The organism is Pseudomonas proteolytica (assembly GCF_007858275.1).
In the GTDB taxonomy this organism is placed as follows: Bacteria; Pseudomonadota; Gammaproteobacteria; order Pseudomonadales; family Pseudomonadaceae; genus Aquipseudomonas; species Aquipseudomonas proteolytica.
The window spans coordinates 57,672-115,342 of sequence record NZ_VFEV01000019.1; the positions used below are offsets into that span (position 1 = coordinate 57,672).

At 61.6% G+C, this 57,671-nt stretch carries 50 protein-coding genes and 1 pseudogene (1 of these 51 only partly in view); 22 read left to right on the plus strand and 29 right to left on the minus strand.

Annotated features, from left to right (window positions below; all coding sequences use genetic code 11):
• Window positions 1-436: the 5' portion of a bifunctional demethylmenaquinone methyltransferase/2-methoxy-6-polyprenyl-1,4-benzoquinol methylase UbiE gene (gene ubiE / locus FIV38_RS15410; RefSeq protein WP_003209306.1), read on the minus strand. It extends 335 nt beyond the left edge of the window; only the first 436 of its 771 coding nucleotides appear in the window; it begins with the start codon at window positions 434-436; the stop codon falls past the left edge of the window.
• 157 nt (window positions 437-593) lie between these two features.
• Between ubiE and FIV38_RS15415 the strand changes: the two genes are divergently transcribed.
• The 3 genes from FIV38_RS15415 to FIV38_RS15425 all read left to right on the plus strand — a co-directional run bounded on the left by FIV38_RS15415 (window position 594) and on the right by FIV38_RS15425 (window position 2,575).
• A complete protein-coding gene (locus FIV38_RS15415; RefSeq protein ID WP_070995896.1) occupies window positions 594-869 on the plus strand; it encodes a polyhydroxyalkanoic acid system family protein in 276 nt (91 codons plus the stop codon).
• Between the two features lie 330 nt (window positions 870-1,199).
• A complete protein-coding gene (locus FIV38_RS15420) occupies window positions 1,200-1,622 on the plus strand; it encodes a phasin family protein (protein WP_092232866.1) in 423 nt (140 codons plus the stop codon).
• An 11-nt stretch (window positions 1,623-1,633) separates the two neighbouring features.
• Complete coding sequence (locus FIV38_RS15425) at window positions 1,634-2,575, plus strand: phasin family protein (protein ID WP_092232869.1); 942 nt, start codon at window positions 1,634-1,636, stop codon at window positions 2,573-2,575.
• Between the two features lie 93 nt (window positions 2,576-2,668).
• On the opposite strand, the gene FIV38_RS15430 is transcribed toward FIV38_RS15425, so the two are convergent.
• The 6 genes from FIV38_RS15430 to FIV38_RS15455 form a co-directional block, all read right to left on the minus strand.
• Window positions 2,669-3,196, minus strand: coding sequence for a fimbrial protein (locus FIV38_RS15430; protein ID WP_029296016.1), 528 nt, complete (start codon window positions 3,194-3,196; stop codon window positions 2,669-2,671).
• Between the two features lie 18 nt (window positions 3,197-3,214).
• Window positions 3,215-4,159: a fimbrial protein gene (locus tag FIV38_RS15435; protein ID WP_092232872.1), complete on the minus strand. Its 945-nt coding sequence runs from the start codon at window positions 4,157-4,159 to the stop codon at window positions 3,215-3,217.
• Between the two features lie 41 nt (window positions 4,160-4,200).
• Complete coding sequence (locus FIV38_RS15440; protein ID WP_092232875.1) at window positions 4,201-6,687, minus strand: fimbria/pilus outer membrane usher protein; 2,487 nt, start codon at window positions 6,685-6,687, stop codon at window positions 4,201-4,203.
• A 253-nt stretch (window positions 6,688-6,940) separates the two neighbouring features.
• Entirely contained in the window at window positions 6,941-7,690 is a 750-nt protein-coding gene (locus FIV38_RS15445; protein ID WP_235860969.1) for a fimbrial biogenesis chaperone, read from the minus strand.
• On the minus strand, window positions 7,687-8,475 hold the full coding sequence (locus FIV38_RS15450; RefSeq protein WP_092232878.1) for a fimbrial biogenesis chaperone: 789 nt from the start codon (window positions 8,473-8,475) through the stop codon (window positions 7,687-7,689). The genes FIV38_RS15445 and FIV38_RS15450 overlap by 4 nt, the downstream gene beginning before the upstream one ends.
• A gap of 79 nt (window positions 8,476-8,554) precedes the next feature.
• Entirely contained in the window at window positions 8,555-9,133 is a 579-nt protein-coding gene (locus FIV38_RS15455) for a fimbrial protein (protein ID WP_092232880.1), read from the minus strand.
• Window positions 9,134-9,483: 350 nt separating this feature from the next.
• Here FIV38_RS15455 and FIV38_RS15460 point away from each other — a divergent pair, with 350 nt between their 5' ends.
• Entirely contained in the window at window positions 9,484-10,146 is a 663-nt protein-coding gene (locus FIV38_RS15460; RefSeq protein ID WP_092237281.1) for a response regulator transcription factor, read from the plus strand.
• 54 nt (window positions 10,147-10,200) lie between these two features.
• On the opposite strand, the gene FIV38_RS15465 is transcribed toward FIV38_RS15460, so the two are convergent.
• The 10 genes from FIV38_RS15465 to FIV38_RS15510 all read right to left on the minus strand — a co-directional run bounded on the left by FIV38_RS15465 (window position 10,201) and on the right by FIV38_RS15510 (window position 23,171).
• Window positions 10,201-10,821 (minus strand): TetR/AcrR family transcriptional regulator, encoded by a 621-nt coding sequence (locus tag FIV38_RS15465; protein ID WP_092232884.1) that lies wholly within the window; start codon window positions 10,819-10,821, stop codon window positions 10,201-10,203.
• A gap of 32 nt (window positions 10,822-10,853) precedes the next feature.
• On the minus strand, window positions 10,854-12,536 hold the full coding sequence (gene phaC, locus FIV38_RS15470; RefSeq protein ID WP_092232887.1) for a class II poly(R)-hydroxyalkanoic acid synthase: 1,683 nt from the start codon (window positions 12,534-12,536) through the stop codon (window positions 10,854-10,856).
• Window positions 12,537-12,638: 102 nt separating this feature from the next.
• Window positions 12,639-13,496 carry a poly(3-hydroxyalkanoate) depolymerase gene (gene phaZ, locus FIV38_RS15475; protein WP_029296035.1) on the minus strand — a complete coding sequence of 286 codons (858 nt, stop codon included), beginning with the start codon at window positions 13,494-13,496 and terminating at the stop codon, window positions 12,639-12,641.
• A gap of 181 nt (window positions 13,497-13,677) precedes the next feature.
• The gene (gene phaC / locus FIV38_RS15480) at window positions 13,678-15,357 is read right to left on the minus strand and encodes a class II poly(R)-hydroxyalkanoic acid synthase (RefSeq protein WP_029296037.1); all 1,680 of its coding nucleotides are present in this window, start codon (window positions 15,355-15,357) and stop codon (window positions 13,678-13,680) included.
• 249 nt (window positions 15,358-15,606) lie between these two features.
• Complete coding sequence (locus FIV38_RS15485) at window positions 15,607-15,984, minus strand: gamma-butyrobetaine hydroxylase family protein (RefSeq protein WP_029296039.1); 378 nt, start codon at window positions 15,982-15,984, stop codon at window positions 15,607-15,609.
• A 162-nt stretch (window positions 15,985-16,146) separates the two neighbouring features.
• On the minus strand, window positions 16,147-17,484 hold the full coding sequence (hslU, locus tag FIV38_RS15490; protein WP_092232890.1) for an ATP-dependent protease ATPase subunit HslU: 1,338 nt from the start codon (window positions 17,482-17,484) through the stop codon (window positions 16,147-16,149).
• 38 nt (window positions 17,485-17,522) lie between these two features.
• Window positions 17,523-18,053, minus strand: coding sequence for an ATP-dependent protease subunit HslV (hslV, locus tag FIV38_RS15495; protein WP_017738857.1), 531 nt, complete (start codon window positions 18,051-18,053; stop codon window positions 17,523-17,525).
• 255 nt (window positions 18,054-18,308) lie between these two features.
• Entirely contained in the window at window positions 18,309-19,010 is a 702-nt protein-coding gene (locus tag FIV38_RS15500) for an SPOR domain-containing protein (RefSeq protein ID WP_029296044.1), read from the minus strand.
• Between the two features lies 1 nt (window position 19,011).
• Window positions 19,012-20,748, minus strand: a complete 1,737-nt coding sequence (gene argS, locus FIV38_RS15505; RefSeq protein WP_029296047.1) for an arginine--tRNA ligase — start codon at window positions 20,746-20,748, stop codon at window positions 19,012-19,014.
• A 203-nt stretch (window positions 20,749-20,951) separates the two neighbouring features.
• Window positions 20,952-23,171, minus strand: coding sequence for a primosomal protein N' (locus FIV38_RS15510; RefSeq protein WP_029296049.1), 2,220 nt, complete (start codon window positions 23,169-23,171; stop codon window positions 20,952-20,954).
• 202 nt (window positions 23,172-23,373) lie between these two features.
• Between FIV38_RS15510 and rpmE the strand changes: the two genes are divergently transcribed.
• The 3 genes from rpmE to FIV38_RS15525 all read left to right on the plus strand — a co-directional run bounded on the left by rpmE (window position 23,374) and on the right by FIV38_RS15525 (window position 25,876).
• Window positions 23,374-23,604 carry a 50S ribosomal protein L31 gene (gene rpmE / locus FIV38_RS15515; protein WP_029296053.1) on the plus strand — a complete coding sequence of 77 codons (231 nt, stop codon included), beginning with the start codon at window positions 23,374-23,376 and terminating at the stop codon, window positions 23,602-23,604.
• A 14-nt stretch (window positions 23,605-23,618) separates the two neighbouring features.
• Window positions 23,619-24,425 carry a thermonuclease family protein gene (locus FIV38_RS15520; protein ID WP_092232893.1) on the plus strand — a complete coding sequence of 269 codons (807 nt, stop codon included), beginning with the start codon at window positions 23,619-23,621 and terminating at the stop codon, window positions 24,423-24,425.
• Between the two features lie 182 nt (window positions 24,426-24,607).
• The gene (locus tag FIV38_RS15525; RefSeq protein ID WP_029296057.1) at window positions 24,608-25,876 is read left to right on the plus strand and encodes a malic enzyme-like NAD(P)-binding protein; all 1,269 of its coding nucleotides are present in this window, start codon (window positions 24,608-24,610) and stop codon (window positions 25,874-25,876) included.
• A 181-nt stretch (window positions 25,877-26,057) separates the two neighbouring features.
• Here the strand turns inward: FIV38_RS15525 and FIV38_RS15530 are convergent, their stop codons facing one another.
• Window positions 26,058-28,502 carry a penicillin-binding protein 1A gene (locus FIV38_RS15530; RefSeq protein ID WP_371128933.1) on the minus strand — a complete coding sequence of 815 codons (2,445 nt, stop codon included), beginning with the start codon at window positions 28,500-28,502 and terminating at the stop codon, window positions 26,058-26,060.
• Window positions 28,503-28,722: 220 nt separating this feature from the next.
• Here FIV38_RS15530 and pilM point away from each other — a divergent pair, with 220 nt between their 5' ends.
• The 13 genes and pseudogenes from pilM to FIV38_RS15600 all read left to right on the plus strand — a co-directional run bounded on the left by pilM (window position 28,723) and on the right by FIV38_RS15600 (window position 45,022).
• Complete coding sequence (gene pilM, locus FIV38_RS15535; protein ID WP_092232896.1) at window positions 28,723-29,376, plus strand: type IV pilus biogenesis protein PilM; 654 nt, start codon at window positions 28,723-28,725, stop codon at window positions 29,374-29,376.
• Window positions 29,376-29,927 carry a PilN domain-containing protein gene (locus tag FIV38_RS15540; RefSeq protein ID WP_092232899.1) on the plus strand — a complete coding sequence of 184 codons (552 nt, stop codon included), beginning with the start codon at window positions 29,376-29,378 and terminating at the stop codon, window positions 29,925-29,927. Before pilM ends, FIV38_RS15540 begins: the two co-directional genes overlap by 1 nt.
• Window positions 29,924-30,544 (plus strand): type IV pilus inner membrane component PilO, encoded by a 621-nt coding sequence (locus tag FIV38_RS15545; protein WP_092232902.1) that lies wholly within the window; start codon window positions 29,924-29,926, stop codon window positions 30,542-30,544. Before FIV38_RS15540 ends, FIV38_RS15545 begins: the two co-directional genes overlap by 4 nt.
• A gap of 149 nt (window positions 30,545-30,693) precedes the next feature.
• Window positions 30,694-31,056: pseudogene (locus FIV38_RS30400) on the plus strand (pilus assembly protein PilP); the annotation flags it as partial.
• Between the two features lie 69 nt (window positions 31,057-31,125).
• Window positions 31,126-32,457 carry a type IV pilus secretin PilQ gene (locus FIV38_RS15555; RefSeq protein WP_092232908.1) on the plus strand — a complete coding sequence of 444 codons (1,332 nt, stop codon included), beginning with the start codon at window positions 31,126-31,128 and terminating at the stop codon, window positions 32,455-32,457.
• 4 nt (window positions 32,458-32,461) lie between these two features.
• Window positions 32,462-32,980, plus strand: a complete 519-nt coding sequence (aroK, locus tag FIV38_RS15560) for a shikimate kinase AroK (protein ID WP_029296072.1) — start codon at window positions 32,462-32,464, stop codon at window positions 32,978-32,980.
• A gap of 147 nt (window positions 32,981-33,127) precedes the next feature.
• Window positions 33,128-34,228 carry a 3-dehydroquinate synthase gene (gene aroB / locus FIV38_RS15565; protein ID WP_092232911.1) on the plus strand — a complete coding sequence of 367 codons (1,101 nt, stop codon included), beginning with the start codon at window positions 33,128-33,130 and terminating at the stop codon, window positions 34,226-34,228.
• A 10-nt stretch (window positions 34,229-34,238) separates the two neighbouring features.
• Window positions 34,239-35,813, plus strand: a complete 1,575-nt coding sequence (locus FIV38_RS15570; RefSeq protein WP_092232914.1) for an SPOR domain-containing protein — start codon at window positions 34,239-34,241, stop codon at window positions 35,811-35,813.
• Window positions 35,814-36,164: 351 nt separating this feature from the next.
• Complete coding sequence (gltB, locus tag FIV38_RS15580) at window positions 36,165-40,610, plus strand: glutamate synthase large subunit (protein ID WP_029296080.1); 4,446 nt, start codon at window positions 36,165-36,167, stop codon at window positions 40,608-40,610.
• Between the two features lie 32 nt (window positions 40,611-40,642).
• Window positions 40,643-42,061 carry an FAD-dependent oxidoreductase gene (locus FIV38_RS15585; protein ID WP_010213750.1) on the plus strand — a complete coding sequence of 473 codons (1,419 nt, stop codon included), beginning with the start codon at window positions 40,643-40,645 and terminating at the stop codon, window positions 42,059-42,061.
• A 243-nt stretch (window positions 42,062-42,304) separates the two neighbouring features.
• A complete protein-coding gene (gene hemE, locus FIV38_RS15590; RefSeq protein WP_092232917.1) occupies window positions 42,305-43,372 on the plus strand; it encodes a uroporphyrinogen decarboxylase in 1,068 nt (355 codons plus the stop codon).
• A gap of 122 nt (window positions 43,373-43,494) precedes the next feature.
• Window positions 43,495-43,758: a helix-turn-helix transcriptional regulator gene (locus tag FIV38_RS15595; RefSeq protein WP_224791169.1), complete on the plus strand. Its 264-nt coding sequence runs from the start codon at window positions 43,495-43,497 to the stop codon at window positions 43,756-43,758.
• Window positions 43,751-45,022 carry a type II toxin-antitoxin system HipA family toxin gene (locus FIV38_RS15600; protein ID WP_092232920.1) on the plus strand — a complete coding sequence of 424 codons (1,272 nt, stop codon included), beginning with the start codon at window positions 43,751-43,753 and terminating at the stop codon, window positions 45,020-45,022. The genes FIV38_RS15595 and FIV38_RS15600 overlap by 8 nt, the downstream gene beginning before the upstream one ends.
• 128 nt (window positions 45,023-45,150) lie before the next feature.
• Here FIV38_RS15600 and FIV38_RS15605 read toward each other — a convergent pair whose 3' ends face one another.
• Window positions 45,151-46,383 carry an MFS transporter gene (locus FIV38_RS15605; protein WP_240160215.1) on the minus strand — a complete coding sequence of 411 codons (1,233 nt, stop codon included), beginning with the start codon at window positions 46,381-46,383 and terminating at the stop codon, window positions 45,151-45,153.
• A 155-nt stretch (window positions 46,384-46,538) separates the two neighbouring features.
• Between FIV38_RS15605 and FIV38_RS15610 the strand changes: the two genes are divergently transcribed.
• Window positions 46,539-47,432 (plus strand): LysR family transcriptional regulator, encoded by an 894-nt coding sequence (locus FIV38_RS15610; RefSeq protein ID WP_029296092.1) that lies wholly within the window; start codon window positions 46,539-46,541, stop codon window positions 47,430-47,432.
• Between the two features lie 87 nt (window positions 47,433-47,519).
• Entirely contained in the window at window positions 47,520-47,726 is a 207-nt protein-coding gene (locus tag FIV38_RS30405; protein WP_235860972.1) for a type II toxin-antitoxin system PemK/MazF family toxin, read from the plus strand.
• A 413-nt stretch (window positions 47,727-48,139) separates the two neighbouring features.
• Here the strand turns inward: FIV38_RS30405 and FIV38_RS15620 are convergent, their stop codons facing one another.
• From FIV38_RS15620 to FIV38_RS15665, 10 genes are read right to left on the minus strand one after another with little or no spacing between them, the layout of a single operon-like run.
• The gene (locus FIV38_RS15620) at window positions 48,140-48,589 is read right to left on the minus strand and encodes a hypothetical protein (protein WP_092232926.1); all 450 of its coding nucleotides are present in this window, start codon (window positions 48,587-48,589) and stop codon (window positions 48,140-48,142) included.
• Window positions 48,590-48,616: 27 nt separating this feature from the next.
• Window positions 48,617-49,843, minus strand: a complete 1,227-nt coding sequence (locus FIV38_RS15625; protein ID WP_092237283.1) for a beta-ketoacyl-ACP synthase — start codon at window positions 49,841-49,843, stop codon at window positions 48,617-48,619.
• Window positions 49,843-50,571, minus strand: coding sequence for a 3-oxoacyl-ACP reductase FabG (gene fabG / locus FIV38_RS15630; RefSeq protein ID WP_029296098.1), 729 nt, complete (start codon window positions 50,569-50,571; stop codon window positions 49,843-49,845). The genes FIV38_RS15625 and fabG overlap by 1 nt, the downstream gene beginning before the upstream one ends.
• Window positions 50,564-51,028, minus strand: coding sequence for a hotdog family protein (locus FIV38_RS15635; protein WP_092232929.1), 465 nt, complete (start codon window positions 51,026-51,028; stop codon window positions 50,564-50,566). Before FIV38_RS15635 ends, fabG begins: the two co-directional genes overlap by 8 nt.
• Window positions 51,025-52,191: a beta-ketoacyl-[acyl-carrier-protein] synthase family protein gene (locus FIV38_RS15640; RefSeq protein ID WP_092232932.1), complete on the minus strand. Its 1,167-nt coding sequence runs from the start codon at window positions 52,189-52,191 to the stop codon at window positions 51,025-51,027. Before FIV38_RS15640 ends, FIV38_RS15635 begins: the two co-directional genes overlap by 4 nt.
• On the minus strand, window positions 52,188-52,670 hold the full coding sequence (locus tag FIV38_RS15645; protein ID WP_092232935.1) for a DUF3261 domain-containing protein: 483 nt from the start codon (window positions 52,668-52,670) through the stop codon (window positions 52,188-52,190). The genes FIV38_RS15640 and FIV38_RS15645 overlap by 4 nt, the downstream gene beginning before the upstream one ends.
• On the minus strand, window positions 52,667-53,401 hold the full coding sequence (locus FIV38_RS15650) for a class I SAM-dependent methyltransferase (RefSeq protein ID WP_169877434.1): 735 nt from the start codon (window positions 53,399-53,401) through the stop codon (window positions 52,667-52,669). The genes FIV38_RS15645 and FIV38_RS15650 overlap by 4 nt, the downstream gene beginning before the upstream one ends.
• 11 nt (window positions 53,402-53,412) lie before the next feature.
• Window positions 53,413-54,660 carry an NAD(P)/FAD-dependent oxidoreductase gene (locus FIV38_RS15655; protein WP_224791170.1) on the minus strand — a complete coding sequence of 416 codons (1,248 nt, stop codon included), beginning with the start codon at window positions 54,658-54,660 and terminating at the stop codon, window positions 53,413-53,415.
• Between the two features lie 57 nt (window positions 54,661-54,717).
• The gene (locus tag FIV38_RS15660; protein WP_092232938.1) at window positions 54,718-57,030 is read right to left on the minus strand and encodes an MMPL family transporter; all 2,313 of its coding nucleotides are present in this window, start codon (window positions 57,028-57,030) and stop codon (window positions 54,718-54,720) included.
• Window positions 57,020-57,670, minus strand: a complete 651-nt coding sequence (locus FIV38_RS15665; protein WP_092237286.1) for an outer membrane lipoprotein carrier protein LolA — start codon at window positions 57,668-57,670, stop codon at window positions 57,020-57,022. The genes FIV38_RS15660 and FIV38_RS15665 overlap by 11 nt, the downstream gene beginning before the upstream one ends.
• Between the last annotated feature and the right edge of the window lies 1 nt (window position 57,671).

Genomic DNA, 57,671 nt, shown 5'->3' on the forward strand with positions numbered 1-57,671 from the left:
AGGCGATGGTCACGCAGTCGAAATGGTTGTCGGGGAACGGCAGCTTTTCAGCGTCGGCCTGGACGAACTCGATATTGCCCGCCACGCCCTTGTCCAGCAGGCGATCGCGGCCCACCTTGAGCATCGAGCCATTGATGTCGGCCAATACCACCTGGCCGGTAGGGCCAACGAGCTTGGAGAACTTGGCTGCCAGGTCGCCTGTGCCGCCGGCGATGTCCAGCACCCGATTGCCGGTGCGCACGCCCGACAACTCGATAGTGAACCGTTTCCACAGGCGGTGCATGCCGCCCGACAGTACGTCGTTCATCAGGTCGTACTTGGCGGCCACGGAGTGGAACACTTCAGCGACTTTTTCCGCTTTCTGGCTTTCCGGGACGTTCTTGAAGCCGAAGTGAGTGGTGGGTTCGGCATCGCTGCCTTTGCGCTGATCAGTCATATCGCTGTCACCAAAAGAGAATGCGGGACATGATAATCCCCAGGGCCTGCTTTGTCTTGGCAAGGCTGAAGGTAAGATAGATCGCCACCGAGACCTTTTGCCGCATGGCCGGGTAAACAAGGGGCTCAATAAGTCTTTGCAGCGAGGAGTCATTCACATGGCCCGGATACAGGTTGAACGTGCCCATACACTTGGCAAAGAAGTCGCCAGGGCGAAGGCCGACAAGTTGGCGCACAAACTCAAGGAACAATACGGCCTTGAGCCGTCGTGGTCCGGCGATACGCTGAACCTCAAGCGTTCCGGGGTCAAAGGCACGGTGAAAGTAGCCGAGGACTCTTTAAGGATCGAGGTGGAACTGGGTCTATTGATGTCGGCCATGAGTGGCACCATCAAGTCGGAAATCGAAAAGGCCTTGGATAAGGCACTGGCCTGACCTGTACTTGCAGCGCAAACACTCAACTGTGGCAAGCAGGCTGTTGTGGCGAGGGGGCACCCCCGCTGGGCTGCGCAGCAGCCCCAATAAGGCACACCTCATTTTTATCAGATACACCGAGGTGCCAGGCTTTGGGGCTGCTGCGCAGCCCAGCGGGGGCGATGCGGCGCTCCGACAAGCCCCCTCGCCACGACTAGGCACGTAGTGGTACTTGAGCGCCTTTGAAAGGGCTGCTTGTTAGGGTGCCGATTCTAATTTTTCTCCCTACTTTGTAGTCAGCCCTCAACTCCTGTGGGCAGTTCCTCCACCCTTTTATGCGTGAGGTGCACCATGGCCAAAGTTATTTTGAAGAAAAAAATCGACACCCAAAACAACGCTCTGAGTGAGGTTAAAACCTATGCTCGCAAGATCTGGTTGGCGGGTTTGGGGGCTTACGCGAAGGTCGGCAGCGAAGGCAGCGAGTATTTCAAGGAACTCGTTAAGTCCGGTCAACATGTTGAAAGCAAAGGCAAAAAAGTTGTGAATGAACAACTTGATGCAGCCAACAGTCAGATTGATTACGTCAAGAGCAATGTCTGCGACGTCAAAGGTCGTGTGGAAGTGCAACTGGATAAAGTCGAGAAGGCTTTTGATGCGCGTGTCGCAAGTGCCTTGAATCGTATCGGCATTGCGTCTAAACATGACGTGGAGACACTCTCTGCTAAGCTCGATGAGCTAACGGCATTGCTCGAACGTGTCGCGCGTAAACACTAAGGAGACATCGGATGGCTGTTAAAAAGACTACTCAGAAAGAAGGCAGCTCTTGGGTCGGGAAAGTTGAAGAATACTCCCGCAAGATCTGGCTGGCTGGTTTAGGCGTGTACTCGAAGATCGACAGTGACGGCAGCAAACTCTTCGAGACTTTGGTTAAAGACGGCGAGAAGGCCGAGAAGTTGACCAAGAGCACCGTCGGTAAACAAGTCGATGCGGCCAAGGCGAGCGCCAGCTCTGCCAAGTCCCGTATCAGTGATGCCAAAAAACAGGTCCTGGGTACCTGGGGCGAACTGGAAGGTGCACTCGACAAGCGTCTTAACAGTGCCATTTCGCGCCTGGGCGTGCCCAGCCGCAATGAAGTGAAGGCGCTGCACAGCAAGGTCGATACCCTGACCAAGCAGATCGAGAAACTGACCGGCGCCAAAGTGGCTCCCGCCAAAGCGGCGGCAAAACCTGCTGCCAAGCCGGTTGCGAAAACCGCGGCAGCCAAGCCTGCAGCGAAAACCGCAGCCAAACCGTTGGTCAAGGCCGCCGCCAAACCTGCCGCTAAGCCTGCGGCCAAGGCAGCTGCCAAGCCTGCGGCAAAAACGGCCGCAGCCAAACCTGCGGCCAAGAAACCAGTGGCTGCCAAAGCTGCTGCAAAACCTGTGGCCAAGCCAGCCGCGAAACCGGCCGCCAAGCCAGCAGCCAAGCCAGCGGCAAAAACCGCTGCGGCGAAACCTGCGGCCAAGCCCGTTGCAGCCAAACCGGCCGCCAAGCCTGCAGCGGCCAAACCTGCTGCAAAGCCTGCGGCGAAAAAGCCGGCTGTAGCCAAGAAGCCAGCAGCACCAAAGCCAGCCGTTGCGGCCAAACCCGCAACGACGGCATCCGCGACCAACTCGGCCACTGCGCCGACGCCCGCTGCGGCTACCCCGACTGTCACGCCGGTAACCCCGCCTACCAGTCAGTCCTGATCGTTACGGGACACCTGAAAACGCCCGGCCTGCAAAGGTCGGGCGTTTTTTATTGTGCACAACGAGCTATTTCGCCAGCGCCATCCAAACCCATCAGTTGTAGGTGATTGAAACGGTCACCGCGCTCACCAGCGTGCCTTGGCTGATCGCTGCGCCGGTTTTATGGTACGCCGCCGTGAGCGGGATCACCGCCTTGTGGCTGTTCGTTGCAATCTTGCGGCTGCGTTTGGCCACGTTGCCATTGGCAGCAATCGCAAAAACCGGGGACGCGCGGTGTGCCAACCACAAGGCCGTGCCTTTCGATGTCCCCGTATTGGAAAACAATGCCGGATTGCCGGTCGACGGCGTGCCGGCGAACAGGAACGTCACGTGGCGGATGTCCGATTCGCAATCGGCCGAAATCTCGAAATCAAACGCGCCCGCACTCGGCGCGGCATCGAAGTCGGAGATCTTGATGGCCGGCAGCGTAAAGGTGCGGTTTTCGTCGCCGGCGGCCAGGTTGCACGTGCCGGCCTCGACCTGGCCGTTGAAGTGCAGGGTGCCCGTGGCATTTGCGTGCGCCGTATTGGCCGCGAGGCCAGCCGTCACGGCCAGCAGTAGCGAGAGTCTGCGGGTGCTCATTAGATAGTTCTCCGGGATTCAGTTGTAGGTGATGTTGACGGTAGCGGTGCTGAGGAGGGTGCCTTGGCTGACCGTGCCGTTTGTGTGGTAAGCCGCGCCCAGCGGCAGGACTGCGCGATCGCCGGAAACCACCACCGTGCGTGTGTCGCTGGTGCCGTCGGCGTTGATGTTCTGGACTGCGCCATTGATCCGCGAATACAGCCACAGTGCGACGCCGCCGGCAGTGCCGGTATTGGCGAAGAGGGCGTTGTTGCCCCCGGCGGGGGTGCCGGAAAAACGGAAAGTGACCTGGGAGGCATCCTGGCAGATCGCAGTGAGCTCGAAGTCGCGGGCGCCGGTGAAGGTGGCGTTTTGCAAAGTACTGACCTTGACCGGATCGAGTGCAATGGTGCGGTTGACGTCCCCGGTTGCCAGGTCGCAGGTGGCAGCAGGGCTGACAAACCGCACGGCGTTGCCGAGCAGCAGGGTGAAACTCTCCGGGGTGTTGTCCATCCGGTTCACCCGGATGGCCCCGGCCGGGAGGGTACCGTCGGTGACCGGCCCGGTTTTATAGAACTTCAGCGTCGCGCCGGTGAAGCTGTGGACTTGTCCTGAGAATCTGCTCTGCTGGTTATGCAATGCGAACGGATAATCGATGCCTGCGGCATTCGTGAGTCTCAGGCGTACGCCCACACCTGGCGCTTCGGTGCGATAGGCCGCTGGGTAGCCGGGGTCTTTGGTCTGGTAGCGCCCGGTGATCGTCAACAGTGTCCAGGTGGGGCAGTTCGTGGTGAAGGCCTGCGCTGTGCCGCTGAAGGTACCACTGAAAATTTCGGCACCCACCGGGAGACTGGCCGGTACGGTGACAGTGGCGGGCATGTTGAGGGTCAGTGTGTCGTTCTGATACCGGTCGCACGCGGCGTGCGCGGCGCTCGAGAGGCCGGACATTAGCAGTGTTGCAATGAGTTTGATGGGGTGTTTCATCGTCAGTCCTGCGCTGGGAAATAGGGCGTGTGCGTGGCTGTCTACAACGCGGCGTTGGCTGCATCGCCCCGGCAGGTGCCTGCGTGCAGATGACGCAGCCGCTGGGTGCCAGCCGCCTGCGCCTGGGCGTTCACGTCGTAGTGCAACTGGCACGCGGTGCTGGCGTCGGCGCCCCACCTGACGGTCAATTGGCCCAACGGGCGGGCCACGCGGACAAACGCTTTGCCGCCCTGGCCGACAACTCCGACGCTGGCACCGTCCTCGTCGAACACATCGGCACCGAACGGCAGCGGGCTGCGGTCCTGGCGCGGTGCCGTGATCAATAAGGCCTGACCGCTGATCGTGCCGAATTGCAGCTTGACCACCGAACCGGCGCGGGGCGCCACATTCTGCGAGGCCGTCTTGAGCTCGACATCGACGGGCAGGTCCTTGGGGTCCAGTTCGACGATGTTCTGGCGGTAGGGCGTCAGGTGGGGCACCACGGCAAAGCCGCCGTCGGTGACTTGCGAACGGTGGTGACCATTGATTTGCGCGCCCTGGGCGTCGGGGGCTTGGACGATGCCCAGGGTATCGCCCAGTTCGGGGGCAAAAATCACCCCGCCCGAGTGGGCGACAATGCCCCCGGTCATGCCCAGGGAGGTCGAACGGTAGGCGTCGCTCTGGCCATAACCGGCAGACAGCACGCCATGGTTTGTCTGGTATTTCGCGTCGGCGCTGGTGGTGCTGCCGCTGCCCTGGGCCCGGCTGCGGCTGACGCTGTAGCTCAGTTGACTGTGTTCGCCCAGGCTGCCGCCCAGGCTGATCCGCTCACCGCTGCCTTGGTCGCCGCGGTAGGCCGTGGTAGTCAAGGTTGGCGAGCGGGCGCCGCTGCCCAGTGGCAGGCTCAAGGTGACGTCTACTTGCTGAGTGACCCTTTCACTGAGCACGTCACGGCTGCGTTGGGCGCTGACGGTGTAGTGAAGGCCTTTCCAGGTGCTGCTGTACCCCGCCGTGAACGTCAGGTTGCCCTGCGCGCGGTTCCAGTAGTTTTGTGCAGAACCTGTCAGGTACACCGAACCGCTGCCCACGCCCTGGCTCAGGCTCAGGTCCGTGCGGGCGCGCAGGCGGGTCACGTCGTCCAGGTTCAGCCCGTCGATGGCGAGGTCGCGAATGCGCGCAGCGTCGCCCAGGCTCAGGAAACCGGTGGTGGAGTAACGGTAAGCGCCAAGGGCAAAGTGGGTGCCGGTGTCTGCGAAGTTCTTGCTGTAGCGCAGTTGTACGCTCTGCCCGTCACGGGAGCCGTGACCCGGCAGATGGGCATTTGAATGGGTCAGGTCGACAGACAGCGCACCCCATGGCGTATTGAATGCCGTGCCCAGCAACTGCGATTGGTAGTCGTCACCCATCATGGCGCCGGTGTAGCCGGTCAGCAGATTGTTCAGGCCATGCTGATAAGTGGCCTGCACCAGGCTGGGCGGATGCCGCAGGCCGATTTCATCAAGTTGACCGACACTCAACGAGTGGCGGTGATAGCCGGGACGCAGCAGGTTGGCATTGGCGGCGAACGGCACGATGAACGCGCGCTGGCGCCCGTCGGCTTCGGTGATCGTCACGCTCAGGTCTCCGCCATAACCGGTCGGGGAAAAGTCCTTGAGCACAAAGGGGCCAGGCGCGACGGAGACTTCGTCCAACAACACGCCGCGCTGGCGCACGCTGACGCGGGCGTTGGTCTCGGCGACGCCGCGCACCACGGGCGCAAAACCGGTCAGGGAGTCCGGCAGCATGCGGTCATCACTCGACACACTGGCACCGCGCAGGCGCACGCTGTCGAACAGCTCGCCCGGTGTGTAGATTTCGCCCACCATCAACTGTGATTGCCACGCGCTCAGCTCGCGCTGCACATAGGTGGCGTTGCTTTGATAGCCGCTGGCATTGTTGGAGTGGCTGTAACTGGCGTCGTGACGCCAGTGCCAATCACCCAGATTGAGCCCGGTGTTGAGGCCCAGGTACATCGAGCCCCGTGAGCGCCCGCCGGCCTGGGTGCTGAAGGTATTGGCGTTGTAGCGCACAAAGGCGGCATCGATGCCGCTGTCCCAGTGCCGTGGGTCGATGTAGCCCCGCGCCTGGCGAGCCAGGTAAACCTGTGGCACCTGCAGGTCCAGGCGGTTTTCGCCTGGGTCAAATTGGCCGCTGGCGCCAGGCAGATAAGTGGCGATATCGGCGCAGGGGGCAAATGCGGCGTTGCCCAGGTCGATACCAAACCGCTGCAGCGCATCACGCTCCAGGCACACCTGGGCGCTACGCTGGCCGTCGAGTGCGACGAAGGTCAAGGTTTCGCGTCCGATCCACTGCCCGTTGAGGTGTACCTCGGTGCGGTAACTGCCGGGCAGCACCACGTTACCCTGGTTGAACTTGGCAATATCGACCTGCAAACCCGCTGCTGCACCGGCGAAGAAGGCCGGGTTGAACTCGACGTGTTCGGCACTGTGGGCGCCCATGGCATAGGCGCCGCTCAGCAGCAGGCTAGGCACCAGGGTGTTGAAACTCATATCTACGATTCTCAAAGGCAAGTGCTGTCCAAATCCCGGCATAGGGCGTCCCTACCCCGGGCAGTGGGCATTCAGCGAAGGCATGTGTTGAAGAATTAATCCGCGCCGCCCCATATCGCGCGGCGCCTGCTGTGGCCAGCGGGCTTACTGTGGCGAGCGGGCTTGTCGGAACGCCGCATCGCCCGCGCTGGGCTGCGAAGCAGCCCCAACAAAGCCCGCCACAGCTCCCATTACCGATGCCGTCATTGGCCCATCATGGACAGACCTCGGTGGTGTGCCGCACCTTTGCCCCGAAATCATCCAGTGTCTCAAACGCCACAGTCGCGCAGCTGTTCAAAGGCGCGGTGAGCCGAGGTAAGGCGAAGCGCTGGCGGCCACCGGGTATCACCATGTTTTCAGCACCCGAGGCCGCGGGTTCGCGCACGTGCTGCTGCTCTGCCACCCGCACGCGGATCTGTTCGAAGGTCACGTGGTAAGGGCTTGGATTGAACACGTCCAAAGCCTGGCCCTGCTCGGTGGCCACGCGCTGCCACTGCAGCTTGCCGGGCGCGGCCTCGACTCCGTAGGGCAGGTTGGCCGGGCGCAGGAACAGCTTGATGCGCGAGCGGAAAGCCAGCTGAAACTGATTGCTCTGTGCAGCGCCCTGGCGCTGTGAGGGCACCTCCAGCAGGTTGAACCAGAACAGGCCTTCCTGGGCCGAGGGCAGGTTCTGGCCGGTATAAGCCAGACGCACAACCTGTTGCTTGCCAGGCTCCATGCGAAAAATCGGCGGGATGACCACAAAAGGTGCAGTGGCCACGTCCGGGGTGGATTGTTCATCGCCGCTGTCCAGCCACGCCTGGACCAGCACCGGAGCCTGGTTCTTGCTCTCCAGCCGGACGGTCACTTCGTTGTCGTTCTGTGGATAGACAATGCGGGTGCTGTTGACGATAACGCTCGCTTGCACGGCGGCGCTGCTCAACAGCGCAACGGTCAACGTCATGAAGCGGGTGGTGGCACTCATGGCGTGACTCGCTTGGCGGGCGTAGGGCCAAGGTCAACGGAATGGCGTACGCGGGCGCCAAAATCGCTGACCGTGGTGAACTCCACTTTGGCCTCGCCGTGGGGGCGCTGGCGTAGCAGGGGGAGTGCAAACACCTTCACGCCTCCACCCGGTAGCAGCAGGCTGTCATCGGCGGCTTTGTTCGGCGCTTTACTGAAGCGTTGGCCATCGCTCAACAACTCGATCGAGGCAAGCGAAATATGGTACGGCGTCGGGTTGCTGGCTTGCAGGGCCAGGCCTTGTTCGTGGGCCAGCAGTTGCCATTGCAGTTTTGCCGGCGCGCTGTCGACCGGGTAAGGCAGGGCTTGTGGGCGCAGAAAGACGCGCAAGCGGGTGCGGAATGACAATTCAATCTGGTTCTTTTGCATCGCGTCGGTGGCAAGCGGCGGCACTTCCAGCACGTTGAGCCAGAACAGGCTTTCGCGGTCCTCGGCTATCGGCTCGCCGGTGTACCGCAGGCGTATCGCCTGTTGCTGGTGGGGCTCGATGCGCAAGATCGGTGGCGACAGGGTGAACGGGGTTTTCGCCGCCGCGGGGGGCGAATGCCGATCACCGGCGTCCAGCCAGGCTTGCACCAGCGCGGGACGTGTCCCTTTGTTCTCCAGGCGCACCACCACCTCCTGCTGTTGCGCGGGGTAGATCACCCGTGTGCCGTGAACAATCACCCCGGCATGGGATGGCGGGGGCAGTAGCAATAACAAGCAGCAGGCACAGGCGAGCAGCACCCGGCAGTTTGTTGTTTTCATTGTCTGAAATCTCTTCGCATCAGGCAGTACCGACCTGCGCGATTCACGCAGGTCGACACTGGCAAGGCTGGTTGCGCCCTTACTCGGCGTACTCGATCAAAAAGCCGACACGGGTCTTGACCTTGCCTTCGGTGGCAGGCGCGCTGGCGTACATTTGCGCAGCCAGGGGGATCAGTGCCTGGTTGTCGGCGATCACCACACCGGTGGATTTCTCGCTGTAAAGATTGATCGGCGTGCCATCGCGGTTGGTGACTTCGATCTGTACGTTCTTGGCGTTGCTGCTGTCGGACGGATTATCGTAACCGTCGATGTTCAAGCGCCCGGTTGCCACATCAATGGCCGGGCTGGTCGGGTCAAAGGCCACCATGGCGGTGCGCCCGTTGGTGCAACTGCCTTCGCCGGGGGCGCCAATACGGATGGTGAAGCCCGTGAGGTTGGCGCGATTGCCTGCGACGGCCAGGCGCGCAGCCGACACGCCCCCCAGGTTGATGTCCTTGACCACTGCCCCAGAGCCCGGTGCTGCGCCCTCGATCGTGCAGGTGACATCGGTCACCAGACCGCTGAAGTTGATAACGCCATCTGCTGCGTGGGCGGCTTGTGAAACTGCGGCGGCCAAGGCCAGCGCGGCTGTAAGCGTGGATACAGTGTTGCCTTTCATCGTGTTTCCAGTCGTGAGTCATCGGGGTGGCCCGCCAGTGTTTCAAACGCTGGGTGCTTAAATGGCGGGGAGCCCTAATTTGTCTGTTTGCGCGCGTTGCATCTATAGAGAAGTAGCGAGTTTTGTCTCGTAATTGTTCGAAAACAAAATTAATAAATTCCAGAATTTTCTGTAGTACTAAGAATGGTCTGTAGGTAATTGCTGTAGGCATCTAACTTATTGCTGTGTTGTATTGATCCTAGTGTGTGGCCGGGTATACCGTGCTTGCAGTAACAGATCAGGTATGTGCTGCTGCATTCATTTAAGCGAGGCTATTTATGCCTACTTCAATTGCCACCCCTTATACCGTCATGCTGCTGGACGACCACGCAATGGTCCGCCAGGGCATCGAGCTGGGCTTGCGCAAAGAGACCGATCTGGACGTGGTCGGATCATTCGGAACGGGGCGGGAGTTGTTGGAAGCGCTGGCCCGGCGCCCGGTGGATGTGGTGGTCATGGACTTTATCCTGGCCCCCTCGGACAGCGATGGCATCAGCCTGATCCAGGCGCTGAACAGGCGTTTCAGGCAGTGCCGGCCGTTGATTGTCTGTTCGCACTACACGCCGGCCACGGTTTCACTGTCATTGAAAGCGGGATGTTGGGGGATTCTGGGTAAAACCCAGAACTTGACGGAGTTGATTACGGCGATTCGCACCGTCGCCCAGGGCCGCATATACCTGCAACCTTGTATGGTGCCAGCCCTGCAGGGCATGCAATCGGTGCTTGAGGTCGCGAGCATGAAGTCGAAAATGGACTTTGCAACGCCGTTGCAATTGAACGCTTGTCTCTCACCCAAGGAGCAAGAAGTACTGCGGTGTTTTTTGGATGGTATGTCGGTGAACTCAATTGCGGCAAAGTTCTCGCGTAGTGCAAGTACGATCAGCACACAAAAACAATCGGCTTATCGAAAGTTGGGAATCAGCAGCGACAGTGAACTGTTCAAGTTCACGCACCAGTTCAGGAAGTCGGGATAACCTGACGGGAGGCTGAACCTGGCCCCTTCCACAGGCGGGGTTCGGCCTTGACCGTCAAACCGGGTCATCCAGGTAACGCAGGGCGAAACGCTCGGTCGCCAAGCGTGCGGGCATCAACAGGTGCGGGGCCACCAGCATCATCACTTGATAGACCACGACTCGCACCTCAGCCTCGCGATCAAGAATCCGCTGGTAATCCAGGGAAAACAGCAGGGTCATGGTGATCTGCTCCACCAGTTGGCCCAGGGCCTGGGTTTCGCTGACCAACTGGCCTTCGGTCTTGAGCCGCGCCAACAGTGAAGCCAGGGTGCGCTTGAGTGCGGTCAGCAGGTTGCGAATGCCCTTGGCCAGCTTCGGCAAGCGCCCGGCGAGGTTCGACAGGTCCTGGAACAGGAACCGATAGTGCGCCATGCGTTCGACGATCAAGTGCAGGAACAACCAGTAATCCTCCGGCGCCAACTGCACTTGCGCCGGTGGGTCGAGCAGTGGGGCCAGTTCGCCCTGGAAGCGCTCGAACAGCCCGATGACCAGGGGTTCCTTGCCATGGAAGTGGTAATAGAGGTTGCCGGGGCTGATCCCCATTTCATTGGCCACTTCCATGGTTGAAACATTCGGCTCGCCCTTTTGGTTGAACAACTGCAGGGCACATTCAAGGATACGGTCGCGGGTTTTCATCCAGTCTTCTTAGTGTTCAAGGGGCCAGGGTGTCAGCGAACCCGCACATAGGTGCCGGGCGCCGCCTCCATCGGTGGGTAGTTCTGGTTGCCCAGGGCCGTCAGGGTCTCGCGCTGCACTCCGGAGCGTTGCTGGATCCACTCAAGCCACTGCGGCCACCAACTGCCCTCGATATGGCTGGCGTCGTAGTACCAGGCGCGCGGGTCGCTGCTCAGCTTGAGGTTTTCGACAAAGTTGGCCTTGGGGTTGCCCGGGGGGTTGAGGATGCTCTGGATGTGCCCGCTGTTGGAGAGCACGAAGCGTTTTTCACCGCCCAGCAGCAAGGTCGAGCGGTAGACTGCGTCCCACGGCGTGATGTGATCGTTGATCCCGGCCACGCTGAAGCTGTCGACCGTGACTTTCTGCAAATCGATGGGCGTACCACACACTTCCAGGCCACCGGGATGGCTCAGCGGGTTGTGCTTGAAGAAGTCCAGCAGATCGCCGTGCAAGGCTGCCGGCAAGCGGGTGTTGTCGTTGTTCCAGTACAGGATGTCGAACGCCGGTGGTTCCTTGCCCAGCAGGTAGTTGTTGATCCAGTAGTTCCAGATCAGGTCGTTGGGGCGCATCCAGGCGAAGACCTTGGCCATGTCGCGGCCATCCAGCACCCCTTGTTGGTAGGAGCGGCGCTTGGCTGCCTCCAGGGTCTGTTCGTCGGCAAACAGCATGGCGGGGCTGTCGATCTGGCTGTCCAGCAGGCTGACCAGGTAGGTGGCGCTGGCGACCCGGCGTTGTTGGCGCTTGGCCTGCAGGTGGCCTTGCAGGGCCGCGATGGTCAGGCCACCGGCGCAGGCGCCCATCAGGTTCACTTCACGGGCGCCGCTGATTGCCCGGCAGATATTCAGCGCCTCTTCCAGCGCCGCCACATAAGTGGACAGGCCCCATTCGCGATGGCGCACATCCGGGTTGCGCCAACTGACCATAAACACCTGCAGGCCGTTCTTCAGGGCGTATTGCACGAAGCTGTTGGCCGGGCTCAAATCGAAAATGTAGTACTTGTTGATTTGCGGCGGCACCACCAGCAGCGGCTTGGCGTACTGTTTTTCGCTCATGGGCTTGTACTGGATCAACTCCAGCAGTTCATTGCGAAACACCACCGAGCCTGGCGTGGTGGCGACTGTCTTGCCCACCTCAAACGCCTGCTTGCTGACTTGGCGCGGCAGGCCGTTGTTGTGCAGCACGTCATCGAACAGATTGCCCATGCCGCGTACCACGCTGTTGCCACCGGAGTTGAGCAACTCCTTGATCGCCAGCGGGTTGAGCAGGGTATTGGACGGCGACACCGCATCGTTGAGCAACGAGAAGACAAAGTGTGCACGCGCGCGATCGTCGTCACTCAAGTGGCTGTCGTCGATCCAGTGCCGGGTCTGTTTCTGCCAGCTCAAATAGGCTTGCAGGCTGCCCCGGTACAGGGGGTTGAGTTTCCAGGTGGGGTCGGCAAAGCGGCTGTCGTGGGGGTTGGGCTCATGTACGGTTTCACCCAATAGCACCCGACCCAGTTGCCCACCCAGCGCCAGGGCATGGCGGGCGCTGTGCAACGGGTTGCGCAAGCCATGGGCCGCGACACTGCGCAGGGTCGACAGCAGATCCCGGCCGCGCAGGCCGGTGATTGCACTTTGTGCATTGATGAACGCGGCGGGTGTGGGGGCCGGGACATTTACGGGTCTGTCACGCATGGGTCAACACTCCTTCGTCAATTCGCCAACAAGCACGCCAGTTCAGAACCATAGTCGGTTCTGGCCAAGTTGCGCGTAAGGGTCGTCCTGACCCGCTACTGCTCAGGTATTGCTGTAGGGCGCCGGCTGCGGATGGATCACCGCACGCAAGCGTTCTTCCTGGAGAAACTTCATGATGATCGGTGCCACCGCTTCGGCCCGGGTAATCAGAAACAGGTGGCCGTCGTCGATGATGTGCAACTGCGCATTGGGAATGCGCCAGGCCAGCATGCGCATATTGACCAGCGGGATCAGCGGGTCGTCGTCGCCGGCCAGCACCAGGGTCGGCTGCTTGATCTTGTGCAGCCAGTGAATGCTGGTCCAGCCCAGGCCTGCGAACAGTTGCCAGTAGTAGCCCAGCTTGCCCGCCGAGCGCACTTTGCTCGCGTGCTCGGCGGCCAGCTTTGAATCCCGGCGGAACGAGCCGCCATAAATCATTGGCGCGATGCGCACCACGTGGGACGGTTGGATGTAGCGCCGGGGGCTGGCCATCAGCCACAGCACTTTTGGCTTGCCCGGCACCATGAAGGCGCCGGCGGCGGTGGCGGCCAGGATCAGTTTCTTGCAGCGTTCCGGGTAGTCATAGGCAAACTGCTGCGCCAGGGCGCCGCCCCAGGAAACCCCAACGGCATTGACCTGGCCGTAGTCCAGGTAATCGAGCATGCGCGCGGTGAGCTTGGCCAGGCCGGGAAAGCGATAGGGGCGGCTGGGTGTCGACGAGCCGCCGACCCCCGGTACATCGAAGGCAATCACTTCCAGGTCCGGATCCAGGGCCTGGACGAACGGAAACACCAGCTCAAGGTTGGCGCCGATGCCGTTGAAAATCAGCAGTGGCGTCAAGTGAGACTTGCCCGGTCGTACCGCCGTGCGGATGGTCTGGCCATCCAGGTCGATGGTACGGAAGATGAACGGTTGCGGCATGCTCAAACCCTGTGAAGTGTTACTACTGGAATGCGGCCCATGTAGGAGCGGGCTTGTGTGGGAGCGGGCTTGCCCGCGATGGCATCAACTCGGCCTGACAGAGACACCGTGTTGCCTGCATCGCGGGCAAGCCCGCTCCCACCCTGATTGATCCCATTTCAATCGCGCAAAAGTGTTTGCCTTAGCGCTCGTGAACGTATGTGCCGGGTGCAGCCTCTGCCGCTGCGTAGGTCTTGTTACCCAAACTCGTAGGTGCTTTCTTTAGCTTGCCCGAGCGTTCCCCTATCCAGCCCTGCCAGTGCAGCCACCATGAGTCGGTATGTTTGGTGGCGTTTTCCTGCCAGTCCAAGGCCTTCTCGCCCATGCTCTCGCTGGTCTGGTAGCGCGCCTTCGGGTTGCCGGGCGGGTTGAGGATGCTCTGGATATGCCCGCTGCTGGACAATACGAACTCGACCTTGCCGCCAAACAATTGCGCCGACTTGTAGCAGGACTGCCACGGTGTGATGTGGTCGTTGGTGCCCGCCAGCGAGTAGATGTCGGCCGTCACCTGCTTGAGATCGATTGGTGTACCGCACACTTCCAGGGCATTGGCCCGTATCAGCGGGTTGTTCTTGAACAGCTCGATCAGGTCGCCATGGAAGGCTGCGGGCAGGCGCGTGGTGTCGTTGTTCCAGAACAGGATGTCGAACACCGGTGGCTCATTGCCCAGCAGGTAGTTGTTGACCCAGTAATTCCAGATCAGGTCATTGGGGCGCATCCAGGCGAAGACCTTGGCCATGTCCCGGCCTTCCAGGACGCCGGCCTGGTAGGAGTGGCGCTTGGCTGATTCCAGGGTCTGCTCGTCGACGAACAGGGCCACCTGGGTGTCAAGGGTGGTGTCCAGCACGCTCACCAGCAAGGTCAGGGCGTTGACCTTCTTCTCGCCCAGCGCCGCATAGTGGCCCAGCAGCGCGGTGCAAGTGATGCCACCCGAGCAGGCGCCGAGCATGTTGATGTCTTTGCTGCCGGTAATCGCGGTCACCACATCGACCGCCTCTTTGAGCGCCTCGATGTAGGTCGACAGGCCCCATTCGCGCTGGGCCTTGGTGGGGTTGCGCCAACTGACAATAAAGGTCTGCTGGTTATTGCGCAGGCAAAAGCGCGCCAGGCTCTTGTCCGGACTCAGGTCGAATACATAAAACTTGTTGATCTGCGGCGGCACCACCAGCAGTGGCCGTTCGTGCACCTGCTCGGTGATCGGTTTGTACTGGATCAACTCCAGCACGTCATTGCGAAACACCACCGCGCCTTCACTGGTGCCCAGGCTCTTGCCCACTTCAAAGGCGCCCATGTTCACCTGGCTCGGCATGCCGCCGTTATGGACCAGGTCCTTGGCCAGGTGCGAGAGGCCATCGAGCAGGCTCTTGCCACCGGTTTCAAAGAAGCGTTTGACGGCGGCCGGGTTGGCGGCACTGTTGGTTGGCGCCATGGCCTCGGTCATCAGGTTGATGACGAAGTGCCCGCGGCTGATGTCCTGTTCCGACAGGTTGCTGTCGCCGATCCAGTCGTGCAATTCCTTGCGCCACGCCAGATAGGTTTGCAGGTAGCGCTTGTAGAGCGGGTTCTGGCTCCAGGCGGGGTCGTTGAAGCGACGGTCATCGCTTTCTGGGGCAAGCTCGGACTTGCCGAACACCACGTTCTTCAATTCCACGCCAAAGTGGGCGACGTGCTTGACGCTGTGTAACGGTTGCTTGATGGCCTGGGTCAGCACCATCCGCGCAGAGGCCAATAAATCCTTTTTGCGTAACGCGATGATCGGGTTCAGCCCCAGGGTGTTTTCCGAGGCCTGGCGTTTCAAGTCATCGTTATTCTTATTACTCATCTACGACGCTCCATTGTCCGAAAGACGAGTACCGGGTACCGCTGTGCCCTAACTATCGAGGCACAACACAAGCCTGGTACTGCTGCTCGGGTGACCGTTGATACCACATCGTCAAATGCAGGGAACTTGCCAATTCCATTGGTTACCCGAGTTTTATTTAATGCGCAAGCGGGCCAATCGTTGGCCACACGACAGGGCATTCAAGCAGATGAAATTAGAAAATGCCCACTAATGAGCAAGAAGCCTGAGTTAGAGCATCAGCTTGACGACGGACTGGCTCGGGTCGCGGGTTTTTCCGGCCGCCTTGAGCTCGGCAAGATAATCGGCCCACAACGCGTCCTGACGTACGGCGAGTTGGTAGAGGTAGTCCCAGGTGAACAGTCCGCTGTCATGACCGTCATCGAAGGTCAATTTCAGTGCGTACTGCCCGGCAGGTTCGATCTTGGTCAGGCCGACATTGAGCTTGCCAAATTGCAGGATCGGATTGCCGTGGCCCTGGACCTCGGCGGAAGGCGAGTGCACCCGCAGCAGTTCGGCACTCAGGTGATAGACCTCGTCCGGCCCGTAGGTCAGCGACAGGGTCTTGGAGGCTTTGTGCAGGTTGATGGCGGTGGGCATTTTAGACATTGGGGGAACCGCTCATGGATGATCCTGAAGGAACCGGCTTTAAAATGTGGGAGCGGGCTTGCTCGCGAATGCGGTGGGTCAGTCACAGTTGCATAAACTGACCCACCGCATTCGCGAGCAAGCCCGCTCCCACATTAAAGCAGAGCGGTTCCTGTGTGAGGCTTACAGGATATAACGAGACAGGTCTTCGTTCAGCGCCAATTCGCCCAGGTGGCTGTTGACGTAGTCGGCGTCGATCTTGATCGCCACGCCATTCTGCGCGCCCGCCATGTCGCCGGCGCTGAAGGAAACTTCCTCCAGCAAGCGCTCAAGCAAGGTATGCAGGCGACGGGCGCCAATGTTCTCGGTCTTCTCGTTGACCTGCCAGGCAATCTCCGCCAGGCGCTTGATACCGTCCGGCAGGAACTCGATGCCCAGGCCTTCGGTCTTCAGCAGCTCGCGGTATTGCTCGGTGAGCGAGGCGTGCGGTTCGCTGAGAATGCGCTCGAAATCGCCAGGGGTCAGCGCCTTGAGTTCCACGCGAATCGGCAGGCGGCCTTGCAGCTCCGGCACCAGGTCGCTTGGCTTGCTCAGGTGGAACGCACCGGACGCGATAAACAGGATGTGGTCAGTCTTGACCATGCCCAGCTTGGTATTAACCGTGCAGCCTTCGATCAGCGGCAACAGGTCGCGCTGTACGCCTTCGCGGGACACATCGACGCCCCCGGAGTTACCGCGCTTGGCCACCTTGTCGATCTCGTCGATAAACACGATACCGTGCTGCTCGACGGCTTCCAGGGCCTTGGCCTTGAGTTCTTCCTCGTTGACCAGGCGCCCGGCTTCTTCGTCGCGCACCAGCTTGAGGGCGTCCTTGACCTTGAGCTTGCGGTTTTTCTTCTTGCCCTTGCCCATATTGGCAAACAGGTTCTGCAACTGGCTGGTCATTTCTTCCATGCCAGGCGGAGCGGAGATGTCGACGCCAGCGTGTTCGGCGACTTCGATCTCGATTTCCTTGTCGTCCAACTGGCCTTCACGCAAGCGCTTGCGGAACAGCTGGCGCGTGTTGGAATCCGAGGCGGGAGCGGCGTCTTCATTGAAACCGGTACGTGCCGGTGGCAGCAGGGCATCGAGGATGCGCTCTTCGGCAGCGTCTTCAGCGCGATGGCTGACCTTGGTCATTTCCTGTTCGCGCAGCAGCTTCAGGGCGGCGTCGGCCAGATCACGGATGATCGACTCGACGTCACGGCCCACATAGCCAACTTCGGTGAACTTGGTGGCTTCGACCTTGATGAACGGCGCGTTGGCCAGCTTGGCCAGGCGACGGGCGATCTCGGTCTTGCCGACACCGGTCGGGCCGATCATCAGGATGTTCTTGGGCGTTACTTCAACGCGCAATTCTTCGGGCAGTTGCATCCGGCGCCAGCGGTTACGCAGGGCGATGGCAACGGCGCGCTTGGCATCGTCCTGGCCGATGATATGGCGATTGAGTTCATGGACGATTTCGCGGGGAGTCATGGACATAGTGGTGTGTGGTCCTCAAGCAGGAAAAAGCCGACGGCTTATTCCGCGAGGTCCTGCTCCTCAATGGTCAGGTTGTGGTTGGTGAACACGCAGATATCGCCGGCGATACCCAGGGCGGTCTCGACGATTTCCCGGGCCGACAGGTCGGTTTTCTTCAGCAAGGCGCTGGCTGCGGCCTGGGCGTAGCCGCCGCCGGAACCCATGGCGATCAGGCCGTTCTCGGGCTCAACCACGTCACCGTTGCCGGTGATGATCAGGGACGCGTCTTTGTTGGCGACGGCGAGCATGGCCTCGAGGCGGCTGAGGGAGCGATCGGTGCGCCACTCCTTGGCCAGCTCGACAGCGGCGCGCACCAGATGGCCCTGGTGTTTTTCCAGTTGGCCTTCAAAGCGTTCGAACAGGGTAAAGGCGTCAGCGGTGGCCCCTGCAAAACCGGCAAGGACCTGGCCGTGGTACAGGCGACGCACTTTTTTGGCGTTGCCTTTCATCACGGTATTGCCAAGGGAAACCTGGCCGTCGCCGCCCATGACGACTTTGCCGTGGCGACGAACTGAAACGATGGTGGTCAAGGGGAGAGTCTCCACGCTGCGGGGCGAAAATGCCCTGATGGAACTCATATGGGGGTGGCGGGGGAGATTTCAACCGTAGGAAGGATGTGCGGACGAGTGGTGTCTAGCGGGCTGGCACAGGCTTGAGCGCACTATAAAACCAGTGTGGGGGCTGGCTTGCCTGCGATAGCGGTGTACCAGTCACTGAAAATATTGACTGATACACCGCTATCGCAGGCAAGCCAGCTCCCACATTTGATTCGTGTTGACTGTGGATCAGCGGCTCTGGCGTTGTTGTAACAACAGGTTGCTAAAGCCAGCACCCGCCAGTTGTTTCTGCGCCACGGTCAGCTGTTCACGGTTGCTGAACGGCCCGACCAACACGCGATACCAGGTCGCCTCCTTCACCGTCCCGGACTCCACCGTCACCGTCTGCCCGAGCAGGATGATCTGCGCACGCACCCGATCGGCATCCGCCTGCTTGGGGAACGAGCCCGCCTGCAGGAAGAACTTGGTCACCGGCGCCGCCTTGGTGGTGGCGACCGGTGGTGCCGGCGGCGGGGTAATCCCGGCCAGTGCCGCCTGGGCGCGCGCGGTGTCGATCTTCGCTGCTTCCGCCGGGGTTACCGGGGTGGTCGGCACCTGCGGTGTCGGCAGGGTTTTCTCCGGCACGGCGTCTTGCGGCACGATCACTTCCGACTCCGGCAGCAGCGTGTAGAAGTCGTATTTCGGCTTCACAGGCGCGGTCGGGCTCGGTGGTGTCTTGTTCGCTTCGGCGATCTTGCTGGCCTTCTGTTGCTCCTGCTTGACCCGCTTGACGTCTTCACCCTGGCCCGGCTCCAGTTTCATCAGGAACACGATAAACGCACCGACCGACAGGCCGATGGCCAGCCACATCCAGCCCGGGATCGGTTGTTTGGCCGGTGCCTGGTAGCGGCTGGCGCCGCGCTTGGGTGCAGGTTTTTTCTTGGCTGCCAACTTACATACGCTCCAGAGTTTCCAGGCCCAACAGTTCCAGGCCTTGCTTGAGGGTCCGTCCAGCCAGTGCGGCGAGGCGCAGGCGGCTTTGCTTTTGCGTTTCGTCGTCGGCACTCAGGATCGGGCAGTTCTCGTAGAAGCTGGAGAACAACCCGGCGACTTCATACAGGTAGGTGCACAGAATATGCGGCGTGCCTTTCTCGCCCACGCTGTTGAGTACTTCGCCGAACTGCGCCAGCTTGGCGGCCAGGTCATGCTCTTGCGGCGCTTGCAGGATGATCTGGCCGTCGACTTCGCTGAAATCCTTGCCCAGCTTGCGGAATACGCCCGCCACACGGGTGTAGGCATAGAGCAGGTACGGCGCGGTGTTGCCTTCGAAGTTGAGCATCAGCTCGAAGTTGAAGCTGTAGTCGCTGGTACGGTGCTTGGACAGGTCGGCGTATTTCACCGCGCCAATCCCCACCACCCGGGCGATGTTGCGCAGGTCGGCATCGGCCAGTTCCGGGTTCTTTTCCTTCACCAGGTTGTAGGCACGCTCCTGGGCTTCGTTCAGCAGGTCGATCAGCTTCACGGTGCCGCCGTCGCGGGTCTTGAACGGACGGCCATCGGCGCCGTTCATGGTGCCGAAGCCCATGTGTTCCATGTGCATCGGGTGGGTGACGAAACCGGCGCGGCGCGCGACTTCGAACACTTGCTGGAAGTGCAGGGCCTGGCGCTGGTCGACGAAATACAGCGCACGGTCGGCCTTGAGCACGCCGCTGCGGTAGCGCACGGCCGCGAGGTCAGTGGTGGCATACAGATAACCGCCATCGGCCTTGACGATGATCACTGGCAGCGGCTCGCCGTCGGCGGTCTTGAATTCGTCGAGGAACACGCACTGGGCGCCGTTGCTCTCAACCAGCAAGCCCTTGGCCTTGAGGTCGTTGACCACATTGATCAGGTCGTCGTTGTAGGCGCTTTCGCCCATGACGTCGGCCATGGTCAGCTTGACGTTCAGCAGTTCGTAGATTTTCTGGCAGTGGGACAGGGAAATATCGCGGAAGCGTGCCCACAGCTCCAGGCATTCCTGGTCGCCGGCCTGCAGCTTGACCACCAGGCCACGGGCACGGTTGGCGAACTCTTCGGATTCGTCGAAGCGCTTCTTGGCGGCGCGGTAGAAGTTTTCCAGGTCCGACAGTTCGTTGCTGGTGATGGGGTTTTCTTGCAGGTACGCCATCAGCATGCCGAATTGCGTGCCCCAGTCGCCCACGTGGTTCTGGCGGATCACGGTATCGCCGAGGAACTCCAGGACCCGCGCCACGCCGTCGCCAATGATGGTCGAGCGCAGGTGGCCAACGTGCATTTCCTTGGCCAGGTTGGGGGCCGACAGGTCGATGGCCACACGCTGTACCGGGCCGGCCTTGCGTACGCCGATTTTGGCGTCGGCCAGGGCGGCGTCCAGGCGTGAAGCCAGGGCCTGGGTGTTCTGGAAAATATTGATAAAGCCGGGGCCGGCGATTTCGGCCTTGCTCACCTGTGGGTCGGCCGGCAGTGCGGCAATGATTTTTTCCGCAAGGTCCCGCGGTTTCATGCCAGCAGGCTTGGCCAACATCATTGCGATGTTGCTGGCGAAGTCACCGTGCGTCTTGTCTCGAGAGTTTTCCACCTGGATCGCCGGCGTCAGGCCTTCAGGCAACACACCTTCGTTGACGAGTTGGGTGAGGGCTTGTTGGATCAACTGGCGAATTGTGTCTTTCATGGTGTTCTCTTTCGACCGCAAGCGGCGGTGCGCGATGCGCAGGTGGAAAAACTGGACATTATCCGGTGCGAGGGCGGGCTTGCCAACCATTCAGACCAGTTGGCGGACCTGCGGCCCTTATCGCAGGCCAGCCCGCTGCCACATTTGACGGCGTTCACCGTTCAAATGTGGGAGCTGGCTTGCCTGCGATAGCAATTTATCTCTCAGTACAAATCCACCGGATCGACATCCAACGACCATCGCACCTGTCGCCCGCTGGGCATTTGCTCCAGCGCAAGCAACCAGCTACTTAATAGCCGATGCAGCGGTGCGCGGGCGGTGGCTTGCAACAGGAGCTGTGCGCGATAACGCCCGGCGCGCCGTTCCATCGGTGCTGGCACAGGGCCCAGCAACTCGATGCCGCTCAGACCCAGCTCACCGAGCAAACGTTCAGCCGCGCTGCACGCTTCATCCAGGAAACTTTCGGCCTGCCCCGGCTTATGGGCTTCGGCGCGTAACAGTGCGAGGTGCGCAAAAGGCGGCAGGCCGGCGGAGCGACGCTCGCTCAGCGCCTGCTCGGCGAAGGCGAAGTAGCCTTGTTCTGTCAGTTGAATCAGCAGTGGGTGGTCGGCCAAGTGGGTCTGGATGATCACTTTGCCCGGTTCCTCGGCACGCCCGGCGCGGCCTGCGACCTGCACGATCAGTTGTGCCATGCGTTCACTTGCGCGAAAGTCCCCGGAGAACAACCCGCCATCGGCATCCAGGATCGAGACCAGGGTCACGCGCGGGAAGTGATGGCCTTTAGCAAGCATCTGCGTGCCGACCAGGATGCACGGCTGGCCTTTCTGGATGGTGGCGAACAACTGGTTCATCGCGTCCTTGCGCGACGTACTGTCGCGGTCTACACGCAGCACCGGGAAGTCCGGAAACAGAATCCCCAGGCGTTCCTCGGCGCGCTCGGTGCCTGCGCCCACTGGCCGCAGGTCGACTTTGCCGCATTGCGGGCAATGGCGTGGCACCCGTTCCACATGGCCGCAGTGGTGGCAGCGCAACTCGCCGGAGCGCTGGTGTACGGTCATCCGCGCGTCGCAACGGTTGCATTCCGACATCCAGCCGCAGTCGTGGCACAGCAGGGTCGGCGCAAAGCCCCGGCGATTGAGGAACACCAGCACTTGCTGGCCGGCAGCCAGGGTCTGGCCGATGGCTTGTTGCATCGGCCCGGAAATACCGCTGTCCAGTGGCCGGCTTTTCACATCCAGGCGCAGGAAACGCGGTTGCTTGGCACCGCCCGCCCGTTCGTTGAGGCGCAGCAGGCCGTAGCGCCCGGTATAGGCGTTGTGCAGGCTCTCCAGGGAGGGCGTCGCCGAGCCCAGCACAATCGGGATGTTTTCCTGGCGTGCGCGCACCAGGGCCAGGTCGCGGGCGTGGTAGCGCAGGCCTTCCTGCTGTTTGTAGGAGCCGTCGTGTTCTTCGTCGATGATGATCAGGCCGGGGTTTTTCATCGGCGTGAACAGCGCCGAGCGGGTGCCGATAATAATGTCGGCCTCGCCGTCCCGCGCGGCAAGCCAGGACTCCAGGCGCTCGCGGTCGTTGACGGCCGAGTGCACCAGGGCAATCCGCGCATTGAAGCGCTGCTCGAAGCGCGCCAGGGTCTGGGGGCCGAGGTTGATCTCGGGGATCAGCACCAGTGCCTGCTTGCCGGCTTCCAGGGTTTCGCGGATCAACTGCAAATAGACTTCGGTCTTGCCGCTGCCGGTGACGCCGGCCAGCAGGAACGCGTGGAAGCTGTCGGCGCCAGCGCTGATGGCTTCAAAGGCGGCGCGCTGTTCCGGGTTCAGCGGCAGTTCCGGTTGGGCCAGCCAGTGCTCATGGCGCTCGCCGGGGGCATGGCGGCGGATTTCCACTTGCACCAGGTCCTTGGCCAGCAGCAGGTCCAGGCTGTCCTTGCTCAACATCAGTTTGCTCAGCAACTGATGGGCAACGCCGTGGGGGTGCTGCGCCAGGGTGGCCAGGGCTTCACGCTGGCGCGGGGCGCGGGCGATGCGCGGGTCGTCCAGGCGCGCGCCGGGGGCCATCGACCAGAAACGCTCCTGGCGGGCCTCGGCCAATTCGCCCTGGCGCAACAACACCGGCAAGGCCCAGCTCAAGGTGTCGCCCAGGCTGTGCTGGTAATACTGGGAGGTCCACAGGCACAGCTTGAACAGCGACGCCGGCAGCGGTGGCGTGGCATCGAGGATGGCCAGGGCCGGCTTGAGCTTTTCTGCTGGCACTTCGCTGTGGTCCGCCACTTCGATCAGGATCCCGATCATCTCCCGCCGGCCGAACGGCACGCGCACGCGCATCCCCGGCTGCAGCTGCGCCCGCACCACACCGGCAGGCGCCCGATAATCGAACAGGCGGCGCAGGGGCGAGGGCAGGGCGAGGCGCAAAATGGCGTCGGGCACGCGGGAAATTCTCATATGGCAGGCGGTGAAGAAGGGCGCGAGCCTAGCAGACCCGCAGGGGAGTGTCCTGCCACAGTTTCTGATGAAAGGGGGCATGGCGGCGCTTGCGCGTTTAAAAAGCTCTGGTAGAATCCGCGGCCTAATTACGTGCGGTATTCGACAATAGTGTCGAGTGGCGGCACGCTAGCCTGAGGAAGACACCATGAAAGCCGATATCCATCCAGCGTACGAAACCATCCAAGTTACTTGCAGCTGCGGCAACAAGTTCGAAACTCGTTCGAACCTGTGCAAGCCACTGGGTACTGACGTATGCAACGAGTGCCACCCGTTCTACACCGGTAAGCAGAAGACTCTGGATACTGGCGGCCGTGTACAGCGCTTCGCCGACCGTTTCGGTGCTTTCGGCAAGAAAGCTCCAGCTGCTGCAGAGTAAGGTTCAAAAGCCTGATGGGCTTTTACCTGCTAATGAAAAAGGCGTCCCTTGCGGGCGCCTTTTTTGTGCCTGCGATTTGGCTGTCGGCCGCCCAGGCCGAGGTGTTTTGCCCCGCCCCAGCAGCGATCAGTACCTTCGAGGTGCAGCGCGTGGTCGACGGCGACACCGTCCGTCTCAAGGACGGCCGCAGTGTGCGGATGATCGGCGTCAATGCCCCGGAGACCGGCAAGAAAGGCCGCCCGGACGAGCCTTTCGCCGTGGCGGCGCGCCAACGCCTGCAAGGGTTGGTGGATACCAGTGGTGGTCGGGTCGGGGTGGTGGCGGGCCGTGAGGGCAAGGACCGTTACGGGCGGACCCTGGCCCATCTTTATGGGGCCAACGGCGCGAACCTGGAGGCCCAACTGCTCGCCGAGGGCCTCGGATTCCTGGTGGCGGTGGCGCCAAATGTCGACTTGGTCGCCTGCCAGCAAGCGGCCGAACGCAGTGCGCGGGCTGCCAGGTTGGGCCTGTGGCGCCAGTCGCCTGTGCACAAAGCCGAGCAAATCAGGCAGTCGGGCTTTGCCGTGGTCAGTGGCCGCGTAAGCAAGGTCGAACGCAATCGTGGCGGGATCTGGATCGAATTGCAGGGCTCTCTGGTATTACGGGTTGCACCCAATCTTGTCGGACAATTCGATGACGCCTTGCTCCGACGCCTGCAAGGCCAGGATATCGAGGCCCGTGGCTGGGTGGTGGACCGCTCTCGGCGTGGCGGCCTGAAAAGTGGCCAGGCGCGTTGGCTGCTCCCGCTGACCGATCCCGGCATGCTGCAATTGGCACAATAAGAAAAATTGTAGACATTTTTTCTATCGATTGTGAACAGTTGTAGGCCTTGTATCCCGTGGCTCTTGGCCGAAAGTCGTAGGGTAGGGCCCTTGACACCTGTGACTGCTCAGTCTTGTGGGGACTTTGCGAGGCGAGTATCCTCGGCGATCCGTCGTCCAACAGTAAAAAGCGGAATGCCGATATGTCTGATTTGAAAACTGCCGCTCTCGAATATCATGCCCATCCTCGTCCAGGAAAGCTGAGTGTCGAGCTCACCAAAGCCACTGCTACCGCACGCGACCTGTCGCTGGCGTACAGCCCCGGTGTAGCCGAGCCCGTGCGTGAAATCGCCCGCGATCCCGAACTGGCCTACAAATACACCGGCAAGGGCAATCTGGTTGCAGTGATTTCTGATGGCACCGCGATTCTAGGCCTGGGTAACCTCGGCCCATTGGCGTCCAAGCCAGTGATGGAAGGCAAGGGCGTACTGTTCAAGCGCTTTGCCGGCATCGACGTCTTCGACATCGAAGTCGACTCCGAAAGCCCGCAGGCCTTCATCGATACCGTCAAGCGCATCTCCATCACCTTCGGTGGCATCAACCTGGAAGACATCAAGGCACCTGAGTGCTTCGAGATCGAAAAGGCCCTGATCGAACAGTGCGACATCCCGGTTTTCCACGATGACCAGCACGGCACCGCGATCGTTACCGCGGCCGGCATGATCAACGCCCTGGAAATCGCTGGCAAAACCCTGTCCGACGCGAAGATCGTCTGCCTGGGCGCCGGCGCTGCGGCCATCTCCTGCATGAAGCTGATCGTGAGCATGGGCGCGCGCCTTGAAAACATCTACATGGTCGACAGCAAGGGCGTGATCCAGTCCGAGCGTACCGACCTGAACCAGTACAAGGCGATGTTTGCCCACCCGTCCTCCAAGCGCACCCTGGCAGACGCACTGGACGGTGCTGACGTGTTCGTCGGCCTGTCCGGCCCGAACCTGCTGAGCGCCGAAGGCCTGAAGTCCATGGCGGCCAACCCGATCGTGTTCGCCTGCTCGAACCCTGATCCGGAAATCGCCCCGGAACTGGCACACGCCACCCGTAACGACGTGATCATGGCCACTGGCCGTTCGGACTACCCGAACCAGGTCAACAACGTACTGGGCTTCCCGTTCATCTTCCGTGGCGCCCTGGACGTTCGCGCCAAGCGCATCAACGAAGAGATGAAAGTGGCTGCCGCCAATGCCCTGCGTGAACTGGCCAAGCTGCCGGTACCCCAGGACGTGTGCGACGCCTACGGTGGCGGCAAACTGGAATTCGGCCGTGAGTACATCATCCCGAAACCAATGGATAAGCGCCTGATCACCGTGATCTCCGATGCCGTGGCCAAGGCCGCCATCGAGACAGGTGTGGCAACCCTGCCGTATCCGAAGAACTACCCGCTGCAAAGCGTGGATGATGTGTTCAACGGCTAAGCCGTTGTAGCGCACCAACAAAAAGCCCCGGCTCTTGCGAGTCGGGGCTTTTTTGTGGCTCTACACATAACCCCTTGTGGGAGCGGGCTTGCTCGCGAAGGCGGTGGATCAGTCGGCATTTTTGGTGACTGACCCACCGCCTTCGCGAGCAAGCCCGCTCCCACAAGGGGGTCTGTGTTAATCAGAACAGATCGATCGGCGCCGACTCGTCCGCAGGCAACGGGCTGCCCGGTGCCACGCCATTACCCAGTTCATTCATCGACGGCGGCGTGTCTTCGCTCTTGAACAGTTCAAAATACGCATTCGGCGTGCCGGGTGTTGCAGCGCGGCCGCTGATCGGGTCGATGCGCAGGCTGAGGATGCCTTCCGGCTCGGCCTGGGTGTGCGCCGGCTTGTCCTTGAGGGCGCCGCCCATGTAGCTCATCCAGATCGGCAGCGCGACGGTGCCGCCGTATTCGCGGCGACCGAGGCTTTCTGGCTGGTCGTAACCGGTCCAGACGGTGGTGATGTAGTCGGCGTTGTAGCCGGAGAACCACGCATCCTTGGATTCGTTGGTGGTACCGGTCTTGCCCGCCAGGTCCGTGCGGCCCAGGGCCAGCGCACGGCGGCCGGTGCCACGCTTGATCACGTCCTGCAGCATGCTGGTGAGGATATAGGTGGTACGTCCGTCAACCACACGCTCAGCCACCGCCGGTGTTTGCGGGGCGGCTGCGGCAGCGTCGGCGGGCGCAGCGCCGGGCACGGGCTCGATGGTGATGCCGCCGTTGGCGGGGGCGGCCAGGCCATCGCTGGCGGCGACACCGTTGGGCACGCTCGGCGGGTTGGCAACAAACAACGTGTCGCCGTTGCGGCTCTCGATCTTGTCGATCAGGTACGGCGTGATCTTGTAGCCGCCGTTGGCAAACGTACTCCAGCCCGTCGCGATTTCCATCGGGGTGAGGGTGGCGGTGCCCAGGGCCAGCGACAGGTTGGGCGGCAGGTCCTGCTTGTTGAAGCCAAAGCGGGTCATGTAGTCGATGGTCTTGCCCACGCCCATCGCCTGCAGCAAGCGGATCGACACCAGGTTGCGCGACTTGTACAGCGCCTCGCGCACGCGGATCGGGCCGAGGAAGGTGTTGGTGTCGTTCTTCGGGCGCCAGACCTTGTCCAGGTACTCGTCGACAAACACGATAGGCGCGTCGTTGACCAGGCTGGCTGCGGTATAGCCGTTATCCAGCGCGGCACTGTAGACAAATGGCTTGAAGCTGGAGCCCGGCTGGCGCTTGGCCTGGGTGGCGCGGTTGTAGTTGCTCTGCTCGAAGGCGAAGCCGCCGACCAGGGCGCGGATCGCACCGTTCTGCGGGTCCAGGGATACCAGGGCGCCCTGGGCGACCGGGACCTGGCTGAATTTCAGGCTGTCGTCCTTCTGGCGCTGCACGCGGATCAGGTCACCGACCTGGGCCACGTCCGATGGCTGCTTGGGCATCGGCCCCATGCTGTTGGTGTTCAGGAAGGGGCGCGCCCACTTCATGCTGTCCCATGCCACATGTTCTTCGCCGCTGCGGGTCAGCACCTGCACGCCATCTTTCTTCACTTGGGTGACGATGGCCGGATCCAGGCCGCTGATGGAGCGCTGCTTGCCCAGTTCGACCGTCCAGGCGCTCAGGGTCTTGCCCGGCAGGCGCGATTCCGGCCCACGGTAGCCATGGCGCTGGTCGTAGGTGATCAGCCCTTCATGCACAGCGTTGTTGGCGATTTCCTGCAAATTGCTCGGAATTGTCGTAGTGACGCGGAAACCTTCGGTGTAGGCGTCGCTGCCATAGCGGCCGACCATTTCGGCGCGGGCCATCTCGGCGATGTACGGTGCGCTGACTTCCGGCGTCGGTACGTGGTAGCTGGCGTTCAACGGCTCGGCCACCGCCGTTTCATAAGCGTTCTGGTCGATCTTGCCCAGCTTGTACATGCGCCCCAGGATCCAGTCGCGACGTTCCTTGCTGCGGGCCGGGTTGGCCAGCGGGTTGAAGCGCGACGGCGCCTTGGGCAGGCCGGCAATCATTGCCATTTGTGCCAGGCTGGCGTCACGAATCGACTTGCCGTAGTACACCTGGGACGCCGCCTCGATCCCGTAGGCGCGGTTGCCCAGGTAGATCTTATTGACGTACAGCTCAAGGATTTCATCCTTGGTCAGTTGGCGTTCGATCTGCAGTGCCAGGAGGATTTCCGTGGCCTTGCGCGAGAAGCTGCGCTCGCTGGTGAGGAAGAAGTTCTTCGCCACCTGCATGGTGATGGTGCTGCCGCCCGATTGAATGTGTCCGCTTTTTACCAGTTGTGTGGCCGCGCGCACCAGGCTGCTGGGGTCCACGCCATAGTGGTTGGCAAAATTATCGTCTTCGGCCGAGAGCAGGGCATTGATGAAGTTGGGCGGAATATCGGCGAAACGGATCGGGGTGCGGCGCATTTCGCCGAACTCCGCGATCAGTTTTTCATCGCTGCTGTAGACCCGCAAAGGAATCTGCAACTGGATACTTCTCAGGGCCTCTACCGAGGGCAATCCAGGACTAAGGTAGAGATAGGCGCCGCTGAACACGAGCAGCAGCCCGCAAACGATAGCGACGAAGGAGTACCCGAAAAACTTCAGCAGACGAATCAAGGCTTTTGGATTTCCAGAGAAAAGAATGAGTTAGGTGTCGGGATAGGCATGATTAGGAATGTATCGACCCGACCTGCGGATAAAAAGCGGGAAAAAACGCTGGGCATTAAAGCATTTTTCGCCTCGGGGCGTCATGGGCGCCGCTCAACCGAGCCGACCGAATGCATCAAACCCGGAACTGACCAGCCCTGAGACAGGCAAAGCTTTAGGGAGTTTTATGAGAAAGGGATTTTTCAGGCGAAAAGCCGAAACCGTACTGGGTGTGGACATCCAGGACAGCGGCATCAACGTACTAGAGCTGGCCCGCGCCGGCGAGGGCTATGCCGTGTGCGCGTATGCAAGCCAGCCTTTGCCGGGCCATGCGGTGGTCGACAGTAATATCGTTGATCTGGAGGTTGTCGCGCAGACCATTTCCAAGGCATTGTTCCGGGCGCAGATCCAGGTCACGCAGGCGGCGGTTGCCGTGGCGGGCCCTGCGGTGATCAGCCGGGTGGTTGCGCTGGAGGCTGGGCTTGAGCCCGACGAGATGGAGCAGCGCTTGCGCTGTGAAGCCGACCAGTACATTCCTTATCCGTTGGATGAGGTTGCCATTGATTTTCAGGTGCAGGGCCCATCGGCTCATGAACCCGGTTATGTTGATGTGCTGCTTGTGGCGTGCCTCAAGGAGCAGGTGGAAGCGCGCGAAGCGGTATTGGCCATGGCTGGCCTGGTTGCGCGAGTGGTGGATGTAGAGGCGTTTGCCGTGGCGCGGATGACCGACCAGGTGGTCGCCCGGATAGCGCCGGGGAGTGGGATCAATAGTGCACAATGGGCAGCCGATGCCCAGGGATTGCGGGTCGCCTGCGGTTTGGCCCTCAGGAGTTTCGATTGATGACAAGAATCAACCTTTTACCCTGGCGTGAAGAGCGCGCTGAGCGCCGTCGCAGGTTTTTCCTGATTTTTCTGTTGCTGATCACCACTATTGCATTGGCTGCGGTATGGCTGGCCGACCGGGTCATTGATCGAGCGATTGATCGACAAGTGGCCCGTAACAATCACTTGAGCAAGCAAGTCACGGTATTGGACTCGCGGATCAAGACCATCGACGAACTGCGCGAACAGCGTCAGCAACTGATGGAGCGGATGAAAGTGGTCGAAGACCTGCAGGGGCATCGCGCATCCGGCCAGGAGTTGTTCGACCAGTTGGCCCGGGCGATGCCGGATGGCGTCCAACTGAGCGAGGTCAGCGTCAGTGGCACATCGGTGGAGGTCACTGGCACGGCAGTGTCCAGCGATGATGTCGCCCGGCTGATGCGCAGCCTGGAGGCTTCCAACACGCTGCGCGCGCCCAATCTGCGGCAGGTCCGGGCCGAGGAGGGTGGTGCAGGCAGCGCCTTCCAGTTGATGGTGGACCATGGGGAGCACCTGGAGACGCAGCGGTGAGTCTTTGGTCCAGCCTGTCAGGGCTGGCACTCCCACAACTCTCCACGCTGTACTGCAACATCGCACGCTGGCCGTTGGCTGGCAGGCTTCTGGTGGGCGCGGTGCTTGCGTTGCTGGTACTGCTGGCGGGGGATGCGGTGTACCTGGGCGGCGCCCGCGAGGTGTTGCAACGCCAGGAAGCAGGGGAAGTAGCGCTGCGCCAGCAGTTTGCTGCAAAAGCCCGGCAAGCCGCGCAATATGACGGGGTGGCGCGTGAGCTTGAGACCTTGCGCATCGCCTTCAACGAGCAGCTGCGGCAAATGCCCACGCTGACGCAGATGCCCGGCCTGCTGGAAGATTTCGCCCGGCTGGGGCAAACCAGCGGGGTGCTGGTCGAGCAGCTCAGCGTGCTGGACGAGCAGGTGCAGCCCGTGTTCGTCGAGCGGCCGATGCAGCTCAGGCTGCTTGGCACCTATCACGACCTGTTGGCTTTCATCAGCGAGGTGGCTGGGTTGTCGCATATCGTAACCCTGCATGACTTTGTCATTCGCCCTGTGAGTCCACAGGATGGCGCATTGCTGAGTCTGACGATGCTTGCCAAGACCTACAGGTACAGCAACCAGGGAGCAATGCCATGAACCGCCTCATGGTTACGGGCCTGGGCCTGCTGCTTCTGACGGGATGCGAGCGTGACCCGCAGTTGCAGGCGCTGAACGACGAGTTGCAATTGATTCGCCAGCAGGTGGTACCTCTTGCTGACGAAACGCCCGCAGCATTGCCGGGGCTGCGGGTTGTCTCCAGTTCGCCACCCGTGCGTGATCCCTTCCAGCCAGCGGGCCAGCCCGCCATTCGACCCACCGGCAAAGCCGGACCTGCGCCGGACTTCGACCGCCCCCGGCAGTTTCTCGAAGGGTTTGCCGTGGACCAGTTCCAGATGGTCGGCACCTTGTCGCTGGGCGCGCAGACATTTGCCCTGCTGCGTGGCGCCGCAGGTGTGCACCGCCTGGCGGTGGGGGATTACCTGGGGGCCGACCATGGGCGTGTCGTGGCGATCCATGAGGGGCAGTTGGAGCTGGTCGAACTTTATCCCGACGGTGAGGGGGCCTGGCTTGAGCGCCCGCGCACCTTGGTGTTGAACGTGAATTCATAACGGAAGCAAAAAATGAAAAGGATTATTTCGTCCTTCGGTGTGGCGCTATGGATAGCGTTCACGGCACCGATGACTGAGGCTGTGCCCAAGCGGATTGACCTGATTCAGTTGCCACCTCCTGGTGCTTCGCCTTTGGGCGCCGGACGAGGGGCCTATAGCGGTGACAGGCTCTCTCTCAACTTCCAGGACATCGAGGTCCGCGCAGTCCTGCAGCAGATTGCCGACGTGGCTGGCCTCAACCTGGTGGCCGGTGATGATGTGCAGGGCTCGATCACCCTGCGCCTCAAGGACGTGCCCTGGGATCAGGCCCTGGACCTGGTGCTGCAAGCCAAGGGGCTCGACAAGCGGGTGACGGCCAATGTGCTGCTGGTGGCGCCGGCTGAGGAACTGGCCGCCCGTGAGCTGCTGGCCTTGGAGTCGCGCAAGCTGATGACCGAGCTGGCGCCCTTGCGGCGGGAGCTGCTGCAAGTCAATTACGCCAAGGCGGCCGAGTTGGCCAAGCTGTTCCAGTCGGTGAGCGGGCCTGAGGGCGTGGCCGATGAGCGTGGCTCGGTGACGGTAGATGACCGTACCAACAACATCATCGCCTACCAGACGGGGGAGCGCCTGGAGGAGCTGCGGCGCATCGTCAATCAATTGGATATCCCGGTGCGCCAGGTGATGATCGAGGCGCGGATAGTCGAGGCCAATGTCGACTATGACAAAAGCGTGGGCGTGCGCTGGGGTGGGTTGTTGCGCAATAAAGGTCATTGGAGCGGGGGTGGGGTTGGTAAAAGCCCGTCCGGCGAGGGCGAGCCGCCCGATAGCTCGCCGTTCGTTGACCTGGGCGTGGTCAACGCAAGCTCTGGTCTGGGCATCGCGTTTATCACCGATAACGTGCTGCTGGACCTGGAACTCACAGCCATGGAAAAAGGCGGCAATGGCGAGGTGATCTCCCAGCCCAAGGTGGTCACTTCCAACAAGGAGACCGCACGGATTCTCAAGGGCACCGAGATCCCCTACCAGGAAGCCACTGCCGAGGGTGCGACGTCGGTGTCGTTCAAGGAGGCCTCGCTTTCTTTGGAGGTGACGCCGCAAATCACCCCGGATGACCAGGTCATCATGGAGGTCCGGGTGACCAAGGATGAGCCGGACTACCTGAACAAACTCAACGATGTGCCGCCGATCAAGAAGAACGAGGTCACTGCCAAGGTTCTGGTCAGGGACGGCGAGACCATCGTCCTGGGCGGGGTTTTCTCCAAAAACCAAAGCAAGGTGGTAGATAAAGTGCCATTTTTGGGCGATGTGCCGTATCTTGGCCGCCTTTTCCGGCGTGATGTCGTTGCCCAAAGAAAATCCGAGCTGCTGGTATTCCTGACTCCGCGTATTATGAATAACCAGGCGATTGCTGTGAGTCGTTGATTCTGTGCGAAATTTGATTCTTGTAGGGCCGATGGGGGCTGGAAAAAGCACCATCGGCCGTTTGCTGGCCAAAGAGCTGCGCCTGCCATTCAAAGACTCCGATAAGGAAATTGAATTGCGCACGGGCGCCAATATCCCGTGGATCTTCGATAAGGAAGGCGAACTGGGCTTTCGTGACCGCGAGCAGGCGATGATTGCCGAACTGTGCGGCTGCGATGGCGTGGTATTGGCCACCGGCGGCGGTGCGGTGATGCGCGAGGAAAACCGGCGGGCGCTGCATGCCGGCGGTCGGGTGGTCTATTTGCACGCGTCGGTCGAGCAGCAGGTCGGGCGCACCGCACGTGATCGCAATCGGCCATTGCTGCGCACCGCCAACCCCGAGAAAACCCTGCGGGACTTGCTGACGCTGCGCGATCCGCTTTATCGGGAAATCGCCGATCTGGTGGTGGAAACCGATGAACGGCCGCCGCGCATGGTCGTAATCGACATTCTCGAGCGCTTGCAGCAACTTGCGCCCCGTTAAAGCCAGGGCCGAAATGCGCTATCCTCGGCAACGCGTTGCAACCGTCCGAGGTGTGGCGTAGAGCCATCAGGCAGCGTCCGATCTCGACGGTGCCGACAACGTTAATACAGGGCAGGACGCCTGCTTCCATCTTCAGCGCGGGGACACATGCAGACACTTAAGGTCGATCTTGGCGAGCGTAGCTACCCGATCCATATTGGCGAAGGTTTGTTGGACCAGCCCGAGTTGCTCGCACCGCATATTGCCGGGCGACAAGTGGCGATCATCTCCAACGAGACAGTGGCGCCGCTCTACCTTGAGCGTCTGAGTCGCAGCCTGGCAGCGTATTCGGTGATTTCGGTGATTCTTCCCGACGGCGAAGCGTTCAAGAACTGGGAAACCCTGCAACGGATCTTTGACGGACTGCTCACCGCGCGCCATGACCGGCGTACCACGGTGGTCGCCCTTGGCGGCGGCGTGATCGGCGACATGGCCGGTTTTGCGGCCGCGTGCTACCAGCGTGGCGTGGACTTTATCCAGGTGCCGACCACGCTGCTGTCCCAGGTCGACTCGTCGGTGGGCGGCAAGACCGGCATCAACCATCCCCTGGGCAAGAACATGGTCGGCGCGTTCTACCAGCCCAACGCCGTGCTGATCGATACTGCCACCCTCAATACCTTGCCGCCCCGCGAGCTGTCGGCGGGCCTGGCGGAAGTCATCAAGTACGGGTTGATCTGTGACGAGCCGTTCCTGACCTGGCTTGAAGAACACGTCGATGCCTTGCGCAACCTGGACCAGGTGGCGCTGACCGAGGCTATCTCCCGCTCCTGCGCGGCCAAGGCCCTGGTGGTCAATGCGGACGAGCGTGAGTCGGGCGTGCGCGCCACCTTGAACCTGGGCCACACCTTCGGCCATGCGATTGAAACCCACATGGGCTATGGTGTCTGGTTGCATGGCGAGGCTGTAGCGGCTGGCACAGTGATGGCGTTGGAGATGTCGCAACGCCTGGGCTGGATCAGTGTCCAAGAGCGTGACCGCGGTATCCGCCTGTTCCAGCGCGCCGGGTTGCCGGTCATTCCTCCCGAGGAAATGACCGAGGCTGACTTCCTCGAACATATGGCGATAGACAAGAAAGTGATCGATGGTCGTTTGCGTCTGGTGCTGTTGCGCCGAATGGGCGAAGCGGTAGTGACCGACGATTATCCGAAAGAGATTCTACAGGCCACGCTGGGAGCGGATTACCGCGCCCTGGCCCAGCTGAAAGGTTAACCAGATCCCGATGACTAGTTTGCATGCCGACGAGGCTTTCCTCGGCCATTACCAGTTGAGCCATGACCCTTTTGCGCCACGGGTCCCCGGTTTCAAGTTTTTCCCTGCACAGCGCAAGCCGGTGCTTGGGCAGTTGCACCACCTGGCGCGCTACAGCCAGTTGCTGCTGGTGGTCACCGGCCCCTTGGGCAGCGGCAAGACCCTGCTGCGCCAGGCCCTGGTGGCCAGCACCAACAAACAATCGGTGCAGAGCGTGGTGGTTTCCGCCCGTGGCGCCGGCGATGCGGCAGGCGTGTTGCGCCAGGTTGCCCAGGCGCTGGACGTGGCCAATGCCGAGCCGACCGCGATTCTCAAGCAGGTCGTGCAACTGGGGCTGACCGGCCAGGAAGTCTACCTGCTGGTGGACGACGCCGAGCAGCTCGACGAGTCTGCCCTCGAAGCCTTGCTGGCGCTGGCGGCGGGTACGCCGGAAGGTCGTCCCCATGTGTTCCTGTTCGGTGAGGCGTCGCTGATTGCCGATCTGGAGCAGCTCAGTGGCGAGCAAGAGCTGTTTCACGTCATCGAATTGCAGCCCTACGAAGAAGAAGAAACCCGCGAGTACCTGGCCCAGCGCCTTGAAGGTGCTGGCCAGGGCATCGAACTTTTCTCCGCCCAGCAGATCTCTGATATTCACGAAAGCTCCGACGGCTGGCCTGGCACCATCAACCAGGTGGCCCGGGATGCGATGATTGAAGCAATGATTGCCAGCCGCTCTGCGGTTAAGCGTCCAAAGATGGGGTTCACCATGCCGAAGAAACACGTACTGGCGATTTCTGCTGTTGTCGTGGTTGCCGTTGCCGCCGCCTGGCTGATTCCTGGCCGCAGCAAGGCCCCGACCGCTCCGGGCGCACCGACCGAGCAGGCCCAATTGCCACTGGGCAAGCCCACGACCAATGGCGCACCAGCCGTTGAGTTTGCCGGGTCCGGCCAGCCTACCAACCTGCCGATGGTCGGCCAGCCGGTCATGCGTGGCCCGCTGGCAGAAGAAGCCGGTGCCATTTCCGAAGGCGATGACGGTGTGCCGGTCGAAGGCTCCAGCGCCACGCCACCAACCGTTACCACCGTGGCTCCACCACCGGGCGCAACAGCCAGCGCTGCACCGGTGCCTGCGGCCACGCCAACGCCTGCCCCGACCCAGGTCGCCACCGCCAAGCCAGCCCCGGCGCCAGTGGTCAAGCCGACGCCAGCCCCTGCGGCCAAGCCAGCGCCTGTCGCCAAGCCTGCTGAAAAACCGGTGACCGTGGCCAAGGCCGCTGCCGGCAGTGGCTGGTACGGTAGCCAGCCGGCCAAGAACTACGTGGTGCAGATCCTCGGCACCAGCTCCGAAGCCAACGCCCAGGCGTTCGTGAAAGAGCAGGGCGGCGAGTACCGTTATTTCAAGAAAGTGCTCAACGGCAAGCCTCTCTACGTGATCACCTACGGTAGTTTCTCGAGCCGCGCGGCAGCCGATTCCGCGATCAAGGCCTTGCCAGCGAAGGTTCAGGCTGGTAAACCTTGGCCTCGCACTGTTGCCAGCGTTCAACAAGAACTCGCAACAACTCGCTGAAGATCCGGCGACCTTACCCAGGTCGCCCTCCCAGCACCTCAAAAAAAACGACAACAGCGTGCAGCCCTGAAGGCCGCGCGCTTTGTGGTGTCTGCGTCACAGTAGCTTTTGAGTAGCGGCGGTCGAAATTAAAAAAGTTTTGACTAGCACAGCATATCGCTTTAAACCTTTCATAAATGCGACATAGATTTGCGACAGTTCGTCGCCAAATTTGTGGGCGTCTGTGTCGGTGTGTACAATGACCTCCCTTTTGCCCCCGCTAAGCCGGCGTACGTTCGGCGTGGAAGGTAACCGGTTGAATTGAAAAGAAATTTGCCTCGAAATAAGAGGCAGCCTGGTGAGAAAGTGTCTATGAAAGCAGGTCTGTACCAACCCGATGAATTCAAGGATAACTGTGGTTTCGGCCTGATAGCCCATATGCAGGGCGAACCCAGTCATACCCTTCTGCAAACGGCCATCGAGGCCCTGACCTGCATGACCCACCGCGGTGGGATCAACGCTGACGGCAAGACCGGTGACGGTTGCGGCTTGCTGATTCAAAAGCCCGACCAGTTCCTGCGCGCTGTCGCCAAGGAAACCTTCGGCGCCGATCTGCCCAAGCAATACGCCGTGGGCATGGTGTTCTTCAATCAGGACCCGGTCAAAGCCGAGGCCGCTCGCGAGAACATGAACCGCGAGATCCTCGCCGCTGGCCTGCAACTGGTTGGCTGGCGCAAAGTGCCAATCGATACCAGTGTGCTCGGCCGCCTGGCCCACGAGCGCCTGCCGCAGATCGAACAAGTGTTCATCGCAGGCGACGGCCTGAGCGACCAGGACATGGCGATCAAGCTGTTCACTTCCCGTCGTCGCTCGTCCGTGGCCAACGCCCTGGACACTGACCACTACATCTGCAGCTTTTCCCACAAGACCATCATTTACAAAGGCCTGATGATGCCGGCGGACTTGACCGCCTTCTATCCAGACCTGAGCGATGAGCGCCTGCAAACCGCGATCTGCGTGTTCCACCAGCGCTTCTCCACCAATACCCTGCCGAAATGGCCGTTGGCCCAGCCATTCCGCTTCCTCGCCCACAACGGCGAGATCAACACCATCACCGGCAACCGCAACTGGGCCGTGGCCCGTCGCACCAAGTTCGCCAACGACTTGATGGACCTCGAAGAGCTCGGCCCGCTGGTCAACCGTGTGGGTTCCGACTCCTCGAGCATGGACAACATGCTGGAACTGATGGTCACCGGCGGCATCGACCTGTTCCGTGGCGTGCGCATGATCATTCCGCCAGCGTGGCAGAACGTCGAGACCATGGACCCGGACCTGCGGGCGTTCTATGAGTACAACTCGATGCACATGGAACCGTGGGACGGCCCGGCCGGCGTGGTCATGACTGACGGCCGCTACGCGGTGTGCCTGCTCGACCGCAACGGCCTGCGCCCGGCGCGTTGGGTGACCACCACCAACGGCTTCATCACCCTGGCCTCGGAAGTCGGCGTGTGGAACTACCAGCCTGAAGACGTGATCGCCAAAGGTCGCGTCGGCCCTGGCCAGATCCTTGCCGTGGACACCGAAACCGGGCAGATCCTCGACACCGACGCCATCGACAACCGCTTGAAGTCCCGTCACCCGTACAAGCAATGGCTGCGCAAGAACGCCCTGCGCATCCAGGCGACCATGGAAGACAACGACCACGGTTCGGCCTTCTACGACGTCGACCAGCTCAAGCAGTACATGAAGATGTACCAGGTCACGTTCGAAGAGCGCGACCAGGTGCTGCGCCCGCTCGGCGAGCAAGGCTACGAGGCGGTTGGCTCCATGGGCGACGACACGCCAATGGCCGTGCTGTCCCAGCGTGTGCGCACGCCGTACGACTATTTCCGCCAGCAGTTCGCCCAGGTGACCAACCCGCCGATCGACCCGCTGCGTGAAGCCATCGTGATGTCCCTGGAAGTGTGCCTCGGTGCCGAGCGCAATATTTTCCAGGAATCGCCAGAGCACGCCTCACGCGTGATCCTCAGCTCGCCGGTCATTTCCCCGGCCAAGTGGCGCTCGCTGATGACCCTGGAGCGCCCAGGCTTTGACCGCCAGATCATCGACCTGAACTACGACGAGAGCCTCGGCCTGGAAGCCGCGGTGCGCAACGTCGCCGATCAGGCTGAAGAAGCCGTGCGCGCCGGTCGCACGCAGATCGTGCTGACCGACCGCCATATCGCCCCGGGCAAGCTGCCGATCCACGCATCCCTGGCCACCGGCGCGGTGCACCACCGCCTGACCGAAAAAGGCCTGCGCTGCGACTCCAACATCCTCGTCGAAACCGCCACCGCCCGCGACCCGCATCACTTTGCGGTGCTGATCGGCTTTGGCGCCTCGGCGGTGTATCCGTTCCTGGCGTACGAAGTACTGGGCGACCTGATCCGTACCGGCGAAGTGCTGGGCGATCTGTACGAAGTATTCAAGAACTACCGCAAAGGCATCACCAAGGGCCTGCTGAAGATCCTGTCGAAGATGGGCATCTCCACTGTCACGTCCTATCGCGGTGCGCAACTGTTCGAAGCTATCGGCTTGTCCGAAGAAGTCTGCGAGCTGAGCTTCCGTGGCGTGCCGAGCCGCATCAAGGGTGCGCGTTTCGTCGATATCGAAGCCGAACAGAAAGCCCTGGCGGCCGAAGCCTGGAGCGCGCGCAAGCCGATCCAGCAAGGTGGCCTGCTCAAGTTCGTGCACGGTGGCGAATACCACGCGTACAACCCGGATGTGGTCAACACCCTGCAAGCCGCTGTGCAGCAGGGCGACTACGCCAAGTTCAAGGAATACACCGCGCTGGTGGATAACCGCCCGGTGTCGATGATCCGCGACCTGTTCCAGGTGAAGACCCTGGACACGCCGATGGACATCGCCGAAGTCGAGCCACTGGAATCGATCCTCAAGCGCTTTGACTCCGCCGGTATTTCCCTGGGGGCCTTGTCGCCCGAGGCCCACGAAGCCCTGGCCGAAGCCATGAACCGCCTGGGTGCGCGTTCCAACTCCGGCGAAGGCGGCGAAGACCCGGCGCGCTACGGCACCATCAAGAGCTCGAAAATCAAGCAGGTCGCCACTGGCCGTTTCGGGGTGACCCCGGAATACCTGGTCAACGCCGAAGTGCTGCAGATCAAGGTGGCCCAGGGCGCCAAGCCCGGTGAAGGCGGGCAACTGCCGGGCGGCAAGGTCAACGGCCTGATCGCCAAGCTGCGTTACGCAGTGCCAGGCGTGACCCTGATTTCGCCACCGCCGCACCACGACATCTATTCGATTGAAGACTTGTCGCAGCTGATTTTCGACCTCAAGCAAGTCAACCCGCAGGCCCTGGTCTCGGTGAAACTGGTGGCGGAAGCCGGCGTTGGCACCATCGCCGCTGGCGTGGCCAAGGCCTATGCCGACCTGATCACCATCTCCGGCTATGACGGCGGCACCGGCGCATCGCCGCTGACCTCCATCAAGTACGCCGGTGCACCGTGGGAGCTGGGCCTGGCCGAGACTCACCAGACCCTGCGCGGCAACGACCTGCGCGGCAAAGTCCGGGTACAGACCGACGGCGGCCTGAAAACCGGCCTCGACGTAATCAAGGCCGCAATCCTCGGCGCCGAAAGCTTCGGCTTCGGTACCGCGCCAATGATCGCCCTGGGCTGCAAATACCTGCGCATCTGCCACCTGAACAACTGCGCCACCGGCGTGGCGACGCAGAACGAGAAGCTGCGCAAGGATCACTACATCGGCACCGTCGACATGGTGGTGAATTTCTTCACCTACGTCGCCGAAGAGACCCGTGAGTGGCTGGCCAAGCTCGGCGTGCGTTCCCTGGAAGAGCTGATCGGCCGTACCGATCTGCTGGATATTCTCCAGGGCCAGACCGCCAAGCAGCACCACCTGGACCTGACGCCACTGTTGGGCAGCGATCACATCCCGGCAGACAAGCCACAGTTCTGCCAGGTAGAGCGCAACCCGCCGTTCGACAAAGGCCTGTTGGCCGAGAAGATGGTCGATATGGCCGGCTCCTCGATCAATGACGCCAGCGGTGGCGAGTTCGCCCTGGATATCTGCAACTGCGACCGTTCCATCGGTGCGCGGATCTCTGGCGAAATCGCGCGCAAGCACGGCAACCAGGGCATGGCCAAGGCGCCGATCACTTTCCGCTTCAAGGGCACGGCCGGCCAGAGCTTTGGCGTGTGGAACGCCGGTGGCCTGCACATGTACCTCGAAGGCGACGCCAACGACTACGTGGGCAAGGGCATGACTGGCGGCAAGCTGGTGATCGTTCCGCCAGCGGGTAGCGTCTACAAGACCCAGGACAGTGCCATTATCGGCAACACCTGCTTGTACGGCGCCACCGGTGGCAAGCTGTTCGCTGCCGGCACTGCCGGTGAGCGTTTCGCCGTGCGTAACTCCGGTGCCCACACCGTGGTCGAAGGCACTGGCGATCACTGCTGCGAGTACATGACCGGGGGCTTTGTCGCGGTACTGGGCAAGACCGGTTACAACTTCGGTTCGGGCATGACCGGCGGTTTCGCCTACGTGCTGGACCAGGACAACACCTTCGTCGACAAGGTCAACCACGAGTTGGTCGAGATCCAGCGGATCAGCGGCGAAGCCATGGAGTCCTACCGGAACCACTTGCAGCACGTGCTGGACGAGTACGTCGAGGAAACCGGCAGCGAATGGGGTCGTAACCTCGCCGAGAACCTCGATGATTACCTGCGTCGTTTCTGGCTGGTCAAGCCCAAGGCTGCCAACCTGAAATCGTTGCTTTCCAGCATCCGTGCCAACCCGCAGTGATATGCGCCTGAAGAGTTTGATGAGGTTTTAACATGGCTGAACGTCTGAATAACGACTTCCAGTTCATCGATGTCGGGCGCAAAGATCCGAAGAAGAAACTGTTGCGTCAACGCAAGAAAGAGTTCGTGGAAATCTACGAACCCTTCAAACCCCAGCACTCGGCCGACCAGGCCCACCGCTGCCTGGGGTGCGGTAACCCGTATTGCGAGTGGAAGTGCCCGGTGCACAACTTCATTCCCAACTGGCTCAAGCTGGTAGCCGAGGGCAATATCCTCGCTGCCGCCGAGTTGTCGCACCAGACCAACACCCTGCCGGAAGTCTGCGGCCGGGTGTGCCCCCAGGACCGTCTGTGCGAGGGTGCCTGCACCCTCAACGACGGTTTTGGCGCGGTGACCATCGGTTCGGTGGAGAAGTACATCACCGACACCGCGTTCGCCATGGGCTGGCGCCCGGACATGTCCAAGGTCAAGCCGACCGGCAAGCGTGTCGCCATCATCGGCGCAGGCCCGGCGGGCCTGGGCTGTGCCGACGTGCTGGTACGCGGCGGCGTGACCCCGGTGGTGTTCGACAAGAACCCGGAAATCGGTGGCCTGCTGACCTTCGGCATCCCCGAGTTCAAGCTGGAAAAGACCGTGTTGAGCAATCGCCGCGAAGTCTTCACCGGCATGGGCATCGAGTTCCGCCTGAACACCGAGATCGGCAAAGACGTGACCATGGAGCAGTTGCTCGAAGAATACGATGCGGTATTCATGGGCATGGGCACCTACACCTACATGAAGGGCGGCTTTGCCGGTGAGGACCTGCCGGGTGTGTATGACGCGCTCGACTTCCTGATCGCCAACGTCAACCGCAACCTGGGCTTTGAAAAGTCGCCGGAAGATTTCGTCGACATGAAAGGCAAGAAGGTCGTGGTACTGGGCGGTGGCGACACTGCGATGGACTGCAACCGCACGTCGATCCGCCAGGGCGCCAAGTCGGTGACCTGTGCCTATCGTCGTGACGAAGCCAACATGCCCGGCTCGCGCAAAGAGGTGAAGAACGCCAAGGAAGAAGGCGTGAAATTCCTCTACAACCGCCAGCCGATCGCCATTGTGGGTGAAGATCGCGTCGAAGGCGTGAAGGTGGTCGAGACCCGTCTCGGCGAGCCGGACGCCCGTGGCCGCCGCAGCCCCGAGCCGATCCCGGGTTCCGAAGAGATCATCCCGGCTGACGCCGTGGTCATCGCTTTCGGTTTCCGTCCAAGCCCGGCGCCGTGGTTCGAGCAGTTCCAGATCCAGACCGATAGCCAGGGCCGCGTCGTCGCCCCGGAACAAGGCCAGTACAAGCACCAGACCAGCAACCCGAAAATCTTCGCCGGTGGCGATATGGTGCGCGGTTCGGACCTGGTAGTAACCGCGATCTTCGAAGGCCGCAACGCCGCCGAAGGCATCCTGGACTACTTGCAGGTCTAATACGGGTCCCCTGCTGTAACGGGATCAAAAATGTGGGAGCGGGCTTGCTCGCGAATGCGCTGTATCAGTCACTAAATATGTCGACTGAGCCACCGCATTCGCGAGCAAGCCCGCTCCCACATTTGTTTTGCAGCGCTCTCATGTCCGCGACAAATTGACCCGATAGACAAAAGGCTGACCTGCAACCGTGCCTTTTGCGTCCGGCTCTGAGAAAATGCCCGCACTTTTTTTGCGGATGCCGACATGACTGCCCTCAAGAACGACCGTTTCCTTCGTGCCCTGCTCAAGCAACCTGTAGACGTCACCCCAGTGTGGATGATGCGTCAAGCCGGTCGCTACCTGCCGGAATACCGCGCCAGCCGCGCCAATGCGGGCGATTTCATGAGCCTGTGCATGAATCCGGAGTTCGCCTGCGAAGTCACGATGCAGCCGCTGGACCGCTATCCACAACTGGATGCGGCCATCCTCTTCTCCGATATCCTGACCATCCCCGACGCCATGGGCCAAGGCCTGTACTTTGAAACCGGCGAAGGCCCGCGCTTCAAGAAAGTGGTCAGCACCCTGGCCGATATCGAAGCCCTGCCGATCCCGGATCCCCACAAAGACCTCGGTTATGTGATGGACGCCGTCAGCACCATCCGCCGTGAGCTCAATGGCCGCGTACCGTTGATCGGCTTCTCCGGCAGCCCGTGGACCCTGGCCACCTATATGGTCGAAGGCGGTTCGTCGAAAGACTTCCGCAAGACCAAGGCCATGCTCTACGACAACCCACAAGCCATGCACCTGCTGCTGGACAAGCTGGCGCAGTCGGTCATTTCCTACCTCAACGGTCAGATCATGGCCGGTGCGCAAGCGGTGCAGATCTTCGACACCTGGGGTGGCAACCTGTCGGCGGCGGCGTACCAGGAGTTCTCCCTGGCCTATATGCGCAAAATCGTCAGCGGCCTGATCCGCGAACACGAAGGCCGCAAAGTGCCGGTGATCATGTTCACCAAGGGCGGCGGCCTGTGGCTGGAAAGCATTGCCGACGCCGGTGCCGACGCGCTGGGCCTGGGCTGGACCTGCGACCTGGGCGAAGCCCGTCGCCGTGTGGGCAACCAAGTGGCCCTGCAAGGCAACATGGACCCGACCGTGCTCTACGCCAAGCCTGAAGCCATCCGTACCGAAGTAGGTCGCATCCTCGCCAGCTACGGCAAAGGCAGTGGCCACGTGTTCAACCTTGGCCACGGCATCACCCCGGAAGTGAACCCGGAGCATGCAGGCGCGTTCCTGCGGGCGGTGCATGAGTTGTCGGCGCAGTATCACGAGTGATTTCAGCTCATAAAAAACGCCCGGCTTAGGCTGGGCGTTTTTTTGGGCCCGAAACAGACGTAAGGTGCTAGTAAAGTCCTTCATATAGGACTTATTCTGCTTTTTATTTAAAAAAGTCCAATATGGGTGACATCATGCTGCTGGCGAATCCACCTCAACTTGGCGAAAGGATACGCCAGTTACGTCGCGCCAAAGGTTACAGCCAGGCGCAACTGGCGGATCGGGCCAAGTGCAATCGCAAGACCATCATTGATCTTGAAGCGGGTGAGAACGTTGCGATGTACACGGTATTCCGGGTGATCTCGGCACTTGGGATGGCATTGGAAGTCGTCGACAAACGCATAGATCTCAAATCCCTGGCGGACCTGGTAGAGCACGATGAGTAGAGTCAAGTTACTCAACGTCGTTACCCCGCAGGGGCGTTCGGGCGAGTTGTCCAAGGGCTCCCAGTTCTCGTTTGCGTACGCATCTGCCGATACCGAGCGCGAGGTGTCGCTGGTCATGCCTTATGACCCGACGCCTGCGGTCAGCAACGTGTTGCATCCGATTTTCGATATGAACGTGCCGGAAGGTTTTCTCGCCGATCAGATAAAGCGCCGTATGGCCAGGCACATTCAGGTAGATGAGATGCGCCTGCTATCGGTTATTGGCGGGAACCAGATCGGGCGCCTGACCTATCAGAACCCCGTCGAAGCGTCGGCTGCCGTGCGTGCCCAGGTAGGGCTAGGCCAAATTCTTTCGGCTGACAGTACCCAGGACATCTTTGCGTTTTTGGTGCAGACCTATTTCGAGTCGGGTATTTCCGGCGTGCAGCCCAAAGTGTTGGTGCCTGATCTGGACAAGCTGGCCGGTGGCCGTAAAACCCTGCTCAGTTCCGACCTGATCGTAAAGTCCGGTGCCGATGAATATGCTCATCTGGCCCAGAATGAATTCCTCTGCATGGAAGCCGCGCGCATTGCGGGGCTGGAAACACCGCCATTCTGGTTGTCCGAAGCAGGCGATCTGTTTGTCATGGAACGCTTTGACCTGACACCGTCTGGGCGACTGGGTTTTGAAGACATGGCGGTGCTTTTGGGCCTCAACAAAGACCCCCATGACAATTACAAGTATTCCCAGAGCTACGAAACCCTGGCTACGGTCATTGACCATGTCTGTGCGCATGGCGAGCCGCTGCGCGAGCTTGAGCGGTTTTTCTCTTCCGTCTGCCTGTCAGTGATGGTGCGCAATGGCGATGCGCACTTGAAGAACTTCGGGGTGCTCTATACCCATCCTGGCGCGCGTGAAACGGTGCGGTTGGCGCCGGTGTTTGATGTGACTACCACCACGGTGTATGAACACTACAACCCCAAGTCCGGACGCTCATTGGTTGATCGCACGTTGGCAATCAAGATGAACAAGGTGAAGACCTACCCGGATCGCCAACAACTGATGGAGTTCGGTCGTAAACACTGTGCCGTGGAAAAGCCAGGGATAATCATCGAGCGAATCGCAGAGGCCATGTCCGAGGCGCTCGTCACCCATCAAGCCCGAATCGACGTTGAGCTGTTTTCGGCGATGCAGGCCGAATGGGATGCGGGGCGTGCCATGGCGTGTCATGACTCGTTGGTGGGCGGTATGAAACGAAAACCTGTGGTGAAAAAAACGCGGTAACGCGGTTTTTCTGACTGACGATTAATGCCGAAATCCAAGCAGACAGGGCCGTTGTGGCAAGCCCGCTCGCCACAGGGGTAGTTTGTCAGTGCCGGAATGTTGTGTAGATACCGATGGCCAGCCCGCTCCTACCGTTTGAGGGGCGCCAACTTCGCCAGCTTCAACGCCACCAGCAGTGCAACGATCAGCAGCGCCACAATAAACCCGCCAATCCCGTTCCACCCCCCGTAGTGCCAGAAAACACCCCCCGCCGTACCGGCAATACTCGACCCCGCGTAGTAGCTGAACAGGTACAGCGACGACGCCTGCCCCTTGGCTTTCAGCGCACGCCGGCCAATCCAGCTGCTGGCCACCGAATGGGCGCCGAAGAAGCCGAAGGTGAAGACCAACATGCCGATGATGATCAGTGGCAGTGGGCTGAACAGGGTCAGGGTGATGCCGGCGAGCATCAGCACGATAGTGGCCCACAACATGCGGCGCCGGCCCAGGCGGTCGGCCAGCGAGCCGATCTTCGCCGAGCTGTAGATGCCCGACAGGTACACCACTGACAACAGGCCGACCACCGCCTGGCTCATGTCATAAGGGGCGGCCAGCAAGCGGTAGCCGATGTAGTTGAACAGCGTGACGAAGGCGCCCATCAGTACGAAGGCTTCGAGAAACAGCCACGGCAGGCCCGCATCCTTGAAGTGCATGACAAAGCCGTTGATCAGGTTGCGCGGCTTGAGGCTGCTGGCGCGGAAGTTGCGCGACTCGGGGAGGATCTTCCAGAACACGGTTGCCGCAATCAGTGCCAGTGCGCCGATGATCAACATCGCGGTGTGCCAACTGACGAAATCGATCAGCACGCCGGTGATCAGGCGCCCGCTCATGCCCCCAATCGCATTGCCGCCGATATACAGGCCCATGGCCAGGCCGATGTGCTGCGGATGGATCTCTTCGCTGAGGTAGGTCATGGCCACGGCCGCCAAGCCACTAAGGGACAGGCCCAGCAGCGCACGCAGTAACAGGATGCCTTCCCAGGTCGGCATCAGGCCGCTGGCGATGGTGCATACCGCCGCGCAGAACAGCGAGGTGACCATCACTGGCTTGCGCCCCAGGCGGTCGGAAATCGGTCCGGTGATCAACAGGCCAAAAGCGAGCATCGCCGTGGAGACTGAGAGGATCAGGCTGCTTTGCGCGGCATTGATGGAAAACTCGTGGGACAACGCCGGCATCATCGGCTGCACGCAATACAGCAGGGCAAAGGTGGCAAACCCGCCGGAAAACAGGGCCAGCACCGTGCGCATGAACATCGGCGTATCTTTTTCGATGTACACATCGTTGAGTTGCGCCACCACCTCGTCGAGGGCGGTGGGTGGCAGTTCCTGGGCGAGTGGAGCAACAGCAGATTTCACGCGGGACCTCGGTGGCAAAGGCTGCCAGGGCTGGCAATGAAAAAAGAATATAGCTGGCTAATGATTCTTTCCAATATATTGTTCGACCTGTTTGATAGCTTTTACGACCTAATGAGGTTTTCATGGAATTGCGCCACTTGCGCTACTTCATCGCCGTGGCTGAAGAGCTGCATTTCGGCCGGGCTGCCCAGGTATTAGGCATCTCCCAGCCGCCGTTGAGCCAGCAGATACAGGCCCTGGAACAGGAGGTCGGCGCCCGCTTGTTTGAACGTACCAATCGTCGGGTCGAGCTGAGTGAGGCTGGCCGCTTGTTCCTCACAGAAGCCCGCCTGGTACTGGCCCAGGTCGACAAGGCCGCAGACGTGGCGCGCCGTGCGCAGTTGGGGGAATTGGGCGAATTGAAGATCGGCTTCACCTCTTCGGCGCCATTCAACTCCAGCATCCCACAGGCGATTTTTGCTTTTCGCCAGGCCTTCCCGGCGGTGCACCTGAACCTGCAGGAAATGAGCAGCACCGAGGTGGCGGGGGCACTGGTGGACGAGTCGATCCAGGTCGGCCTGATGCGCCCGCTGCCCTTGCCGGACTCATTGAGTGTCGTGGAGTTGATGCGCGAGCCCCTGGTGGCGGTGCTGAGTGCCGGCCATCCGTTGGCCCAAGGCAGCGAGCGGGGCCTGCACCTGACGCAGTTGGCTGACGAACCTTTTGTGTTTTTCCCACGGGCCTACGGCAGTGGTTTATATGCGCAACTGATCAACCTGGCCCGCGATGCCGGCTTCAGCCCGTACTTCGCACAAGAGGCCGGCGAAGCCATGACCATCATCGGCCTGGTGGCGGCGGGGTTGGGGGTGTCGGTGTTGCCGGCCTCGTACCAGCGCATCCGCATCGACGGCGTGGTCTACCGCACCTTGCTCGACCCGGAGGCAGTGACGGCGGTGTGGCTGGTGCAGCGCAAGGACCAGCAGTCGCCCATGGCCAAGGCGTTTGTCGAGCTGCTGACGCGCAAGGCGTTGGTGTAGCGGCGGTCACATATCAGGTAACGGAACCGGTTTAGTGATTTGCTTTGGCGTTGCGCAAAATCGTTTCTTTTTCACTGAGTGACATGGATGACACTTCTCTACCAACCCAAAGAAGGCAGTGTGTTGATTTGTGATTTTCGAGGTTATGAGGTGCCGGAAATCATCAAGATCAGACCTGTCATTGTGATACGCAGGCACAGGACCAATAGGCTGTTGGTAACGGTTGTGCCCCTAAGTACCACGCCGCCGCAGACGGTACTCGCACACCACTTGCAGCTTGAAAGCCATTTATAGGGCGCAAACCCAGTGTGCTGGGCGAAATGCGACATCGTTGCCACCGTCAGCCTTGGACGACTTGACCGAATCAAGAGTAAGGATCGGCATGGTAAACGAACTTACAAAATCGACGAACTTTCCAGCGAGCAGTTTTTGGCTGTAAAGGCGGCGGTGCGTGGCGCACTTGGCCTTTGACGAATCGGTTAGCTGACAGGAGGCGTTTTGCCACGGATTGTCCTATCCGGCTTTTCAGGCATACTGCCCCAGTTCCCGAAAGGGGCTTGTGAGACTCTGAGGATCCTGGAAATCCAGCTATCGCAGAGCCGGGCAGGACAAAGGCGATGACAAGCCAGCCTGCTTGTGAAGAGGGCGCCGAAAGGCGCCCTTTGTCGTTTCTGGTGTTAGGTGGATGCTGGCTTGCCAGGCGCCACTCAGTTCTGCTTCGACGTCCCCGTCTCCCTGAACAACTGCGCCGCCGTCCCCGCTTGCGCCGCGCCGTTTGTGCGCAGCCCGGCCATGATGTCGCGGTCGAGCATGCTCACCCAGCGGTTGTAGTTGCGATGAATCTTGCCGTCCTTGTAGCCCAGTTCCTGGCTGTCACGGTAGGTGATGGCGTAGCTGGTGCCGGTATAGCGGATGTCGATCTCGGCGTAGTAGCGATTGCGCACGTTGATCTGGGCCTGGATCAGGCGTGGGTCGGCGCGCTGGACGGTCCAGTTGCGCTTGTCCAGGGCGGTGAGGATGCTCTGTTTCATTTTCTCTTCGCTGACCTGCTCGTTGGCGGCGAGCGCGTGCTGGGTGTTGAGCACCGGTTTGCTGGTACAGCCGGCGGCGGTCAGCAGGGTCAGGGCGATGAGGGTGGCGCGTAGCAACGAAGACATTCCGTTCTCTCCAATCAAATAAAAGGCTTACTGCCAGCGGCGAAAGATCAGCGACGTGTTGACGCCGCCAAAGGCAAAGTTGTTGTTCATTACGTAGTCGTTGTGCATCTGGCGGAACTCGCCGCGCAGGTAATCCAGTTCGCCGCAGCGCGGGTCGACTTGATCGAGGTTGAAGGTCGGCACGTATTGGTCACGGTTCATCATTTCGATGCTGAACCACGACTCCAGCGCGCCGCAGGCGCCCAGGGTATGGCCCAGGAAGCTCTTCTGCGAACTGATGGGCATGCGGCTGCCGAACAGGCTGCTGGTGGCCAGGGTTTCGGCAATGTCGCCTTGTTCGGTGGCGGTGCCGTGGCCGTTCACGTAGCCGATGGCATCCGGCGTCAGGCCGGCATCTTCCAGGGCCAGTTCCATGGCGCGACGCATGGTGGTCTGCTCGGGACGGGTGGTGTGCTGGCCGTCAGCATTGCTGCCGAAGCCGACGATCTCGGCATGGATATGCGCGCCACGGGCCAAGGCATGTTCCAGCTCCTCAAGCACCAGCATGCCGCCGCCTTCGCCGATCACCAAGCCATCGCGGCCGCTGTCGTAGGGGCGTGGGCTGGTTTGCGGGGCGTCGTTTTTCAGGCTGGTGGCGTAGAGCGCATCAAACACCATGGCTTCGGTGGGGCACAGCTCTTCGGCGCCACCGGCGAGCATCAATGGCAGGCGGCCGAACTTGATCGCCTCATAGGCATAGCCGATGCCCTGGCTACCGCTGGTGCAGGCGCTGGACGTGGGGATCAGGCGCCCGGTGAGGCCAAAGAAAATGCTGATATTGGCCGCCGTGGTGTGCGGCATCATGCGCACATAGGAGTTGGCGTTCAGGCCCTCGGCCACCGAGTTGAGCAGCATATTGCCAAAGGCCTTGATCTCATCGGTGCTGCCGGTGGACGAGCCGCAGGCCACGCCCATGCGCCCGTCCTTGATCGACGCATCGCCCAGCAGGCCGGCGTCCTGCAACGCCTGCTCCGCGGCCCACACGGCCAGGCGCGAGACCCGGCCCATGCTGCGCAGTTGCTTGCGGGTCCAGTGGGCCGGCACCACAAAATCATCAATCGGCCCAGCCAAACGGGTGTTCAGTTCGCTGAAGCGATCCCACTCATCCATGCGCCGGATGCCGCTGCGCTGGGCACAGAAGTTGGCGACGATGGTTTCCCAGTCGCAGCCCAGGGAGGTCATGCCGGCCATGCCGGTGACTACCACACGTTTCATCAGCACAGGCCCCCGTTCACGGCCAGGACCTGGCGGGTGATGTAGCCGGCTTCGGCCGACATCAGGAAATTCACCGCACTGGCGACCTCTTCTGGCGTACCCATGCGTTGCGCGGGGATCATCTTCATCAGCTCTTCAACCGGCACGTTCTCGTCGAGCATTGCCGTGTCGATCAGGCCGGGAGCCACGCAGTTGACGGTGATCTTGCGCTTGCCCAACTCGATTGCCAGGGCCTTGGCCGCGCCGATCAAGCCGGCCTTGGACGCGCTGTAGTTGACCTGGCCACGATTGCCGATCAGCCCCGAGACCGAAGTGATGCACACAATGCGCCCGGCCGCGCGGCGCCGGATCATCGGCATCATCACCGGGTGCAGCACGTTGTAGAACCCGTCGAGATTGGTGCGCATCACCACGTCCCAGTCGTCTTCCGACAGCGCCGGGAACGCGCCATCGCGGGTCAGCCCGGCGTTGAGCACCACACCGTAATAGGCGCCGTGGGCTTCAACGTCGGCTTCGAGGATCTGCTTGCAGGTGGCACGGTCTGCCACATCGAATTGCAGCACCCGCGCCTTGCGGCCCAGGGCCTGGATTTCGACCTGTACGGCATCCGCCTCGGCGCGACCACTGCGGCAATGCAGCACGATGTCATGGCCGGCCTGGGCCAGGCGCAGGGCGATAGCGCGGCCGATACCCCGGCTGGAGCCGGTGACCAGTACGGATTCAGTCATGACGCGTGTCCTTCGATTCAGCTAAATAGTTGGCCGCCTGGGGCGGTCGAAATACGTTCAGGCGCGCGCTGGCCTGGATCCCGTCGCCGGTCAGGTGGCATTCGAACACACCCATGCCGTTGTCGTCTTCCAGGGAGCGCAGGCCGTGGATGGTCAGCTCGGTGCCGGCGGGAAAGTGCTCGACGTTGCATTCAAACTTACGGGTGCCCAACAGGAACCCCAGCTCGACGGCTTCACCGTTCTGCCGCGCCCGGCAGCCGGCATAGGCGGCGACGCTTTGCGCCATCAACTCGACGCCGACCCAGGCCGGCAGGCTGCCGTCAGGGCGGTTGAACAGGCCACCGGGCTTGACGGTGAGGCGGGTGCGGATCTGCTCTTCATCGAACGCCAGCACCTGGTCGATCAGGATCATGTCCCCGGCGTGGGGCAGCAGTTCGGCGAGCGGCCAATTGATCATGGGGCGTCTCCGATAATCAGGCTGACGTTATTGCCGCCGAAGGCAAACGAGTTGCTCATCAGGCAGCGTTTTTCCAGGGTGTCGCCGACCTTGGCCCAGCGCAGGGCGGGCAGCGCCGGGTCGGCCTGGCCGTCCCAGATATGCGGCGCCAGCGCGCCCTCGTCCAGGCTCAGCCAGCAGAACGCTGCTTCCAGCGCCCCGGCGGCGCCCAGGGTATGGCCGGTCATCGGCTTGGTCGAGGAACAGGCTACGCCAGCGGGAAACAGTGTCGCCACGGCCAGGCTTTCCATGGCGTCGTTGTGCTGGGTCGCGGTGCCGTGCAGGTTCAGGTAGCCGATCTGCTCCGGTGCCAACTTCGCACTGGCCAGGGCCTTGCTCATCGCCTGCAAAGCGCCCTTGCCCGTGGGTTCCGGCGCGGAAATATGGTGTGCATCGCAGCTCGCGCCGCTGCCCAGCAGGGCAATGGGGGCCGGGGTCTTGCTCATCAGGAACAGCACCGCCGCCTCGCCGATGTTGATGCCATTGCGGTTCACCGAAAACGGGTTGCTACGCTCGCACGACACGGCCTCCAGGGAGGTAAAGCCATTGAGGGTCAGCTTGCACAGGCTATCGACCCCGCCACACAGCACTGCATCGCACAGGCCCAGGTCCAGCAGGCGGCGCGCGCTCATCATCGCGCGAGCGCTGGAGGTGCAGGCAGTGGAAATCACATAGGCCGGGCCGCTCAGTTGCAGCCAGTCGGCGAGGAAGTTGGCCGGGGCGCCGAGTTCTTGTTGCCGGTAGTCGTAATCTTCGGGGAACTGCCCTTGTTGCAGGTAATGGGCAATGCCGCGACTGGCTTCATCGATGCCCGAGGTGCTGGTGCCCAGTACGATGCCGATGCGCGAGGCGCCAAAGGTCTGGATCGCTTGCCGGATCGGGCCTTCGATCTGCAAGGCGGCTTCCAACAGCAACTGGTTATTGCGGCTGTTCTGCTGGGCCAGGTGCGGCGGCAGCGCCGCCAGTTCGCCGGGCACGCTGCCCACCGGCAGCACCCGATCGGGCACCCAGCCGCTCTCGGCGCGCATGCCCGAACAGTCCCCGGCAAACAGGTTGCGCCGCACTTGCTGCTGGCCACGGCCCAGGGCGCAGATGATCCCGAGGGCATTGAGGTAGGCGGTCATGGGCTGCTCTCAAGCGCGGTGACGCGATAATCCAGGTGCTGGCCGGGCATGCTCACGGTGAAGGTCAAGGGCGCGCGGTAAATCACTTGCCAATGCGGCTTGAGCGCCCGCACACCGTCGTCCTCACGGGCTTGGGGGTAGCTGCCTGGCAGCTCGGCGGCGGGCGTCAAAGCGAACAGCAAGGCGGCAAACAATTCACGGGCCTGGGGGTTGGGCGGCAATAAACCATCCGCTTGCCAACTGCCGGCCACCAGTTTTTGCCGGGCGAGGGGGATGCCCAGTGGGTCCATCAGCGACCAGCGCAGCGCTTCGCCCTCGCGCTGGATCACCAGAAGCCAGTCCTGGCGCTGGCCGTCCTGCTCGCGCTCGATATGCAATTGCACGGGCAAGGCCAGGTTTGGCGTATGCACCGGCAGCGGCGGCTGGCTGGCACACGCGGCCAGCAGCAACAGGCAGCCGATCAACAACGCACGCATCATGCTGGCGTGCCTGTGAGTGGCTTGCGTGCGACCACATTCACCAGGGTTTCTTCACGCTCGCCAAACGGCTTAGGCTGGCGCAGGCCCCAGCGCTCCAGCAGGCCGAAGTCTGCCGAGCGGCTCCACCACAGGTACGGGTACGAGACATTCTGCGGGCCGAACTCGAAACCCTGGTCGCGGATCATCTCCAGGTACTCGGCGGCGCTTTTCTGCACATGCATCGGGTGGCGGAACAGCCAGCGAATCACCCAGGTGTCGATATAGGCTTCGGTGGACTCGGCAAACAGCAGGTAGCCGCCGGGCTTGAGCACCCGGTAAAACTCGGTCAGCGCCCGCTGCTGCTCCACCAGGTGGTGGAAGGTCTGGTGGCAGAACAGGATGTCGACACTTTCATCGGCCACGTTGAGGGTGGCGCAATCGCTGCCGATCAGCTCGATCTCAATGCCCTGGCGCGCGGCTTCGGCCCGGCTCAAGTCGAGGCTGTGCGGGTCGGCGTCTAGGCCGATCAGGCGCTCGGGGGCGAACACCTGCTGCAGGTAACGGAACGATTTGCCCTGGCCGCAACCGGCATCCAGCAGCACTGGCGCTTCTGGCAACGGGTCGCTGAACAGGCTGCGCAGGTCGTTGATCGCCACGCGCAAGACGTGATGCTGCCAGGTGTGGCTGCGCAGGAACCAGAAGCCGAATTTGGTCTCTTCGACGTAGTTTTTGCTCAAGTACTCTTTTGACACAGATGGGCTGCTCATAGGTTTTCCCCCGCACAGATTTCCGAAAGCATCCGCAAACGGCGCTTGGGTTCGCTGACAAAGGGGTTGCGCTCGTCCCAGGCATAACCGGCGAGGATCGAGCTGATCATGCGGCGGATTTCCGGGGAGCTGCCAGGGTGGTAGATCACATCCTGGAACGTGCCGGCGTACCAGCCTTCGACGTAGCAACGGAAGGTATCGACCCCGCGCTTGAGCGGTTCGGCAAACTCGGTCTGCCAGTCCACGCTCTCGCCTTTGAGCTGGCGATGCAGGACGCCTGCGGCCATGCTGGCCGAGCGCATGGCGATGGTCACGCCCGAGGAGAACACCGGGTCGAGGAACTCCGCCGCGTTGCCCAGCAGCGCAAAGCCTGGGCCGTGCAAGGTGGTGACGTTGGCCGAGTAGCCGCCGATGGTCCGCGCCGGGGTATCCCACACTGCGTTCGCCAGAACGTTGGACAGGCTCGGGGTTTGCTCGATAAAGCCGCGCAGGCAGGCATCGAGATCCCCATCACAACCGTCGAAATGCTCCTTGGCCGCGACCACGCCCACCGAGCAGCGCCCGTTGCTGAACGGGATGGTCCAGAACCAGATATCACGCTGGGTGGGGTGGGTGGTGATGAGGATCTTGGTGCGGTCGAAGCCTGGGTGTTCGATACGGTCTTCGACATGGGTGAACACCGCCTGGCGCAACGGGAAGTTCGAGGGTGCTTCCAGGTTCAGCAGGCGGGGCAGCACGCGGCCGTAACCACTGGCGTCGAGCACGAAGCCGGCCTTGATGTGGTATTCGCGGCCATTCTCGCGGCGCACATGCAGGTAGCGGTGGCCAGCGGCGAAGTCCACGCCGACCAGGGTCTGGCCGTAACGGATCTCTACGCCCTGCAACGCCGCCTGATCGGCGAGCAACTTGTCGAAATCGGCCCGCTGGACCTGGAAGGTAGTGGGCTTGCCTTCACTGAACGTGTCACCGAAATCAAACGCACTGTAGCGCTCGCCCCAGGCAAACGCGGCACCGGTTTTCAGCTGGAAACCGGCGGCGTTGACCGCCTCGAGCATGCCGGCTTCTTCGATAAAGTCGATGCAGTGGGACAGCAGGCTCTCGCCGATGGAAAAACGCGGGAAGTGCTCGCGCTCGATGATCAACACATCATGCCCGTTACGCTTGAGCAACGCGGCCGCAATGGCACCGGACGGGCCGGCACCGATCACCACGACCTGGCGACGTTCCATTTCAACTGTGGGCACTGTGGCTCCTTGCCGGGTTGGCGATCATCACATTCAACTGAAAAAAATTAGTGGGCATCATGGCGCATGTTCCTGGCGGCCGGCCCAGGGTGCCAGCATAAAGCTGAAGGCCAGGCCCAGGCTGACCGACAGGCCGAAGTTACTCACCGCCGGGGTGCTGGAGACTGCCAGCAAACCAAAGGACAGCCAGGTGGTGACGGCGGCCAGCAATGTCCCCAGCAGACTGACCGCGGCACCGCCGATCTGTTCGCGCATGAGGATCGCATAATCGACGCTGATCGCTGTGACCAGCAGCAGGCCAAACAGGCTGAACAGGGTCAACGGTTGCCCCAGCCAACCGAGGCTGGCCAGGCTGCACAGGGCGGCCAGCAGCGGCAGGGCGACAATCCGCAGTGCGCCGCCCAGGCCAAAGGGCAGGACCAGCAGCAAGACGATCAGTACACAGGACAATAATTTCAATTCGGCGGCGCTGACCTGAGTCGCGGCAAATACCTGGTTCAAGTCGCCGAGGCGGTCTACCAGCTCCACCCCCGGTAAGTCCTGGGCCTGGATCCGCAGCAGCGCCGGGTTGTTCAGGCCTTGCAGGCTGACCATCGCTGCCACGCCGCCATCGACATTGCCCAGCCACAACAGGCGCCAGGGCTCGGCCAATGGTCCGTTCAGGGCGTCGTCGATATCTTCGGTGGGCAGCGCCTGCAGTTGCGCCAGTTCGGCTTGCAGGGCGCTGGCGGGGATGCCGAGGTCCAGCAGCGGTTGCCACAGCGCCGGCAACTGCGAGAGGGCCTCGCGCACTTGCTGCTGTTGGCTGGGGGTGCTGACCAGTTGATTGAGCGCCAGGTAACCCTGCAGCTTGTCCATGTGCACCAGTTGATCCAGGCGTTGGCTCAGGGCAGCCTGGCGTTCCAGCAACTGCTGTTGATTGTCCGCCCGCACCAGGAAGAACTGGCTGGTGGGCTGGTAGCCGGTAATCCGCGCAATGGCCTGGGCCTCTTGCAGTAACTGCGGCGGCGCGCCGATCCACTGGCGAATATCGTTCTTGCTGTTCAGCTGCCATAGGCCCCCGGCGCAGAACAGCAGGGCCAGCACCAGCAGCGCCTGGCTTGGCAGGCGCTTGAGCAGCGACTCGCGCACCCCCAGCAGGAACTCGGCGACCCGCAGTGGCCATTGCGCCGGGCGCAGGTCGATGCCGTTGAGCAGCGCCGGCAACAGGCACACTGCCGACAGATAGGCGCCCACCAGGCCGGCGGCGGAGAACACCGCGATCTGGGTCAGCGCCGGGAATGGCGTCCAGGCCAGGGCCAGGTAGCCGATGCAACTGGTGGCCAGGCTCAGGCTCAGGCCCGGCAGGGTCAGGCGCAAGGCCGGCCAACTGCGCCAGGGTTGCAGGCTCCAGCTCTTGGACAGGTAATGCAGTGGATAGTCGACCGCCACGCCGATCAGGCTTGCGCCCAGCACCAGGGTCATTACATGCATATGGCCAAACAGCGCCACGCAGGCGACTGCGCCAAACAGCATGCCCACCAGCACCGGGACAAAGGCCAGCAACACGCGCCAACGGCGGAACGCCAACAGCAACAGCAACAGAATACCCACGGTCGCGCCGCCGCCGACCCAGGTCATCTCGCGGCTGGCCTGCTGTTGACCGTTGGCCGCGTACAGCAGGCCGCTGGCGGCAAGCAGTTGCACGCCTTGCTCGCTGGCCTGGTCGCGGCTTGCTTGCAGGAGGTCGGCGACTTGCAGCGGCAGTTTCATATCAAAGGCATTGCCCTGGGTACGCGCGCGCAGCAGCACCCAGCTTTGCCCGTCGGCATCGGCGATCAACGCGCCGCTGCCGATATCCAGCTGCACCGCGCCGTGTTGCGGCTGGCTGTTCTGGATGCGCCCGGTCAGGCCCAGCCAATCGTCCTGGCTCGACACCAGGCTGAAGCCGGTAAAGGGGTCGAACAGTGTCTGCACCCGCTGCTGGATAAAGGCTTCGGGCTCGGCGATCAACTGTTCGCGGTCCTTGGCCGAAAGCATCGCCAGGCGCCCGTGCAGCAGTTGCTGGCGCAGGGCTGGCAGGTCGGCCTGCAGAGTCCAGGTGACCTTCTCAAACAGGCCACTGGCTTGCCAGCGCTCACCCAGTTGTTGGGCCATGGCCAGCGCTTGCTGGCGCTCGGCATGCCCGACCAGCACCAGCATCTCGCGGTTCAGCGGCTCTTGCATGCGTTGCTCGGCCGCCAGTTCCAGGGCGTTCGGGGTGTTGCCCGGCACCAGCTCCATCAGGTTCGCCGACAACGGCGCGCCATGGCGCCATTGCCAGCCGGCCAGGGCCAGCACGGCCACCAGCAGGATCAGGAACAGACGCGGCAACCAACGCTCACTGGGCAAAGTCGTGTTGCTCCGCGTCGCTCAAGGGTTGTGTGCTGGTGCTGTCCTGCATGCGCAGCAGGGTACTGTCGCCCTGGGTTTCCAGCAGTTCGATGGTGTGCACCAACTCGCCGCCATCGATATTGATCTGGGTGAACACTTGCTTGAGCAGCAGCGAGCGTGGGATCAGCGTGAGTTTCCAGGCCTTGGCCTCACCTTGCAGTTGCAACTCGAAGTCGCGCTGCAAGCCACTGCTGTCGCCTTGCAGCACAGCAAGGAACAAACGGTTCTGCTCAGCGCCGGCGCTTTTGTTCGGCAGGGGCTGCCAGCCGTTGGCATCGCGGCGGGCTATGCCTTGGGCGTTGATGCGATAGTCCTGTTGCAACGGGGTTTTGAGCAGCCAGAGCAGGCCGTGGTCCCGGGCCAATACGAAGGTGCCTTTGCTGGTCAACGGCTGGGGCAGGGCACGCAGGTGTTTCTCCTGGATGAAACTGCCGTGGATCACCGAGGGCTTGGCCAACTGGTCGCTCAGTTGTTGCAAGTCGAAGGCATAAGCCCCAAAACTCAAAAACAACCCAACCCCTGTAGGAGCGAGCTTGCTCGCGAAAAACCCGAGGGCGCCGCGCAGTGTCAGGCACCCCGCGCTATCGTTGACGACCATC

Coding starts and splice junctions, on each gene's coding strand:
- argS (WP_029296047.1), bottom strand. CDS start 20,748: ATGAAAGACACAATTCGCCAGTTGATCCAACAAGCCCTCACCCAACTC.
- hslU (WP_092232890.1), bottom strand. CDS start 17,484: ATGTCCATGACTCCCCGCGAAATCGTCCATGAACTCAATCGCCATATC.
- FIV38_RS15520 (WP_092232893.1), top strand. CDS start 23,619: ATGGGCTTTTACCTGCTAATGAAAAAGGCGTCCCTTGCGGGCGCCTTT.
- FIV38_RS15620 (WP_092232926.1), bottom strand. CDS start 48,589: ATGTCTTCGTTGCTACGCGCCACCCTCATCGCCCTGACCCTGCTGACC.
- FIV38_RS15435 (WP_092232872.1), bottom strand. CDS start 4,159: ATGAAACACCCCATCAAACTCATTGCAACACTGCTAATGTCCGGCCTC.
- FIV38_RS15570 (WP_092232914.1), top strand. CDS start 34,239: ATGACTAGTTTGCATGCCGACGAGGCTTTCCTCGGCCATTACCAGTTG.
- rpmE (WP_029296053.1), top strand. CDS start 23,374: ATGAAAGCCGATATCCATCCAGCGTACGAAACCATCCAAGTTACTTGC.
- FIV38_RS15645 (WP_092232935.1), bottom strand. CDS start 52,670: ATGATGCGTGCGTTGTTGATCGGCTGCCTGTTGCTGCTGGCCGCGTGT.
- FIV38_RS15555 (WP_092232908.1), top strand. CDS start 31,126: ATGACTGAGGCTGTGCCCAAGCGGATTGACCTGATTCAGTTGCCACCT.
- FIV38_RS15415 (WP_070995896.1), top strand. CDS start 594: ATGGCCCGGATACAGGTTGAACGTGCCCATACACTTGGCAAAGAAGTC.
- FIV38_RS15465 (WP_092232884.1), bottom strand. CDS start 10,821: ATGAAAACCCGCGACCGTATCCTTGAATGTGCCCTGCAGTTGTTCAAC.
- FIV38_RS15440 (WP_092232875.1), bottom strand. CDS start 6,687: ATGAGTTTCAACACCCTGGTGCCTAGCCTGCTGCTGAGCGGCGCCTAT.
- fabG (WP_029296098.1), bottom strand. CDS start 50,571: ATGACTGAATCCGTACTGGTCACCGGCTCCAGCCGGGGTATCGGCCGC.
- gltB (WP_029296080.1), top strand. CDS start 36,165: ATGAAAGCAGGTCTGTACCAACCCGATGAATTCAAGGATAACTGTGGT.
- FIV38_RS15540 (WP_092232899.1), top strand. CDS start 29,376: ATGACAAGAATCAACCTTTTACCCTGGCGTGAAGAGCGCGCTGAGCGC.
- FIV38_RS15525 (WP_029296057.1), top strand. CDS start 24,608: ATGTCTGATTTGAAAACTGCCGCTCTCGAATATCATGCCCATCCTCGT.
- FIV38_RS15610 (WP_029296092.1), top strand. CDS start 46,539: ATGGAATTGCGCCACTTGCGCTACTTCATCGCCGTGGCTGAAGAGCTG.
- FIV38_RS15420 (WP_092232866.1), top strand. CDS start 1,200: ATGGCCAAAGTTATTTTGAAGAAAAAAATCGACACCCAAAACAACGCT.
- hemE (WP_092232917.1), top strand. CDS start 42,305: ATGACTGCCCTCAAGAACGACCGTTTCCTTCGTGCCCTGCTCAAGCAA.
- FIV38_RS15635 (WP_092232929.1), bottom strand. CDS start 51,028: ATGATCAATTGGCCGCTCGCCGAACTGCTGCCCCACGCCGGGGACATG.
- FIV38_RS15425 (WP_092232869.1), top strand. CDS start 1,634: ATGGCTGTTAAAAAGACTACTCAGAAAGAAGGCAGCTCTTGGGTCGGG.
- phaZ (WP_029296035.1), bottom strand. CDS start 13,496: ATGCCGCAACCGTTCATCTTCCGTACCATCGACCTGGATGGCCAGACC.
- FIV38_RS15460 (WP_092237281.1), top strand. CDS start 9,484: ATGCTGCTGGACGACCACGCAATGGTCCGCCAGGGCATCGAGCTGGGC.
- FIV38_RS15640 (WP_092232932.1), bottom strand. CDS start 52,191: ATGACCGCCTACCTCAATGCCCTCGGGATCATCTGCGCCCTGGGCCGT.
- FIV38_RS15665 (WP_092237286.1), bottom strand. CDS start 57,670: ATGGTCGTCAACGATAGCGCGGGGTGCCTGACACTGCGCGGCGCCCTC.
- FIV38_RS15625 (WP_092237283.1), bottom strand. CDS start 49,843: ATGAAACGTGTGGTAGTCACCGGCATGGCCGGCATGACCTCCCTGGGC.
- FIV38_RS15600 (WP_092232920.1), top strand. CDS start 43,751: ATGAGTAGAGTCAAGTTACTCAACGTCGTTACCCCGCAGGGGCGTTCG.
- FIV38_RS15445 (WP_235860969.1), bottom strand. CDS start 7,690: ATGAGTGCCACCACCCGCTTCATGACGTTGACCGTTGCGCTGTTGAGC.
- FIV38_RS15485 (WP_029296039.1), bottom strand. CDS start 15,984: ATGTCTAAAATGCCCACCGCCATCAACCTGCACAAAGCCTCCAAGACC.
- pilM (WP_092232896.1), top strand. CDS start 28,723: ATGAGAAAGGGATTTTTCAGGCGAAAAGCCGAAACCGTACTGGGTGTG.
- FIV38_RS15455 (WP_092232880.1), bottom strand. CDS start 9,133: ATGAAAGGCAACACTGTATCCACGCTTACAGCCGCGCTGGCCTTGGCC.
- FIV38_RS15595 (WP_224791169.1), top strand. CDS start 43,495: ATGGGTGACATCATGCTGCTGGCGAATCCACCTCAACTTGGCGAAAGG.
- FIV38_RS15430 (WP_029296016.1), bottom strand. CDS start 3,196: ATGAGCACCCGCAGACTCTCGCTACTGCTGGCCGTGACGGCTGGCCTC.
- phaC (WP_029296037.1), bottom strand. CDS start 15,357: ATGAGTAATAAGAATAACGATGACTTGAAACGCCAGGCCTCGGAAAAC.
- aroB (WP_092232911.1), top strand. CDS start 33,128: ATGCAGACACTTAAGGTCGATCTTGGCGAGCGTAGCTACCCGATCCAT.
- FIV38_RS15450 (WP_092232878.1), bottom strand. CDS start 8,475: ATGAAAACAACAAACTGCCGGGTGCTGCTCGCCTGTGCCTGCTGCTTG.
- FIV38_RS30405 (WP_235860972.1), top strand. CDS start 47,520: ATGACACTTCTCTACCAACCCAAAGAAGGCAGTGTGTTGATTTGTGAT.
- phaC (WP_092232887.1), bottom strand. CDS start 12,536: ATGCGTGACAGACCCGTAAATGTCCCGGCCCCCACACCCGCCGCGTTC.
- FIV38_RS15585 (WP_010213750.1), top strand. CDS start 40,643: ATGGCTGAACGTCTGAATAACGACTTCCAGTTCATCGATGTCGGGCGC.